Source organism: Amycolatopsis sp. TRM77291 (assembly GCF_054166285.1).
In genome coordinates, this window is the sequence record NZ_JBSZHF010000001.1 from 545,876 (window position 1) to 603,546 (window position 57,671).

General features: G+C 69.5%; 51 protein-coding genes and 1 tRNA gene (1 of these 52 cut by a window edge). 25 read left to right on the forward strand and 27 right to left on the reverse strand.

All coding sequences use genetic code 11. The features are described 5' to 3' along the window. Window positions 1-47: 47 nt before the first annotated feature. Window positions 48-989, reverse strand: coding sequence for a serine protein kinase RIO (locus tag ACXIZN_RS02580; protein ID WP_257485252.1), 942 nt, complete (start codon window positions 987-989; stop codon window positions 48-50). 348 nt (window positions 990-1,337) lie between these two features. Further along, on the reverse strand, window positions 1,338-4,163 hold the full coding sequence (locus ACXIZN_RS02585) for an ATP-binding protein (protein WP_457952345.1): 2,826 nt from the start codon (window positions 4,161-4,163) through the stop codon (window positions 1,338-1,340). A 310-nt stretch (window positions 4,164-4,473) separates the two neighbouring features. On the opposite strand from ACXIZN_RS02585, the gene ACXIZN_RS02590 reads away from it, so the two are divergent. The 3 genes from ACXIZN_RS02590 (at window position 4,474) to ACXIZN_RS02600 (ending at window position 8,781) form a co-directional block, all read left to right on the forward strand. Continuing rightward, the gene (locus ACXIZN_RS02590) at window positions 4,474-5,637 is read left to right on the forward strand and encodes a S8 family peptidase (RefSeq protein ID WP_257485254.1); all 1,164 of its coding nucleotides are present in this window, start codon (window positions 4,474-4,476) and stop codon (window positions 5,635-5,637) included. Then, a complete protein-coding gene (locus ACXIZN_RS02595) occupies window positions 5,637-7,184 on the forward strand; it encodes a S8 family serine peptidase (RefSeq protein WP_457952347.1) in 1,548 nt (515 codons plus the stop codon). Before ACXIZN_RS02590 ends, ACXIZN_RS02595 begins: the two co-directional genes overlap by 1 nt. A gap of 73 nt (window positions 7,185-7,257) precedes the next feature. Beyond that, complete coding sequence (locus ACXIZN_RS02600; RefSeq protein WP_457952349.1) at window positions 7,258-8,781, forward strand: phytoene desaturase family protein; 1,524 nt, start codon at window positions 7,258-7,260, stop codon at window positions 8,779-8,781. 52 nt (window positions 8,782-8,833) lie between these two features. Here ACXIZN_RS02600 and ACXIZN_RS02605 read toward each other — a convergent pair whose 3' ends face one another. Together ACXIZN_RS02605 and yaaA are read right to left on the reverse strand one after the other, a co-directional pair. Beyond that, entirely contained in the window at window positions 8,834-10,285 is a 1,452-nt protein-coding gene (locus ACXIZN_RS02605) for a trypsin-like serine protease (RefSeq protein WP_457952351.1), read from the reverse strand. An 87-nt stretch (window positions 10,286-10,372) separates the two neighbouring features. Further along, a complete protein-coding gene (yaaA, locus tag ACXIZN_RS02610) occupies window positions 10,373-11,128 on the reverse strand; it encodes a peroxide stress protein YaaA (protein WP_457952352.1) in 756 nt (251 codons plus the stop codon). A gap of 59 nt (window positions 11,129-11,187) precedes the next feature. On the opposite strand from yaaA, the gene ACXIZN_RS02615 reads away from it, so the two are divergent. Then, window positions 11,188-12,156 (forward strand): GNAT family N-acetyltransferase, encoded by a 969-nt coding sequence (locus ACXIZN_RS02615; RefSeq protein ID WP_457952354.1) that lies wholly within the window; start codon window positions 11,188-11,190, stop codon window positions 12,154-12,156. Window positions 12,157-12,230: 74 nt separating this feature from the next. Next, window positions 12,231-13,166: an aminoglycoside phosphotransferase gene (locus ACXIZN_RS02620; protein ID WP_457952356.1), complete on the forward strand. Its 936-nt coding sequence runs from the start codon at window positions 12,231-12,233 to the stop codon at window positions 13,164-13,166. A 201-nt stretch (window positions 13,167-13,367) separates the two neighbouring features. Here the strand turns inward: ACXIZN_RS02620 and ACXIZN_RS02625 are convergent, their stop codons facing one another. Then, the gene (locus tag ACXIZN_RS02625; RefSeq protein WP_457952357.1) at window positions 13,368-14,282 is read right to left on the reverse strand and encodes a 2-hydroxyacid dehydrogenase; all 915 of its coding nucleotides are present in this window, start codon (window positions 14,280-14,282) and stop codon (window positions 13,368-13,370) included. A gap of 28 nt (window positions 14,283-14,310) precedes the next feature. Then, window positions 14,311-14,667 carry a VOC family protein gene (locus ACXIZN_RS02630; protein WP_457952359.1) on the reverse strand — a complete coding sequence of 119 codons (357 nt, stop codon included), beginning with the start codon at window positions 14,665-14,667 and terminating at the stop codon, window positions 14,311-14,313. A gap of 126 nt (window positions 14,668-14,793) precedes the next feature. On the opposite strand from ACXIZN_RS02630, the gene ACXIZN_RS02635 reads away from it, so the two are divergent. Then, window positions 14,794-16,542 carry a proline--tRNA ligase gene (locus ACXIZN_RS02635; protein ID WP_192741020.1) on the forward strand — a complete coding sequence of 583 codons (1,749 nt, stop codon included), beginning with the start codon at window positions 14,794-14,796 and terminating at the stop codon, window positions 16,540-16,542. Then, window positions 16,542-17,468 carry a hypothetical protein gene (locus tag ACXIZN_RS02640; protein WP_457952361.1) on the forward strand — a complete coding sequence of 309 codons (927 nt, stop codon included), beginning with the start codon at window positions 16,542-16,544 and terminating at the stop codon, window positions 17,466-17,468. The genes ACXIZN_RS02635 and ACXIZN_RS02640 overlap by 1 nt, the downstream gene beginning before the upstream one ends. 74 nt (window positions 17,469-17,542) lie before the next feature. Here the strand turns inward: ACXIZN_RS02640 and ACXIZN_RS02645 are convergent, their stop codons facing one another. The 4 genes from ACXIZN_RS02645 to ACXIZN_RS02660 form a co-directional block, all read right to left on the reverse strand. Further along, complete coding sequence (locus ACXIZN_RS02645; protein WP_457952363.1) at window positions 17,543-19,756, reverse strand: bifunctional lysylphosphatidylglycerol flippase/synthetase MprF; 2,214 nt, start codon at window positions 19,754-19,756, stop codon at window positions 17,543-17,545. 71 nt (window positions 19,757-19,827) lie between these two features. Next, complete coding sequence (locus tag ACXIZN_RS02650; protein ID WP_457952364.1) at window positions 19,828-20,679, reverse strand: hypothetical protein; 852 nt, start codon at window positions 20,677-20,679, stop codon at window positions 19,828-19,830. Further along, on the reverse strand, window positions 20,676-21,578 hold the full coding sequence (locus ACXIZN_RS02655) for a hypothetical protein (RefSeq protein WP_457952366.1): 903 nt from the start codon (window positions 21,576-21,578) through the stop codon (window positions 20,676-20,678). The genes ACXIZN_RS02650 and ACXIZN_RS02655 overlap by 4 nt, the downstream gene beginning before the upstream one ends. A gap of 9 nt (window positions 21,579-21,587) precedes the next feature. Then, on the reverse strand, window positions 21,588-22,274 hold the full coding sequence (locus tag ACXIZN_RS02660; RefSeq protein ID WP_457960441.1) for an HAD hydrolase-like protein: 687 nt from the start codon (window positions 22,272-22,274) through the stop codon (window positions 21,588-21,590). Between the two features lie 127 nt (window positions 22,275-22,401). On the opposite strand from ACXIZN_RS02660, the gene ACXIZN_RS02665 reads away from it, so the two are divergent. Continuing rightward, window positions 22,402-23,400 carry an ABC transporter permease gene (locus ACXIZN_RS02665; protein WP_457952368.1) on the forward strand — a complete coding sequence of 333 codons (999 nt, stop codon included), beginning with the start codon at window positions 22,402-22,404 and terminating at the stop codon, window positions 23,398-23,400. Here the strand turns inward: ACXIZN_RS02665 and ACXIZN_RS02670 are convergent. Genes ACXIZN_RS02670 through ACXIZN_RS02680 form a run of 3 tightly spaced genes read right to left on the reverse strand, consistent with a single transcriptional unit; the run spans window position 23,338 to window position 25,137 of the window. Next, window positions 23,338-23,748 carry a secondary thiamine-phosphate synthase enzyme YjbQ gene (locus ACXIZN_RS02670; protein ID WP_126736027.1) on the reverse strand — a complete coding sequence of 137 codons (411 nt, stop codon included), beginning with the start codon at window positions 23,746-23,748 and terminating at the stop codon, window positions 23,338-23,340. The genes ACXIZN_RS02665 and ACXIZN_RS02670 overlap by 63 nt on opposite strands. Before the next feature lie 5 nt (window positions 23,749-23,753). Beyond that, window positions 23,754-24,563, reverse strand: coding sequence for a DUF3626 domain-containing protein (locus ACXIZN_RS02675; RefSeq protein WP_457952370.1), 810 nt, complete (start codon window positions 24,561-24,563; stop codon window positions 23,754-23,756). A gap of 10 nt (window positions 24,564-24,573) precedes the next feature. After that, window positions 24,574-25,137: a helix-turn-helix domain-containing protein gene (locus ACXIZN_RS02680; RefSeq protein WP_257485270.1), complete on the reverse strand. Its 564-nt coding sequence runs from the start codon at window positions 25,135-25,137 to the stop codon at window positions 24,574-24,576. A gap of 31 nt (window positions 25,138-25,168) precedes the next feature. Here ACXIZN_RS02680 and ACXIZN_RS02685 point away from each other — a divergent pair, with 31 nt between their 5' ends. Continuing rightward, complete coding sequence (locus tag ACXIZN_RS02685) at window positions 25,169-25,699, forward strand: N-acetyltransferase family protein (protein ID WP_457952372.1); 531 nt, start codon at window positions 25,169-25,171, stop codon at window positions 25,697-25,699. Here ACXIZN_RS02685 and ACXIZN_RS02690 read toward each other — a convergent pair. The 5 genes from ACXIZN_RS02690 to ACXIZN_RS02710 form a co-directional block, all read right to left on the reverse strand. Continuing rightward, entirely contained in the window at window positions 25,696-26,340 is a 645-nt protein-coding gene (locus tag ACXIZN_RS02690) for a response regulator transcription factor (RefSeq protein WP_034311085.1), read from the reverse strand. The genes ACXIZN_RS02685 and ACXIZN_RS02690 overlap by 4 nt on opposite strands. 8 nt (window positions 26,341-26,348) lie before the next feature. Then, on the reverse strand, window positions 26,349-27,611 hold the full coding sequence (locus ACXIZN_RS02695) for a sensor histidine kinase (protein ID WP_457952374.1): 1,263 nt from the start codon (window positions 27,609-27,611) through the stop codon (window positions 26,349-26,351). A 185-nt stretch (window positions 27,612-27,796) separates the two neighbouring features. Beyond that, window positions 27,797-27,997, reverse strand: a complete 201-nt coding sequence (locus tag ACXIZN_RS02700; RefSeq protein WP_126736024.1) for a hypothetical protein — start codon at window positions 27,995-27,997, stop codon at window positions 27,797-27,799. Between the two features lie 10 nt (window positions 27,998-28,007). Then, entirely contained in the window at window positions 28,008-29,123 is a 1,116-nt protein-coding gene (locus ACXIZN_RS02705; RefSeq protein ID WP_034311090.1) for a fatty acid desaturase family protein, read from the reverse strand. Window positions 29,124-29,136: 13 nt separating this feature from the next. Continuing rightward, window positions 29,137-30,228 carry a ferredoxin reductase gene (locus tag ACXIZN_RS02710; RefSeq protein WP_457952376.1) on the reverse strand — a complete coding sequence of 364 codons (1,092 nt, stop codon included), beginning with the start codon at window positions 30,226-30,228 and terminating at the stop codon, window positions 29,137-29,139. 89 nt (window positions 30,229-30,317) lie between these two features. On the opposite strand from ACXIZN_RS02710, the gene ACXIZN_RS02715 reads away from it, so the two are divergent. From ACXIZN_RS02715 to ACXIZN_RS02735, 5 genes are all read left to right on the forward strand, one after another. Continuing rightward, on the forward strand, window positions 30,318-30,974 hold the full coding sequence (locus ACXIZN_RS02715) for a TetR family transcriptional regulator (protein ID WP_457952378.1): 657 nt from the start codon (window positions 30,318-30,320) through the stop codon (window positions 30,972-30,974). Between the two features lie 366 nt (window positions 30,975-31,340). Next, window positions 31,341-32,447, forward strand: a complete 1,107-nt coding sequence (locus tag ACXIZN_RS02720) for a Re/Si-specific NAD(P)(+) transhydrogenase subunit alpha (RefSeq protein ID WP_192741032.1) — start codon at window positions 31,341-31,343, stop codon at window positions 32,445-32,447. Then, complete coding sequence (locus ACXIZN_RS02725) at window positions 32,447-32,746, forward strand: NAD(P) transhydrogenase subunit alpha part 2 (protein WP_007032801.1); 300 nt, start codon at window positions 32,447-32,449, stop codon at window positions 32,744-32,746. The genes ACXIZN_RS02720 and ACXIZN_RS02725 overlap by 1 nt, the downstream gene beginning before the upstream one ends. After that, window positions 32,743-34,128 (forward strand): NAD(P)(+) transhydrogenase (Re/Si-specific) subunit beta, encoded by a 1,386-nt coding sequence (locus ACXIZN_RS02730; protein WP_457952380.1) that lies wholly within the window; start codon window positions 32,743-32,745, stop codon window positions 34,126-34,128. Before ACXIZN_RS02725 ends, ACXIZN_RS02730 begins: the two co-directional genes overlap by 4 nt. After that, window positions 34,125-34,874 (forward strand): lipoate--protein ligase family protein, encoded by a 750-nt coding sequence (locus ACXIZN_RS02735; RefSeq protein ID WP_457952382.1) that lies wholly within the window; start codon window positions 34,125-34,127, stop codon window positions 34,872-34,874. Before ACXIZN_RS02730 ends, ACXIZN_RS02735 begins: the two co-directional genes overlap by 4 nt. Window positions 34,875-34,976: 102 nt before the next feature. Here the strand turns inward: ACXIZN_RS02735 and ACXIZN_RS02740 are convergent, their stop codons facing one another. Then, entirely contained in the window at window positions 34,977-35,669 is a 693-nt protein-coding gene (locus tag ACXIZN_RS02740) for an Lsr2 dimerization domain-containing protein (RefSeq protein ID WP_457952384.1), read from the reverse strand. A 154-nt stretch (window positions 35,670-35,823) separates the two neighbouring features. Here ACXIZN_RS02740 and ACXIZN_RS02745 point away from each other — a divergent pair, with 154 nt between their 5' ends. Beyond that, window positions 35,824-37,197 carry a dihydrolipoyl dehydrogenase family protein gene (locus ACXIZN_RS02745; RefSeq protein WP_457952386.1) on the forward strand — a complete coding sequence of 458 codons (1,374 nt, stop codon included), beginning with the start codon at window positions 35,824-35,826 and terminating at the stop codon, window positions 37,195-37,197. Here ACXIZN_RS02745 and ACXIZN_RS02750 read toward each other — a convergent pair. After that, complete coding sequence (locus tag ACXIZN_RS02750) at window positions 37,194-38,789, reverse strand: hypothetical protein (RefSeq protein WP_457960442.1); 1,596 nt, start codon at window positions 38,787-38,789, stop codon at window positions 37,194-37,196. The genes ACXIZN_RS02745 and ACXIZN_RS02750 overlap by 4 nt on opposite strands. 178 nt (window positions 38,790-38,967) lie before the next feature. On the opposite strand from ACXIZN_RS02750, the gene ACXIZN_RS02755 reads away from it, so the two are divergent. The 4 genes from ACXIZN_RS02755 to ACXIZN_RS02770 all read left to right on the forward strand — a co-directional run bounded on the left by ACXIZN_RS02755 (window position 38,968) and on the right by ACXIZN_RS02770 (window position 44,229). Beyond that, window positions 38,968-40,440 (forward strand): S8 family serine peptidase, encoded by a 1,473-nt coding sequence (locus ACXIZN_RS02755; protein ID WP_457952387.1) that lies wholly within the window; start codon window positions 38,968-38,970, stop codon window positions 40,438-40,440. 223 nt (window positions 40,441-40,663) lie between these two features. Next, window positions 40,664-41,167, forward strand: coding sequence for a DUF3145 domain-containing protein (locus tag ACXIZN_RS02760; protein WP_091599164.1), 504 nt, complete (start codon window positions 40,664-40,666; stop codon window positions 41,165-41,167). A 42-nt stretch (window positions 41,168-41,209) separates the two neighbouring features. After that, window positions 41,210-41,803, forward strand: a complete 594-nt coding sequence (locus ACXIZN_RS02765) for a hypothetical protein (protein ID WP_457952389.1) — start codon at window positions 41,210-41,212, stop codon at window positions 41,801-41,803. Between the two features lie 65 nt (window positions 41,804-41,868). Then, a complete protein-coding gene (locus ACXIZN_RS02770; RefSeq protein ID WP_457952391.1) occupies window positions 41,869-44,229 on the forward strand; it encodes a cation-translocating P-type ATPase in 2,361 nt (786 codons plus the stop codon). Between the two features lie 445 nt (window positions 44,230-44,674). Here ACXIZN_RS02770 and ACXIZN_RS02775 read toward each other — a convergent pair whose 3' ends face one another. The 5 genes from ACXIZN_RS02775 to ACXIZN_RS02795 form a co-directional block, all read right to left on the reverse strand. Next, a complete protein-coding gene (locus ACXIZN_RS02775; protein ID WP_034311114.1) occupies window positions 44,675-45,925 on the reverse strand; it encodes a beta-ketoacyl-[acyl-carrier-protein] synthase family protein in 1,251 nt (416 codons plus the stop codon). Window positions 45,926-45,965: 40 nt separating this feature from the next. Beyond that, window positions 45,966-46,211: an acyl carrier protein gene (locus ACXIZN_RS02780; RefSeq protein WP_004559006.1), complete on the reverse strand. Its 246-nt coding sequence runs from the start codon at window positions 46,209-46,211 to the stop codon at window positions 45,966-45,968. A 68-nt stretch (window positions 46,212-46,279) separates the two neighbouring features. Continuing rightward, entirely contained in the window at window positions 46,280-47,263 is a 984-nt protein-coding gene (locus ACXIZN_RS02785; protein ID WP_125692366.1) for a beta-ketoacyl-ACP synthase III, read from the reverse strand. After that, on the reverse strand, window positions 47,260-48,186 hold the full coding sequence (locus ACXIZN_RS02790; protein WP_457952393.1) for an ACP S-malonyltransferase: 927 nt from the start codon (window positions 48,184-48,186) through the stop codon (window positions 47,260-47,262). The genes ACXIZN_RS02785 and ACXIZN_RS02790 overlap by 4 nt, the downstream gene beginning before the upstream one ends. A gap of 362 nt (window positions 48,187-48,548) precedes the next feature. Further along, window positions 48,549-49,763, reverse strand: a complete 1,215-nt coding sequence (locus ACXIZN_RS02795; RefSeq protein WP_126736013.1) for a PucR family transcriptional regulator — start codon at window positions 49,761-49,763, stop codon at window positions 48,549-48,551. Between the two features lie 391 nt (window positions 49,764-50,154). Between ACXIZN_RS02795 and ACXIZN_RS02800 the strand changes: the two genes are divergently transcribed. Then, on the forward strand, window positions 50,155-50,892 hold the full coding sequence (locus ACXIZN_RS02800; RefSeq protein WP_457952395.1) for a mechanosensitive ion channel family protein: 738 nt from the start codon (window positions 50,155-50,157) through the stop codon (window positions 50,890-50,892). Between the two features lie 205 nt (window positions 50,893-51,097). Further along, entirely contained in the window at window positions 51,098-51,739 is a 642-nt protein-coding gene (locus ACXIZN_RS02805; RefSeq protein WP_457952397.1) for a nicotinamide mononucleotide transporter family protein, read from the forward strand. A 73-nt stretch (window positions 51,740-51,812) separates the two neighbouring features. On the opposite strand, the gene ACXIZN_RS02810 is transcribed toward ACXIZN_RS02805, so the two are convergent. Further along, a complete protein-coding gene (locus ACXIZN_RS02810) occupies window positions 51,813-53,024 on the reverse strand; it encodes an alpha-hydroxy acid oxidase (RefSeq protein ID WP_457952399.1) in 1,212 nt (403 codons plus the stop codon). Between the two features lie 116 nt (window positions 53,025-53,140). Continuing rightward, a complete protein-coding gene (aceE, locus tag ACXIZN_RS02815; protein ID WP_457952400.1) occupies window positions 53,141-55,936 on the reverse strand; it encodes a pyruvate dehydrogenase (acetyl-transferring), homodimeric type in 2,796 nt (931 codons plus the stop codon). A gap of 402 nt (window positions 55,937-56,338) precedes the next feature. On the opposite strand from aceE, the gene ACXIZN_RS02820 reads away from it, so the two are divergent. The 4 genes from ACXIZN_RS02820 to ACXIZN_RS02835 all read left to right on the forward strand — a co-directional run. Then, the gene (locus ACXIZN_RS02820) at window positions 56,339-56,770 is read left to right on the forward strand and encodes a DUF3052 domain-containing protein (RefSeq protein WP_034311133.1); all 432 of its coding nucleotides are present in this window, start codon (window positions 56,339-56,341) and stop codon (window positions 56,768-56,770) included. 76 nt (window positions 56,771-56,846) lie between these two features. Continuing rightward, window positions 56,847-57,308, forward strand: a complete 462-nt coding sequence (locus ACXIZN_RS02825; protein ID WP_037342406.1) for a peroxiredoxin — start codon at window positions 56,847-56,849, stop codon at window positions 57,306-57,308. A gap of 39 nt (window positions 57,309-57,347) precedes the next feature. Continuing rightward, a tRNA-Val gene (locus ACXIZN_RS02830) sits at window positions 57,348-57,419 on the forward strand. A 47-nt stretch (window positions 57,420-57,466) separates the two neighbouring features. After that, window positions 57,467-57,671, forward strand: the 5' portion of a protein-coding gene (locus tag ACXIZN_RS02835) for a GNAT family N-acetyltransferase (protein WP_457952402.1). 749 nt of this gene lie beyond the right edge of the window; 205 of the gene's 954 nt are visible here — the first part of the coding sequence; it begins with the start codon at window positions 57,467-57,469; its stop codon lies off the right edge, out of view.

A 57,671-nucleotide genomic window follows, 5' to 3' on the forward strand; every position in this document is an offset into this window, starting at 1 on the left:
CCCGGCGCGGCACGCCGGGAACGACCCTGTCATGACATTGTGGACGGTCACCGGAGACCGGCGATCTCCTTCAGCTCCTCGATCAGCTCCGGGACCGCCGTCAGCCGCTCCGGCAGCCCCCGCGAGTGGAACCACGTCGCGATGTTCCGCACGTCCCGCGCGAGGAACTCCAGCCCGCCCGGATTGGCCACGATGTCGACCACCTGCGGCAGATCGATCACCATGATCCGCTCACGGTGGACGAGCAGGTTGTACGCCGAGAGGTCGCCGTGCGCGAGCCCCTGCGACGCCAGCAGTTCCAGCATCGCCGCGGTCTGGAACCACAGTTCCCGCAACTGGTCGGGCTCCGGCCGGACCTGCGCCAGGCGCGGCGCGGCGGTTTCGCCGTCGCCGAGGAACTCCAGCAGCAGCTCGGTGCCGTCGCGCTGCACCGGGTACGGCACCGGTGCGCCGACCGACCACAACCTGCTCAGCGCGCCGAATTCGGCCACGGCCCACTGTTCGGCGATGAGGTTGCGGCCGAAGCTGCTGCGCGACTCCATCGCCCGCATCTCGCGCGACCGGCGCATCCGCCTGCCTTCGAGGTAGCCGGCGTCGCGATGGAACAACCGGTGCTCGCCGCTGCGATACCGCTTGGCGGCGAGCACGACGCCTTCGGTGCCGGGCAGGTTGCGCCGGACGAGGTGGACGTCCGCCTCCTTGCCGGTCTTGAGGACGCCGAGTTCGGTGTCCACCGCCGCCAGTTCGGTGATCACCCAGTCCGGGCGCGGCAGCGGCCCGTGCTCCGCGTCTCCCCACGTGCTCCAGCGGTCGGCGCCGTCGGGGATGGCGGTTTCGGTGTAGGCGTCCTCACGCAGCCGGGCGAGCCGGACGCGTTCGGCTTCGGTGAGCCGTCCGCCGCGCTCGGGTGCGGGCTCGTCGTCGAAACGGGCACGACGGGAACGGCGAGGACGTTGTTCGTAGGACTCTTCGAGATCGTGCTTGCGCACTGGTGGGTTCTCCTAGATCAGGGATGCCCCACCGGGCGAGCGTCGTGGCTCCGCGCTCAGCCGCGAGGGGCGAGTGGATGGGGGCGGCCAAGGCCCCGGACAGTCATCAGCACGAGGCACCTCCCTGTCGCATCCACCGGCTCCCTGCCGGATCGCGCACGATCATCCCCGACCCCTCGGGACGACCGCAACCGATTTAATTCTCGGGCGCGCCGGCCGGCTCGACGTGTCGCGAAAGCCACTTTCGGGACATCAGACGTCGCGAAAGTGGCTTTCGCGAGCCCCCCCCCCCCCCCCCCCCCCCCCCCCCCCCCCCCCCCACGCCCGCCCCCTGGACCGGGCCGCGTGTTAGGCCGACCGCAGCCCCGCCAGCTCGCTCCGCGACCGCACCTTCAGCTTCCGCAGGACACTCGCGACGTGCTGCTCCACCGTACGCCGCGACAGGAACAGCACCTCGGCGATCTCCCGGTTGGTGTGCCCGGCGGCCAGCAGCCGGGCGACGTCGCGCTCGCGCGGGGACAGCTCGTCGCCGTAGCCGCGGCGGCCGCGCCGTGACGGGGCGACCGCGCCGGTGGACCGGAAGGCGTGGCGGCAGCGCGCGGCGTCGCGGGTGGCGCCGAGGTGGTCGAAGGTCTCCGCGAGCGCCGCGAAGATCTCGGCGACGTCCTCATTGCGGGCCAGACGGCAGCGCGCAGCACGTTCGGCGATCAGGGCCGCGTGATACGGCGCGGGAAGGGCCTCGAACCGGGTCCGAGCCTGCTCGAAGGCCTCGATCGCCTCCTCGTGCTCACCCCGGGACGCCGCGATCAGCCCGCGGTTCGCGGCCAGTGCCGCCCGGGTCGACGGCGCGTCGAGGTCACCGATCTCCCGTTCGAACTCGTCGGTCAGCGCTTGCGCTTCGGCATCCCGTCCGGTGGCGCAGTACGCGTCGACGGCGGCCATCAGCAGATCGGCGCCCCAGGCCCAGACCCCCTTGGCGCGTAAGAGTTCCAGCCCCTTCTCGGCCTGCGTGACGGCGGCCTCGCCGAGATCCTGCGCGAGCAGCATGCCCGCCATCCCGGCGTGCGCGGCGATCGCGACGGGGGTGAACGCGTTCTCCGGCTGGTCCGCCGCGGTGCCGGCGAACCGGGCGGCGGCCTCGTCCCATTCGCCGCGCGCGGCGGCGAGCAGGCCGAGGACCAGGCACAGTTCGCTGGTCACCGGCAGGAGATCGCGGTACTCGTCGATCAGCGCGCAGGCCCGTTCGGCGAGGCCGTCCCAGTTCCCGGTGAGCCAGTCGGTGTGGACGGCCGTCGCGCGGGCCGTGCTGACGACGTACGGCGCCCCGCAGTCGGCGGCCAGCTGCATCCCGCTGTGCAGCAGGCTTCTGGCCCGCCGATGGTGGCCCGTCCAGGCGCAGGCGTCGGCGCTGTTGCAGTGCAGCCGCGCCAGATGCCGCTGTTCGTCGGCGGAACCGACGCTGGTGGGCGCCCGGTCCAGCATCTCCCAGCCCCGTGCGTCGCCGATGTGCAGCCGCGACGCCGCGTTGTTGGCCAGCAGGATGATCTTCAGCCGCCGGTCGGTGGCCCGTTCGATGAGCCCGTCCACCCGGTCCATCCAGCGCCGGTGCTCCCGCAGCGGGGTCGCGCCGACCCACGGCTGCGCGAGGACGCCCATCCCGCGTCCGGCCAGGTCGGGCCGGTCGGCGAGGTCGTTGACGGCGATCTCGATCTCGGTCCTCGCGGCCTCCAGCCCGCCCGCCTGGCGCACCAGGAGGAGCCCGAGCCCCAGCCGGACCTCGCCGCTCAGGCGCCCGGACAGCCTGCCGTCGGTGAGTAGCCGCTCCAGTGCCGGGACGACCTCGGTCTGCGCGAGACCGTTGCACGCCACCGAACTGAACTTGACCGCCAGTCTGTCCACATCGGACGGTTGCAGACCCGGTTCGTCGAGCAGGGTGCGGAGCAGATCCGTCGCGGTCGCGAGGTCACCGACCGCCGACGCCTGGTCCGCGGCCGCTTCGCCGTACTTCAGGGCACCGGCCCGGTCACCCGCCTTGCGGCAGTGCTCGGCCAGCCGTACCAGGGATTGCGGGAGTCGGTCGCGCAGCAGCCGCGCGGCCCGCCGGTGCAGTTCCTGGCGATCGGGGCCGGGAATGGTGAGGTACGCGGCTTGCTGGGCGTACGCGTGCCGGAAGCCGTACGCGCCTTCACCGGTCTCCACCAGGACGTTGCGTTCGAGCGCGAGGACGAGCGCGCGGCGGGCGCGCTCGGGGGAGAGCGCCGCCGCGGCGGCCAGCAGATCCGAAGTGGACGGTGTGGCGAGGACCGCGGCGGCCTCGGCGATCCGCCGGGCGGCAGGCGGCAGCGCGACGAGGTGTTCGACCGTCGCTTCCCGCAGCAGCGCCGGGACTTCGACCGTGTCGAGCAGCTGTCGCGCGGCCGTGCTGTCGGCGTGCACCGCGCCCTCGACGCCGCCGATCGCGTGCACGATCTCCTCGACCACGAACGGGATCCCCGCGGTCCGTTCGTGCAGCCGCGCGGCGAACTCGGCGGACACGTTCGCTTCGCCGAGGAGCGCCGAAACCAGCGCCTGGACGCCGTCGCGGTCCAGCGGCCGGAGCGTGACGAGCGCGTGCGCGGTCCCGGGAGCGGGCCGATAGGCGCTGCCGAGCGGGATGCCGCCTGGTGTCTCTTCGCGCCGGTAGGTGAGCAGGAGCGTCAGGCCCGCGGGCGGGTCGGTCATCAGGAACCGCAGCAGGCGACGGGATCCGTCGTCCGCCCAATGAAGGTCTTCGACGAGGAGGACGTGCGGGCCCAGCGAACCGAGCAGTTCCCGGACGGCGCGGAAGAGCCGGTGCCGTTCGGCCCTCGGATCACCGAGGCGGGGCGGCGGCTCCGGCAGGAAGGCCGCGAGTTCCGGTAGATAAGGCGCGAGGACGCCGGTCACGGGGTTGAGTTCGCGCGCCGGGCGGATGTCCTTCAGCGCGTCGAAGACCACGCCGTACGGGAACGGCTCGCGCAGCGGCTGGCAGGTTCCGGTGAGGACCGGCCGCCCGGCCAGTTCGGCGCAGGCCAGCAGTTCGGCGGCGAGCCGGGTCTTGCCCACCCCCGCTTCGCCTTCGAGCATGATCACCGACGGCGAGCGCATCGCGCCGTCGAGCAGCTCGCGTAACTCCGCCTCACGGCCGACGAGCACGGGAGAACTCGTCCTGCGTCGGCAGCCACCGATCACCATTGCCGGGTCACCCCCGCTTCACGAACCACACCGTTCGAGTGAACGCAGCTTAAGCGCCTGCTCAGCGATCACGGAACCCACCCGGACCGTCACAGAACTTTCGTAGGGACGGGGAGTTTCCCCATTAGATACGTAGTCCTACGGACCGTTGCCTCGCTTGTTCGCGCAGGTCCCGCCACCCGAAAGTGATTCATGCGTGACTGCACGTCACGGCGCCGGCCCGGATCCCCGCCGGCGTGAACCACCTGTTCGAGTGAACGGAGCTCAGGAAATGCGTGGAGAACTTCGACGTCACCGGATCGCGGGTGCGGTGCTCGCCGGGGCCTGTGCGGCGGCCACCGTCGCCTTCGCCGGACCGGCCGCGGCCGCCGAGGGGCAGATCCGCGGCGCCGGTGTGCCGGGAGCCGTCACGGACGGGTACATCGTCTCGCTCAAGAGCGGCGACGCCGGGCTCGCGGCCAAGTACGGCGGCCAGGTGAAGGCGACCTACACCGCCGCGCTGAACGGTTTCTCGGCGAAGATGACCGAGGCGCAGGCGAAACGGCTCGCGGCCGACCCGAACGTCGACTTCGTCCAGCAGGACGCGGTCGCCCACATGACCGGCACCCAGACCAACCCGACCTGGGGCCTGGACCGGATCGACCAGAAGAACCTGCCGCTGGACCGGAAGTACACCTACCCGAACGACGGTGCCGGGGCGACGGTCTACGTCCTCGACACCGGTGTCGACTACCGCCAGTCCGAATTCGGCGGCCGTGCGACCAGCGGGTACGACTTCATCGACAACGACAGCGACGCCCGCGACTGCCAGGGCCACGGCACGCACGTCGCCGGCACGGTCGGCAGCGCGACCTACGGGGTCGCCAAGGGCGCCAAGATCGTCTCGGTCCGCGTGCTGAACTGCCAGGGCAGCGGCCAGTACTCGCAGATCATCAGCGGGATCGACTGGGTCGTGAAGAACGCCAAGGGCCCGTCGGTGCTCACCATGAGCCTCGGTGGCCCGGCCGACTCCGGGGTCGACGCCGCCGTGCGCCGCGCCGTGTCCGCGGGCATCACCAACACGGTGGCCTCCGGTAATTCCAACACCGACGCCTGCGGCACCAGCCCGGCGCGGGTCCGTGAGGCCATCACCGTCAACGCCACCCAGAGCGACGACCGCCGGTCGACGTTCTCGAACTACGGCAGCTGCACCGACATCTTCGCGCCGGGCACCAGCATCACGTCCCTGCGAAACGGTGGCGGCACCCAGCAGATGAGCGGTACCTCGATGGCGACGCCGCATGTCGCCGGCGCGGCCGCGATCTACCTGACCTCGAACCCGTCGGCCACCCCGGCCGCCGTCGCCTCCGGTCTCGCCAACGCCGCCACCAGCGGCGTCGTCAAGAGCCCGGGCACCGGTTCGACCAACAAGCTGCTGAACGTGACGGGTCTCTGATGCGGCGCGGCGTGCGGGCCGGTGTGGTGGCCGTCGCGGCCACCGCGCTGGCCGCGCTCGCCGCGGGCAACGCCCTCGCCGCGGAGGCCGAGGGCGTTGTCGTGCAGGCGAAGCAGCACTATGGCGATCAGTACATCGTGGAGCTTCACGACGTGGGCACCCTGGCGGTCGAGCAGTCCTCGGCCGCGCTGACCGGCCGCTACGGCGGCGAAGTCCGGTCGGCGTACAAGAACGTGCTGCGCGGGTTCTCGGTCAAGGGCATGTCCGAGCGGCAGGCCCGGCGGCTCGCGGCCGACCCGGCGGTCAAGGCGGTCTATGAGGACGGCACCGCGCGTGCCGTCGGCACGCAGACCAATCCCACCTGGGGACTCGACCGGGTCGACCAGAAGAACCTGCCGCTCGACAAGAGCTTCACGTATCCGAACACGGGCGAGGGCGTCACCGCGTACGACCTCGACACCGGGATCAACCCGGAGAACCCGGAGTACGAGGGGCGCGCGTCCATCGGCAAGGACTTCGTCGGCGGCAACGGGAAGGACTGCAACGGGCACGGCAGTCACACCGCGGGCACCATCGGCAGCAAGACCTACGGCGTGGCCAAGAAGGTCAAGCTCGTCGGGCTGAAGGTGCTGGGCAACGACTGTTCGGGCAACGGTCCCGACTCCGCCATCGTGGACGCGGCCGAATGGATCACCGCGAACGGCACCAAACCGGCGGTGGCGAACCTGAGCCTGCGGATGGACCAGGTCGGGCTTGGCGACGACGTCATCAAGAAGTCCATCGCGGCCGGTTTCGTCTACGTGGTGGCGGCGGGCAACGAGAACCAGAACGCCTGCAACGTCAGCCCCGCCAGGGTCCCCGAGGCGATCACGGTCGGCGCCTCGGACCAGAGCGACAACAAATCCTCGTTCTCCAACCACAGTTCGTGCGTGGACATCTTCGCCCCTGGCAGCAACATCACGTCGCTGTCCACGTCCAACGGTGGTTCGGCGAACATGAGCGGGACGTCGATGGCCACGCCGCACGTGGCCGGGGCGGCGGCGCTGTACCTCGCCGCGAATTCCGGTGCCACCGCGCAGCAGACGCGGGACGCGCTGGTGAACAACGCCTCCGACGGCGTGCTCAAGGGACTGCCGTCCGGCACGGTCAACAAACTGCTGAACGTGTCGTTCATCGGCGGCGGTGGCCCCACGCCGACGTGCGGGGTCAAGTCCAGCACGACACCGGTGTCCATTCCGGACGCGGGTGACGCGGTGACCAGTTCGGTGACGCAGGAAGGCTGCGACGGGAAGGCGTCGGCGACGCTGCCGGTCAAGGTCGACATCGCGCACACCTACACCGGTGACCTGGCGATAGACCTGATCGGGCCGAGCGGTGCGGTGTTCGGCCTCAAGCAGGCGGGAGGGATCGGCGAGGCGACCGGCGTGCACACGTCGTACACGGTGAACGCCTCGTCCGAACCGGCGAACGGGACCTGGAAACTGCGGGTCCGTGACGTCTACCGGTTCGACAGCGGGACGATCGAAGGTTTCTCCATCACCTTCTGAGTCCTTGCGAACGGCGGTGCGCCGCGGTCACGATGACCGCGGCGCACCGTCGTTTTCGCTGGGAGGCTTTCGCATGGAGTCCTATGACGCCGTGATCGTCGGTGGCGGGCACAACGGCCTGGTGGCGGCGGCCTACCTGGCCAGGGCCGGCCGCTCGGTGCTGGTGCTGGAACGGCGTGACGAGGTCGGCGGGGCGGCGGTCTCCTTCCGTGCCTTTACCGGCGTCGACGTCCGGCTGTCGCGGTACTCGTACCTGGTGAGCCTGCTGCCGCGCAAGATCATCGCGGAACTGGGGCTCGGCCTCGATCTCCGGCGGCGGCGGATGTCTTCGTACACGCCCGTCGGCGACGGCGGTCTACTTGTCGACACGGGCGACGACGGCCGTACGGCGGCGTCGTTCTCGGCGCTCACCGGGTCCACAAAGGACTTCGAGGCTTGGCGGCGGTTCTACGCGATGACGTCCCAGGTCGCGAAACGGACTTTCCCCACCCTGACCGAACCGCTGATGTCCAGGGAGGAACTGCGCTCGGGCATCGAGCGCCAGGCGTGGGACGCGCTGTTCGAACGGCCGATCTCGGAAACGCTCACCGAGATGTTCGGCGACGACGTCGTCCGCGGTGTCGTCCTGACCGACGCGCTGATCGGCACTTTCGCCGGAGCCGGCGATTTCCGGCAGAACCTGTGCCTGCTCTACCACGTGATCGGCAACGAGACCGGCGACTGGGACGTGCCGGTGGGAGGGATGGGCGCGGTGACCGGGGCGCTCGCGTCGGCCGCGTCTTCCGCCGGGGCACGGCTGACAACCGGTGCCGAAGTGCTGTCGATCGACCCCGGTGGCTCGGTGCGTTACCGGCTCGGCGACGACGAGTTCGTGGTGCGCGGCGGGCACGTGCTGTCGAACGTCGCGCCGCGGACGCTCGCGCGGTTGCTGGGGGAGGAGCCGCCGGAGGCGCCGGAAGGCGCGCAGCTCAAGGTGAACATGGTGCTGTCACGGTTGCCGCGGCTGCGTGATCCGAGTGTCGATCCGCGGGAGGCGTTCGGCGGGACGTTCCACGTCAACGAGAGTTACGAGCAGCTGGCGACGGCCTACGCCGAGGCGTCGGCGGGCCGGATCCCGTCGCTGCCGCCGTGCGAGATCTACTGCCATTCGCTGACCGATCCGTCGATCCTCGGCCCGGCCGAACGGGCCGCCGGGGTGCAGACGCTGACGTTGTTCGGGCTGCACATGCCCGCGCGGCTGTTCGAGGGGCGGAACGACGTCGCGCGCGAGGAGGCGTTGCGGGCGACGTCGTCCTCTTTGGACAGTGTGCTGGCCGAGCCGATCGAGGACTGCGTGCTGCGTTCGCCGGACGGCGGGTTGTGCGTCGAGGCGAAGACGCCGCTGGACCTCGAAGCCGAGCTGGGGCTGCCGGCGGGACACATCTTCCATCGCGATCTGTCGTGGCCTTACGCGGCGAATGCCGCCCAGGTGGGTCACTGGGGTGTCGAAACCGCGCACGAGCGGGTGCTGCTCTGCGGCGCCGGAGCCGTGCGGGGCGGCGGGGTCTCGGGCATCCCCGGTCACAACGCCGCGATGGCGGTGCTTTCCAGTGCGTGAAGGCCCCCTTCCCTCGGCTCAGCCGAGGGAAGGGGGCCTTCACGCGCATCGCTTACTGGACGGTGAGGGTGTAGGTCGCCGTGGCGGTCTTACCCGCCGAGTCCGTCGCGGTGACGGTCACCGGGTACGTGCCCCGTTGGAAGGGCGCGACCACCTGCATGGTCGAACTGCCGCCGCTCGAGATCGTCTTCGGGTTGAAGAACGGTGCGAACGGCAGCCCCTGCCCGGACGCCGACAACGTGATCGTGCCGGTGCCGCCGGTGGCGGAAACCGTGACGTTGCTGAAGAAACCGGGCTGCGCGGTCCCGCTGGTGGGGCTCAGGCCCACCTTGAGGTCGCCGGGTTGCGGTCCACCTTCGCCGACGGTCAGCGTCAGGTTCGTGATCGCGGTGTCGGTGGTGCCCTTGCCCGAGATCGTGACCGCGTAGTCCTTTTCGGCCGTTCCGGCGGGTACCTCGATGCTCACCTTCGCCGAGTCACCTGAGTTGATGGACGAGGGCTGGAACGTGGCCGTCGCGCCCTCGGGAAGTCCCGTCGCGCTGAGGTCGACCTTCTCCGCGCCGTTCTTGCCCGGCTTGCTGGTCACCGTGGCCGAAACGTACTTGCCCGGCTCGACCTTGAGCGCCGACGGCGTCACGCCGAGCGAGAACTTCTCCGGGTTCTGCGGCTCGCCGATCTGCTGCTTGACCCAGTCGCCCATCTCGTTGTTGAGCCTGCCGTACACGCTGTACCACTTGAAATCACTGCGGCTCCAGGAAGCGACCCCGACGACCTTGCCGTCCACGATCAGCGGACCGCCGCTGTCGCCGGGCAGGATCGTGACGCGGCCGTCGCTGTAGCCGCTGCAGATCATCGTCGCGTCTTTGAAACCCGCGCCGACCCCGCTGCAGTTGCCGCCCTGGACGATCGGCAGCGTGAACTTGTGCAGCTCGACGTTGCGGGTGTCGTCGTTGTGGTCCTTCTTGCCGTAACCGAGCCCGAGCCCCGACTTGCCCGGCTTGTGCAACTCCGTGTCCGCCGAGGTCGCGACCTTCGCGTACTGGCCGCCCGGCACCGGGATGTCGGTATCGGTGGTGACCACCGCGACGTCGTAACCCTGGTCGAAGTTGACGTACTTCGGGTGCTTCTCGTAGCTGACGACGCCGATCCGCGTTCCGCCACCGGCGTTGAGATCGTCCAGCCCGTAGAGGAAGGACTTCTCGCCGGCCGCGTCCTTGCAGTGCGCGGCGATCAGGATCTTGCGCGGCGCGACGACCGATCCCGTGCAGGTCTGCCCTTGCGGCCGAGTTCCACCTTCGCGCAGGCCCGCGATGATGAAGGGATGGTCCTTGACCGAGGCGGGGGTGCCGCCGATGGAGTTCGTGTGCAGTCCACCGGGGACGACCGCTTGATCCGTCGGGGTGACGGCGGCCAGGTTCGCGGCGGCCGCCGGAGCGGGCAGGAGGACCGAGAGGCAGCCGAGGGTGGCGGTGGCGATCCCCAGTAGCCGTTGTCTTCTGTTCACGGTGGTTCCTTTCCAGGTGGCTGGAAATCACTTTCCGCATCCGCGCCTGGTGGAACAACCGAGGAAGAAGACCGTAGGGGTACGGAACTAATGCGCCCCGTCGCCGGTGAGGAGCTCGATACTGTGGTCGCCGGTGCGCTCGACGTCGAGGCCCGCCTTCGTCAGGACCCGCATCAGCTGCTCCACAGTGGACGGTTCGGTACGCGACTTCACCAGCTCCGCGGCCAGCCGCCCCTTGTACGCCTTGTTGAAGTGGCTCACCGTGGTCCGGTTGCCCTTCGCGTCCTCGGTCACGACGCGCACGGTCACCGCGCCGGGGCGGAGCTTCGCCAGCGCCGAGTATGTCCCGGACCGCAGGTCGACGACGAGCCCCTCGACGGCTTGGAGCGCCGGTTCGAGCACCGGCTTCCACACGCTGCGGACGGTACCGAGCGACGGCAGCGCGTTCCCGCCCGAAAGCCGGTACGCGGGGATCGGGTCGGTCGCCGCGACCACGCCGAACAGCGCCGAAGCGACGGCGAGGCGCTTCTCGGCCTTCGCCAGCGTCGCCTTGGTGAACGACTTCACGTCGAGCGCGTCGTAGAGGACCCCGGTATAGCGGCGCAGTGCGGGCATCGTGGGGGACGTCCACAGCTCGGCGTTGCGGGCGACCTCGTCGGCCTGCCGCGGCGTGATGCCCAGCGCGGCGACACTGGCCGGGACGTCGACGGCCAGTTCGGTCAGCGCGTCGGCCAGCTTCGCCCGGGTCGGGTTCAGCTCCGGGAACGACAGCGCGTCGAGGTCCAGCGGCGCGCCGGTGCCGCCGGCGGCCTTGGTCTCGGAAGGAGGGAGGAGCACGAGCACCACGGAAGCGTAACTAAATGGGGTGCGTCACCCTGAGGCGCGGGCTTAGCCTCGTCCGCATGAGCCTGACCTGGCGCCCGCTGACCATGGACGACATGCCGCGACTGGCCGAGACCTTCGCCGAGGCGGAGCGTGTCGAGCCGATCGAGGAGCACTACAGCGCGGAGGATCTCGCCGAAGAGATCGGTACGCCGACCGTCGACCTGCCGACGGCGTCCACCAGCGCGTGGGACGGCGAAACGCTGGTCGCCTACGGTCTGCTCCGGAAGCGTGACGCGGCCGATCCGGTGCACATGATGCGAGTCGAGACGCTCGTCCACCCCGCGTACCGCGACGACGCGATCGCCGCGCGCCTCACCGGCTGGTTCGAGGAGGCGGGCAAGGCGCTCCACGCGAAATCCCATCCGGAAGTACCGCTGGAACTGCACGCCGCGGCCAACACCAAGCAGCGCTGGCTCTCCGAGGTACTCGTGGACGCCGGGTACGAGCACGCCCGGTGGTTCGTCGACATGCGGGCCGACCTCGGCTCGATCCCGCCGCTCAAACCGCTGCCCGAAGAGTTCCCGCTCGTCGCGTACGAGCAGAAGTACGAGGCCCTCACGCTGCGGTCCCGTAACGAGACCTTCGCCGACCACTGGGGGAGCACGGAGCAGTCCCCGGAGGCCTGGCGGCATCTGATCGTCGGTGCGAAGGACTTCCAGCCGCACCTGTCGTTCCTGCTGCTGAGCCCGGACAGGGACCGGGTGGTCGCGATGGTGCTGAGCGCCCACTTCGCCTCCGATACGGCGGCCACCGGCGTGAAGGATCTGTACGTCAGCCACGTCGCGACCGACGCGGGCCTTCGCGGGCGCGGGATCGCGGGCGCGCTGCTCGGGCACACGCTCGTCCAGGCCAAGGCGGACGGTTTCCAGCGGGCTTCGCTCAACGTCGACCAGGACAACACCCATCGTGCCCTCGGCGTCTACGAGCGCGTCGGCTTCAGCGAGTTCCAGCGCTGGGCCGGGTACGTGAAGCCCGTTCCGACCTGACCGGTTGTCACCCGAAAGGGCGGATTTCGGTACAGTCGATCTTCTCGGATGAGATCGCTGGGGGTGGTAGGGCGTTGCCGGTTTCCGCACGCCTCGGCTGGCACGACCTGCCGTCGGCGACGCGTGACGCCGTGGAGCGTGAGCTCGGGTCGGCGGTCCGTCGTTCGTTGTGGCAGACCCCGGAATTCGACGGCGGTGTCGCCGCGCGGCTCGAACTCGAACGCGATCATCGCTGGGTCTTCCTGAAGGCGATCCCGGCGGGCAGCCCGCGCGCGGGCGGCTACCGGACGGAGGCCGCCATCGCGCGACGGCTTCCCGCGGAGGCGCCCACACCGAAGCTGCTGTCCTTTGTGGACGGCGAATGGCTGGTGCTCGCGTTCGCCGATTTCGACGGCACCAGGCCGAATCTGCGTCCGGGATCGCCGGACCTTTCCGCGGTGCTGGCCACCTTCGGCGCGCTCAGGCGCACGCTCACGCCGTGCCCGCTGCCCGACGTCCCGGACGCCCTCGACGATCTCGGCCCGCTCCTGCGCGGCTGGCACGAACTGGCGAAGGAACCGCCGGGCGACCTCGACGGCTGGGCCGTCCGCAACCTCGACCGGCTCGTCCAGCTGGAGACGTCGTGGCATCCCTGGTCGTCCGGGGACACGTTGCTGCACAACGACATCCAGCCCGAATACCTGGTGCGGACCGGGCCGGGCCGGGTACTGGTCACCAACTGGCGCTACCCGGCGCGGGGCGCGGGCTGGCTCGATCTGGTCGCGCTCGTCCCGTACCTGCTCGACGCCGGACACGAACCCGCCGACGTCGATCGCCTGCTCCGGCGGCGCCCCGTGCTGGCCGGGGTCCCGGTCTGGGCGGTCACCGCGTTCGGCGTCGCACTGGCCGGGCACGCCGAACGAGCGTCCCGCTTACCGGAACCGCCCGCGACGACGGGCGTCCGTGCGGCGCAGCGCCGTCTCGCGGCGGCCATGCGCGAGTGGCTCGCTTACCGGACGCACTGGCAGTAGCGCCTCGGGCGGCTCGTGAGCGCCGACGTGTGTCGCGAAAGCCACTTTCGCGACGTCAGGTGTCCCGAAAGCCACTTTCGCGACATCGGCCTCGGCCAGAGCCGTCGCTACTTCACCGCGGCCGGGGTCCCGTTGCGAAAGCCACCGGCGGGGGCGACACCTCGGCGCGGGAGACAAAGCTCGTGAGTGGCCAGGACGTTTCTAACCGTCCTTACCGCTCACGAGGTTCAGCGGCTCCTCACCGGCGGCGTACCGGCGCAACTGCTCGGCGACCAGCCGCTTCGCGCGCGGGTAGAACGACGCCGAACCGCCCGCGATATGCGGCGTGATGATCACGCCCGGCGTGGTCCACAGTGGATGCCCGGCGGGCAGCGGTTCCGGGTCGACGACGTCCAGCGCGGCACGCAGCCGCCCGGTGACGGTCTCGGCCGTGAGCGCCGCGGTGTCGATCGCCGAGCCTCGCCCGACGTTCACCAGCAGGGCACCGTCCGGCAGCGCGGCGAGCTCCGCTGCGCCGAACAGGCCCATGGTCGCGGGCGTTTCGGGCAGGATCAGGACCACGATGTCGGCGGACGGCAGCAGCTCGGCCAGCTCACCCACGCCGTGCACGCGCTCCGCGGGCCGGGCCGTGCTCGCCACCCTGGTCACGATCGCCTCGGCCGCGACCAGTTGCCGCTCGATGGCCTGGCCGATCGAACCGTGACCGACCAGCAGCACACGGCTGTCGGCCAGCGAACGCGTGTGCTCGCGTTCCCACGACGCCGTCACCTGCTGCGCGAACCAGCGCGGCAGATCCCGCTGCGAGGCGTGGATCAGCGCCAGCGCGTGTTCGGCCACGCTGAGGTCGTGCAGGCCGCGGCCGTTGGCCAGCTTCACCCCCGCCGGCACCAGCGGGATCAGCTTCTCCACCCCGGCCGACAACGACTGCACGAGCTTCAGCGACGGAAGCCGCGAGAGCAGCTTCATCGGCTCGGCGCCGGTGTCGTACGGCAGCACGTAGACCTCGACCTCATCGAGGCCCTCGTCCGGCAGCGGGCCCAGACCGTCGTAGAGCCGCGCGCTCAGGCCCTCGGGCAGCTCGATATCGGACCAGGGCAGGATGGCTCGCTCCGTCATGCCGCCATTCTGGCCGCCACGACCGGCGTCACCCTCCGTGGGCCACGACGCAGAACTCGTTGCCGACGGGATCGGCCAGCACCGTCCAGGCGAAGCCCGGCATCTCGTGTCTGTCCAGCTTCTTCGCCCCCAACCCGACCAGACGCTCCACCTCCTTCTCCATGTCGTCGGTACCGAAGTCCATGTGGACCCGGTTCTTGCCCGCCCGCTCCTCCGGCACGCGCTGGAAGGCGAACACCGGCCCGTTCTCCTTCTTGGCGTGCAGGATCAGGAACTCGCCGCCGTGGTCCTGATCCACCTCGACCCCGAGCGCCTTCGTCCAGAACGCCGCGAGCCCGCGCGGATCCGCGCAGTCGATCGTGATCATGCCCAGTTCGATACCCATGGCGGCACGCTAGCCGCACCCACCGACAAAACCGGGCGCCCGCGATAACCGGTTGAACCGGCCCGGGGCGGGGTGACTACGCTGCGCAGAACGTCTAAGCACGTAATTCCAGCGAGGAGCCCAGAAGTGATCACCAGGATGTCGTCGTTGTTCCTTCGCACCCTGCGTGAGGATCCGGCGGACGCCGAGGTACCGAGCCACCGGCTCCTGGTACGCGCCGGCTACGTCCGCCGGGTCGCCCCGGGCGGCTACTCCTGGCTGCCGCTGGGCCTGCGGGTGCTGCGCCGTATCGAGAACGTCGTCCGCGAAGAGATGAACGCCATCGGCGCGCAGGAGATCCAGTTCCCCGCGCTGCTGCCGAAGGAGCCCTACGAGGCCACCGGCCGGTGGACCGAGTACGGCGACGCGTTGTTCCGCCTCAAGGACCGCAAGGGCGCCGACTACCTCCTCGGCCCGACGCACGAAGAACTCTTCGCGCTCACCGTGAAGGGTGAATACAGCTCGTACAAGGACTACCCGGTCGTCCTGTACCAAATCCAGACGAAGTACCGCGACGAGGCGCGCCCCCGGGCCGGCATCCTGCGCGGCCGCGAGTTCGTCATGAAGGACTCCTACTCCTTCGACCTCGACGACGAGGGCCTGACCAAGTCGTACGAGCTGCACCGCCAGGCCTACACGAAGCTGTTCGACCGCCTCGGCATCGAGTACGTCGTCGTGAAGGCGACCTCCGGCGCGATGGGCGGCTCGGCCTCCGAAGAGTTCCTCGCCGTCGCCGAGACGGGTGAGGACACCTACGTCCGCAGCACCGAATCGGGTTACGCGGCCAACGTCGAAGCGGTCACCACGCCCGCTCCCGAGGCGAAGCCGATCGAGGGCCTGCCCGAGGCGAAGGTCCACCACACGCCGGACACCCCGACCATCGAGTCCCTGGTCGCGTTCCTCAACAACGCCGATCTCGGCCGCACCTTCACCGCCGCGGACACGCTCAAGAACGTCCTGGTGAAGACCCGCCAGCCGGGCGCGAAGGAGTGGGAGCTGCTGGCCATCGGCCTCCCCGGCGACCGCGAGGTCGACACGAAGCGCCTCGAAGCGTCGCTCGAGCCCGCCGAGTTCGAGCTGCTCGAAGAGGCGGACTTCGCCAAGAACCCCTTCCTCGTGAAGGGCTACATCGGCCCGAAGGCGCTGAAGGACAACGGCGTCCGCTACCTGCTCGACCCGCGCGTCGTCGACGGCACCGCCTGGGTCACCGGCGCCGACGAGCGCGACCACCACGTGGTCGACCTGGTCGCGGGCCGCGACTTCACCGGCGACGGCACGATCGAGGCCGCCGAGGTCCGCGAGGGCGACGCGTCGCCCGACGGCAAGGGAACCCTGGTCGCCGCCCGCGGGATCGAGATCGGGCACATCTTCCAGCTGGGCCGCAAGTACGCGGACGCGTTCGAGCTCGACGCGCTGGGCCCGGACTCCAAGCCCATCCGCATCACCATGGGTTCGTACGGCGTCGGCGTCTCGCGGCTGGTCGGCGTGCTCGCCGAGCAGAACCACGACGACCTCGGCATCGTCTGGCCCCGCGAGGTCTCGCCCTTCGACGTGCACGTCGTCATCGCGGGCAAGGACGAGACGGTCGCCGCGGGCGCGGAGAAGCTCGCCGCCGAACTGGACGCCGCCGGGATCGAGGTCGTCCTCGACGACCGCAAGGCCACCCCGGGCGTGAAGTTCGCGGACGCCGAACTCGTCGGTGTGCCGACGATCCTCGTGGTCGGGCGCGGCCTGGCGAACGGGGTCGTCGAGGTCAAGGACCGCCGCACCGGCGAGCGCGAGGAGATCGCCGTCGACGCCGTCGTGGAGCACCTGGTCAAACTCGTCCGTTCGTAATGTTCGGCAAGAAGCGCCGGGATTCCCCGGGCTACGAGGACAACGCGGCGCTGGACGGGTTCGGGGGCTATCAGCCCTCGGACTCGTCCGGCTACACGCCCGCTCCCGAGACCCCTGCTCCAACCGAGCCGGAGCCGCAGAAGCCCGCGAAGCAGCCGATGTCGCGGAGCGGGCGAAGGGCGATGTACGGCTTCTTCGCCACGATCGGTGTCATCGCGGTCGCCGCGCTCGCGAACAGTGGCGACAGGTCGGACAGCAGTGCGCCGACCACCCGGGCCCCGGTCGTCTACACGCCTTCGCCCCGGGTCGTCGCGCCGCCGGTGACCGAAGGCTGGCAGTCGGTGGCCGGGAAGGACGGCGTCTACGCCTACGACGTCCCGCCGAACTGGACGCCGAAACCCGGCACGATCCACGGCTGGGAAAAGGGCACCCAGGTCCCGGGCATCACCATGGTCGCCAGCGCCTTCGTCGGCGAGGGTTACTGCCCGCAGGAGAAGGGAAGCAGGGTCGGCGGTGCAGGCGTGGCCAACATCAAGGTCTCCGATCCCGCCGCCGCCGCGAAGAAGGCGGTCGACGATCTCGCCGTCAGCGCCTACAACCCGGAGAACGGCCCGCTGACCGCCAAGATCACCCCGGAACCGCCCCAGCAGGCCGAATTCACCCTCGGTACCGGCAAGAAGGTCCCCGCCAGCATCGTTTTCGCGGAGGTCGTCACCCCGCCGGGCCCCTGTGGCGCCCAGCGCGCTCTGGTCGGTGTGCTCGCACCGGAGCTGGGCGACGCCTCGGCGGCCCTGGCCGTCTATTCGGGCCAGGACGCGCCGGGCGGTGCGGACCGTGAGCTGATCCTGAAGATCCTCAAGACCTACCGGGGTGTCCCGGAGGCCGACCGCAAGACCATCACGCCGCCGCCGTCGACGTTGCGCTGAGGGCTGCCGGCGGAGCAGGAAGCACACCCGGGAAAGTGACCATACGCGCGAACCCGCGCCGGCCGTAGGCCCCACTATCGCGGTGGCAGGGCGCCCTGTTCGCTCATCGCGACGTGGGATACCAGGTCGCGCCCTGTCGACGTCGATCGTGGACGCGGGTTCCCCGGCAGGCGCTGAGGCTTCTTGCCCGATCGCGCGAGCTTCGCCAGCCGCAGCAGCCCGGTGTTCGGCAGGTACGCCCGGCCGAGCGCGATCCCGATCCGCGGCAGATCCGCCTCGTCGCGGAACGCGAGGTACAGCGGCACATGGCGCGGCTGGAACTTCGCCTTGAACGCGTGCAGCGAACGGAAGCCGTAGAACGGCTCCATCATCGTGCCGAGCGCGTCGAGCACCCGCTCGACGGCGTGCGCCGGTTCGCCGGAGCTCGCCAGCGGCGCACCGGACAGCGAGACGAACTTCGCCCCTTCCTCGCGGAAGGCCAGGCACGAAGACGCGATCAGGAACTCCATCGACGGGCGGAACCCGTCGGCGCGTTTGCGCATGACGTCGAGGGTCCAGCCGCCGATCGCGCCCGCTCCGGTGTACACCGGCAGCCACGACGTCACGCCGTGGACCACGCCGTCGGCGTCCACCGCGAGACCCACGCGGGTCTCGGGATCCATCGCCTCGTCGACGCCGCCGAGGGTGAAGCCCATTTCCGGCATGCCCTTGTCGCTGATCCACTCCTCGGAGATCGCGCGGACCTGCGAGATCACCGCGCGCGGCTGATCGGCGAGCCGGACGAGCCGGAACTCGATGCCGTCCTTCTTGGCCCGGTTGAGCGCGGTCCGCACGTCCTGCCAGCGCTTGCCGCGGAACTCCAGCGTCTCCAGTTCGATCAGGGTGTCTTCGGCGACCTGGACCTGCTTCCAGCCCAGCTCTTCGGTCTTGGCGGTGGTGTCGCCGGTGGCGGAGAACAGGCACGGCACGAGACCGGTGTTCTCGCACATCGTGATGAACTCGGCGATCGTCCGGTCGGCGGCGCCGTCCGGGGCGATCGGGTCACCGAGGGCGATGGCGACCCCCGCGTGCCGCCGGTAGGCGAGGTAGGACTTGCCGTCCGCGGCCACGAAGTACGAGTTCTGCGGCCAGGTCGTCATCCACGAAAGCGTGCTCCCGCCGTGGCGGCTGAGCAGCGTGCGGGCCAGCGCGGGGTTGCCCATCCGGCCGAGGCGGCGGCATTTCCGCCGCGACGGCACGCGGAAGGCGCCGCGGGAGGAGACCAGCAGGGCGAATTCGACCGTCCAGAGCAGGTTGTCCACGAAGAACAGCGGCGGATCCACCACGCCGGCGTCCTCGCCGAAGATCTCCGCCAGCGTGAGCACCCCGCCGTAGACCATCACCTGCAGGATGACGAACGAGGTCAGGATCATCGCGCACCACCAGGCGACCTGGCTGCCCTTGCGCAGGCCGTTCAGGATCGGCACCACGATCACGCACAGGACGACGACTTCCCAGGTGGACAGCGAAAGCTCTTCGGACGAACCGAAGGGACCGTTGCCCGGGACGAAGGACATCACCAGTTCGGCGACGGTCAGCACCAGCAGGCCCGCCATGACGTAGAACCGCCATTCGCGCAGGCTGGGCCGCCGTTCACGCGAGGAATCCTTGGCGCCGAGGAACTTCCGGCCGAACGGCAGCGCGAGGACGAGGGCGAAGAAGTGCACGAGGTCGGCGAGCGTGCCGACGAAGATGATCGCGACCCCGGCGTAGACGCACAGCCCGGCGCGCAAGCGCAGGCGCCACGGCGGGCGCAGGGTGGCGCTGGCGACCGCGACCGCGGCGAGCGCGCCGCCGGAGAACCCGACGTCGAGGCTGGCCGAGACCCGTTCCGCCCATTCCCAGCCGGAGTTGCGGCTCAGTGCCAGGAACTGGACCGCCACCAGGACACTGACGAACTGGCCACCGATGGCGACGGCCATCGCCCGCCGGGTGCCGAGCCGCCATTCCGCGAACCCGGCGAACAACGCGAAGCTGAGCACCATCGGCAGGTAGTACAGCGGGACGACCGCGAACAGCGGTCCGGTGAACAAGGTCCACCACCGGCCTGATTCGAGCGACGGCAGCCCATACGCGATGTACGGGTACACCGCGCGGTCCTCGGCGGCCGACCAGAGCGCGCCCGTGGCCAAGGCGAGCGCGAGCATGGTCAGCGTGACGAGGCTGGTGAACGGCAGCCGGTGCCTCAGCACCGTGATGATCTTGCGTGTCCGGCCCGGCGCGGCCGTCCCGCTTCCCCCTTTTGGCATGGAACTCAAATTAGGTCCGGGAGGTGCTCGGACACATCCGGCACGGGACCCATTTTTCCCTTAGGGGAGTGCTACTCGCGACGGATGCTCTCACCCATCTTGAGGACGACACCCCTGGCTATCGCGCCGGGGATCTCCTGGTCCGCCAGTACGAGGAGGACGTGGTAGCGGCCGGATCCGGGCAGCGCGCGCAGCGGAAGGGCGATCGCGGTGATCGCGACCGACGGGGCGGGACACGGCCCGTCCGGGGCGGGGACGACGGAGGTGGTCACGGCGGTGGCGGTCGTCCCGCCGTTCAAGACCGGCACCGGCCCGGGTTCGCCGATCTCCGCTGCCGCGGAGCGTCCGTACGCCGCTTCGGCCCAGCGCAGCGTCGTTTCCTCGGCGGCCTGGGCGAGGCCGCCGACTTCGCCTTCGTCGATCGTCGTGAATCCCGCCGTCGCGCGTGCCGAGAGATCGGTGCTGGGGCAGAACGCCCGGCGGAACCGCGCGACCCCCTGCAGGGTGACGAGGTCTCCGGCCGGGGTCTCGTAGCCGATGGCGACGTCCGGCTCTTCGAGCGTCCAATCGGGCGGGACGTCGTAGACGAACGGGTGATCGCCGGACACCACCGGTTGCCAGCCCGCGATCACCGGCTGGACCCGCGTGGCGGGCACCGGGTCGGGCAGGACGAGGTCGTGGGCGGACGGCGGTGGAGGCGCGGTCTTCGCCTGATAGGTGGCCGTCGCACCGACGGCGAGGACGACGGCCAGCCCGAGGACGCCCAGCGTCGGCCTCAAGCGCAGGCGACGGCGCGGCGGGACGGCGTCCCGGACGACCGGAAGCGGTCTCGTCTGTTCGGCCTCGGTTTCGAGCGGCTGCCCGGTGAGGGGATCGACGAACCACTGCCGAGGTTCGTCGTTCCGCCCACCGGGGCCGGTCATTGCTGCGGCCTCAAACTCGCGAGGATCATTTGCGCGTCCGCTTCGGGCAGGGCGTCCGGGGTGCCCTGGTCGAGGACCATCACGAAGCAGATGGTCTGTTCACCGACCTTGAAGGCCGCTGAGGTGACCTTAACGCTCGGAGCCCGGCAACCTTCGCCTTCGCTCGGGGTGAACGAGGCGGTGGAACTGAGCGCCTGGATCGTGCCGCCGGCGATGGTGATCTGCTTGAGCTCGGGCAGCGGCACGTCGGCCTTGCCGGTGGCGGACTGGATCCAGAGCCGGACAGCACCCCGGGCGGCGTTCTCGACGGGGATCTGGTCCGCGGTGGCGAAGCCGACCAGTCCCCGGTGCGAACCGCTGACGTCGGGGCAAGCGCCGAGCTTGTACCTCATCGCTTCGTGGATCACCATCTTCATGTCGCGCTCGGTGTTCCCGGTGACATAGCCCGGCTTGGTCTCCCAGCCCGACGGGGGCAGGTCGTAGGCGGTTTTGTCCTTCACCGACAGGATCCCCTGCCAGCCGGGCGTCGTCGAGGGGACTTTGTTGTCCTTCGGGGCATCACTGCTCGAGGACGGCGGCTTCGACGCCGAAGACGAGGGCGGCACCGGCGCGGAGGAAGGCGGCCCGGCCTGGGGTTGCGGCTCTTCGCCGTCACGCAGGACGAAGAACAGCGTGGCGCCGACGGCGATCACCAGGAGGAGCGCGCCGAGCCCGATCCACAGCCCCTTGTTGCCCTTCTTCGGCGGCTCCGGCGCGAAACCCTGGTACGTCTGCTGCGGGAACTGCTGGTAACCCTGGTACTGCTGCTGGGGGTACTGGGGCGGATACCCCTGCTGCGGGGGTTGCTGCTGATAGGGCTGCTGCTCCGGCCAGCCGTTGCCACCGCCTGGGTATGCCATGAAACGAGCTTAGTTAACGTCCCCGAGCACGGCCGCACGCACCGTTGCCAGGTCGGACAGGTCCGCGAGCACGGTGTGCGCGCCCGCGTCGGCCAGTTCCTCCGCGCTGAACTGCCCGGTCGCCACGGCCACCGCGACGGCGCCGTTGTCGAGCGCCGCCCGCACGTCGTCCGGGGTGTCGCCGATGACGACGACCGACGCCGGCGCGAACTCGGTGCCGTGTTTCGCCGAAGCGTGGCCGACGGCGGCGGGCACCAGGTCGGGGCGATGCGCCGAGAGCGAGCCGTAGCCGCCGATCTCGAAGTCCACGTGCTCGTGCAGGTCGAACGCGGTCAGCTTGTGCACGGAGATCTCCGGCAGATTCCCGGTGACCAGGGTCTGCACGATGCCGCCGTGCGTCGCGAAGGCGTTCAGCGCGTCCTTCGCGCCCGGCAGCGCCCGGCCGCTCGAAGCCAGCGTCGGGGCGTGGCTTTCGGAGACCGCGATCAGCGCGAGCCAGAGCTTGCGCACGTTCTCCTCGGTGGGCTCGACGCCGTGCGAGGTCAGGATGTCGGCGCTGATGGCGCGTTCGGTGCGGCCGCCGAAATTCGGCAGCGCCCGCAGCTCGACGCCGGCGACCTCGGCGAGCGCGGTCGTGTACCAGGCGGCGCCGACGCCGCGCAGGTCCACGAGGGTCTGGTCGATGTCCCACAGCACGAGCCGATGCGGAGTAGTCACGCGGCCGACGGTACCGGTGAGATAATTCAACGTCTGTTGACTTTCGTGGCCGGGAGGCTTACCTTGGCAGCTAATTCAACAGATGACGAATAAATGGAGGACGGTCATGTCGAACCGTCGCCCCGCCGGGGCCTTCGCCTTACTCGCCGCGGTGGCCGGTGCGCTGGTCGCCGTCGTGCTCGGCTTTCTCACCTTCGGCGCGCAGGCCACCGTCGCGCCCGACGGGCTGCCCGTCGCGGTGGCCGCGCCTTCGGGACCGCTCCAGGCGGCCGCGAACGGGATCGCGTCCCATGGCGGAGGCCAGGTCTCGTGGCGGGTGACCTCGCCGGCGGAAGGCCGGAAACTGCTGGAGGGCAAGGAGGTCTACGGTGTCCTCGAACTGCCGTCGACGGTCGTGGTCTCCGGGGCGGTGAACCCGTCCGGAACGCAGGTCGCGCAACAGGTCCTGACCGGCGCCGCGCAAGCCATCGGCGGGACGCCGAAGGTCGAGACGTTGCACCCCGCGAGCGCGGCGGGCCGGGTCGCGCCGCTCGCGTTGAGCGCGCTGGCATGGGTCGGTTGCCTGGCCGCGGGCGCCGTGCTGATCCTGGCCGGACGCCGGATCGGCCGGGACGCGGGAGCCGCGGCGCGCTTCACGCAGATCGTCTCGGCGGGCGTGCTGGTCACCGGCGCGCTGGCCGGATTCCTGAAGCTGTGGGACTCGTCGCTCCCGCTCGGCTGGGACGTCCTCGGCTTCCTTTTCCTGACCTCGACCGGGTTCGCCGCCGTGCAGACCGGGCTGCTGCGGCTGCTCGGCGTACGGGCGATGGCGATCCTCGGCCCGCTGTACCTGGTCGCGCCCGCCGTCGCGGGGCAGGTGCCGGAGCTGTTGAACCCCGCGTACCGCGCGGTGCTGTGGTCCTGGACGCCGTTCCGGTTCTCGGCCGAAGGGCTCCGGAGCCTGTTGCAGGGCGTGCCCGGCGCGCCGGACGTCACGACCGGGGTGTGGGTGCTCGGCGGCCTGCTCGCGGCGGGGCTGGTCCTCGCGCTGTGGCCGGGCCGGTCAGCCCTCCAGAAGGCTGAAGCGGACACGCCGGACCGGGTTGTCCAGGTTGGTGTCCACTAGGCAGACCGACTGCCAGGTGCCCAGCGTCATCACCCCGCCGAGCACCGGGATCGTCGCGAACGGCGGCAGCAGGGCGGGCAGGACGTGGTCACGGCCGTGACCGGGACTTCCGTGCTGGTGCCGCCAGCGGCCGTCGCGGGGGAGCAGTTCGTCGAGCGCCGTGAGCAGGTCTTCGTCGCTGCCGGCGCCGGTTTCGAGGATCGCCAGCCCGGACGTCGCGTGCGGGACGAAGACGTGCAGGATCCCGTCCTCGGCGTCCGCGTCGCGCAGGAAGGCCTCGGCGTCCTTGGTCAGGTCGTGCACCACGGCCACGCTGCCGGTGCGCACCTCGATCTCCGTGGAGTACATGCTCTTCACGGTAGTGCCCCGAAGCGGGCGACGTAGTGCCAGACGCGTTTGAGGGCCTGCTGGTCGACGTCGCGTGCTTCGCCGAGGACTCGCGGGTCGAGGTAGCCGTCTTCGGCCAGCGCCAGGCCGAGTTCGACGAATTCGGGACCGCGGTACGCCGGATGGCGGGCGAGTTCTTCGGTGGACAGGCGGAAACCGGGATGCCATTCGACCGGGCAGCCGAGTCTCGACGCGGCCTTCTCCACGCCGGTGCCGCGGTGGCTCGGGTCGAGTACCAGGGCTTCGACGTCCTTCGTGAGGTCGATCGGCCCGTGGACGTGTGCCTCGATGTAGTCGTCGAGAAGGTCGGTGTCGTCTCGGGCCGCCAGCTCGATCAGGGCGGAAACCCTGGTACCGCAGCCGAAATCCACCGGATTGAGCACGCTGTCCGGATAGCAGAACGTCGTCCTGCCGACGGTGTGCGCGGCCATCCGGAAATGGGCGGAGCCGAATCTCGGCGCGCCGCCGACCGCGCGGCGGCGGAAGTTCAGGGTGCCGTACTTGGGCCGTTCGGCGGCGGGCGCGTCGTCGTAGGCGCCGCCGAACATCCGGCTTTCCCAAAGCCGGCGGTCTCCGCCGGGACGCGCGGTGAGCCCTCCGTTGCTCGTCCCGGTTTCGAACTGGTTGCGGTAGAACCCGTCCTCGGCCATCGCCGCCAGCAGCGGGCGGCCGTCCACTGTGGACCTGTCCGGATGGAAGTGCAGTGTCACCGGCAGCCCGGCCTCGTGCCCGCCGCGTGCTTTCGCCGCGACGTAGGCGAGAGCGCGGTGGTTCATCAGCCGAGTATCAGGCGTGCCGCCGGGCGAGCGCGACCAGATATCGGACCGGTTCGCCGGTCGGGTTGACGTAGGCGCACGGCTTGGGGGTGCCGAGCTGCAGGCAGTCACCGGCGTCGAGTTCGTGCTCGACGTCGCCCTCGCGGAAGCGCAGGTGCCCGTCGAGCACCCAGATCTGGTGATGGGTCAGCGCGTAGGTGTGCGCGGGGAAGGCGACCTCGGCGCCCGCGGGCAGCACGACCTCGACCAGTTCCAGCGGGCCGCCGAGCGAAGGTGAGACCGCGCGGCGCACGTACCCGGTGTCAGGGTCGGTCCAGGTCGGCTGATCGGCGGCGCGCACGAGGCGCCGGTCGCCGTGTTCGGCGCGGGCGATCAGCTCGGACAACGTCATCCCGAGCGCGGCGGAAAGCCTGCTGAGCAGGACCGCCGTCGGCTGCGCCTCGCCGCGTTCGATCTTGCCGATCATCGCCCTGGACACGCCCGAAGACTCGGCGAGGGCGTTGGCCGAAAGGTTCTGGTCGAGTCTCGCGGACTGGAGCGTCGCGGCGAGCGACGCGGACAGGGGATCGGACATGCTGCTTACTATAGTGGCAGCCTCGGTTACTATGGTCATCATGGCGATCAGGGAAGCGACGGAAGCCGACGCGACGGCGTGCGCGGAGATCTACGCGCCGTATGTCACCGACACGGTGATCTCGTTCGAAACCGAGCCGCCCAAGCCGGACGAGATGGCCGAGCGCATCGTCAAGGCGCAGCGATCACACGCGTGGCTCGTGCTCGAAGACGAAGAAGGCCGCGTCGCCGGGTATGCCTACGGAGGCCCCTTCAGCGGCCGGCCGTCTTATCGATGGTCCTGTGAAGTCAGCATCTACCTGGAGCTCGGCCGCCGGAGGACCGGTGGCGGGCGCGCGCTCTATCAGGCGCTGCTGGACAAGCTGGCGTCGCGCGGCTTCCGGAACTTCTGCGCGGGAATGGTGCTGCCGAACGACGCGAGCGCCGGGCTGCACCGCGCGCTGGGATTCGAGCCGGTGGGGACATACCGGCGGATCGGCTACAAGCACGGGGCCTGGCGGGATGTCGCGTGGGTGCAGCTGTGCCTGCCCGAGGTGGACGGCGTGCCGGTGGAGCCGTCCTAGGACTCCAGGTACCGCAGCACGGCGAGAACCCGCCGGTTGTCCCCTTCGGACTGCGGCAGCGCCAGCTTCCCGAAGATGCTCGACACGTACTTCTCCACCGAGCCCGCCGAAAGGAACAGCGCCGCCGCGATGGCCGAGTTCGACCGACCTTCGGCCATCAAACCCAGCACTTCACGCTCGCGCGGCGTCAGCCCGGCGAGCGCGTCCGTCTTCCGGGTGGCGGTGAACAGCTGGCTGACCACCTCCGGGTCGAGCACGGTCTCGCCGTCGGCCACCCGCTGGAGCGCGTCGAGGAAATCCGACACCTCCGCGACGCGGTCTTTCAGCAGATAGCCGACACCACCCGCGCGGTCGGCGAGGAGCTCCGTCGCGTACTGCGTCTCGACGTACTGCGAGAACAGCAGGATCGCGCACCCCGGAAGTTCCGCGCGCAGTGCGATGGACGCGCGCAGCCCCTCGTCGGTGTGCGTCGGCGGCATCCGGATATCCACAATGGACACATCGGGGCGGTGTTCGCGCACCGCCGCGCACAGGCTGTCCCCGTCGGCGACGGCCGCGACGACCTCGTGCCCCCGAAGGTTCAGCAGTTCGACGAGCCCCGCCCGGAGGATTGCCGAATCCTCCGCGATCACGACGCGCACGCCGCCCCCTATTTCCGTATCGGTATTCCCGCGCTGATCACCGTAGGCCCACCCGGAGGGCTGTCGATGTCGAGCCCGCCGTCCACCGTCGCGAGGCGCTCGGCGATCCCGGCGAGCCCGCCGCCGCGTACCGGCCGGGCCCCGCCTTCACCGCCGTCGCGCACCACGAGCCGCAGGTCTTCGCCGACGATACCCACGTCGACCTCGATCGCGGAGGAAGTGTGTTTGGCGGCATTCGTCAGGAGCTCGGCGACGGTGAAGTAGGCGATGGTCTCGATCGACGGCGACGGCCGCTCCGGCAGGTCCACGGTGATCCGCGCGTCGATACCCGAGCCGGCGGCCAAAGTGGACAGTGCGACGTCGAGGCCCGCGTCGAGCGCGGCGGGATGGATGCCCCGGGCGAGGTCGCGCAGTTCGACCAGGGCCTGTTTCGCGTTGGCGTGTGCGGCGGTGACCAGGGCGGTGACCTGCTCGATGTCGCCGTCGCCGGCGAGCTCGTCCTTCGCGATGCCGAGTTTCATCGCGAGCGCGACCAGCTGGGCCTGCGCGCCGTCGTGCAGGTCGCGTTCGATCCGGCGCAGCCGCCGCGTCGCGTCGTCGACCGCGGTCGCGCGGCTGCGTTCGAGCTCGCGCACGCGTTGGGAGAGGTCCTCGGCGCCGAGGACGCCGCGCACCAGCAGGCGGTCGAATTCGGTGAGCCCGTGGACCACCCACGGCATCGCCAGCAGGACGGCCAGCCCGGTGGCGGCGAGCGGCAGGGTGAGGGGCCAGGTGTCGACGCGGAGGTCGAACGTCGGCATGGCTTCGCCGTTCAGGGTGAACCAGAACAGCGGATAGCTCAGCGTGCTCCCCGCGTACACGAACATGGTCGCGACCAGGAAGAACCCGATCAAGGACAGCGGCAGCCGGATCAGCAGATAGGCGATCGACCGCCAGCCGAGCGGATCGCCGAGCCGCCCTTTGACGCCGTTCCAGAGCCCCGGCCGCAGTTCCGGCCGGGCGGGCGGGGTCACCGTCGTCCCGAGCAGGACGCGCGCCAGGCCGACGTGGGCGATGCCGACCAGCCGCGCGCCCGCCAGGACGCCGATGAGCACCGGCAGCCCGATGGTGAGCAGGCTCAGGCCGGCGCCGAGGAACAACCCGACGACGACGAGCACCACGAACACCAGCGTCAGCGGCGCGCCGGCGATCACCCACGCCAGCTCGGCCCAGTACGCGCGGCTCAGCTGGGCGCTGAGGACGCGGCGAGGAAGGACGAGGCGGGTGAGCACGGCTTCAGCCTGCCGTGGCCACCCGCCCCGTGCCCATCCGGTTTTCCGTAATCTTCGTCTTGAGCGCGTTTCCGGACTTCCACAAGGACGGCCCGCGGCATGTCGCGAAAGCCACTTTCGCGACGTCGGATGTCCCGAAAGTGGCTTTCGCGACCTGACCAGGCCGTGTTTCGCGAGTTCCGCCGCTAGTCCTCGCGGTTCTCGTCCGCCTGCGCCCGCTGGGACGCCTCGCGCATCTCGATGACGTCCGTCAGCCAGTCGCCGGTCTCGCGGGCGATGTCCCGGATCGCGCCGGTGATGATCGTCGCGATGTTGCCGATATGGGTGGCCGCGGACTCGGTGACCTCTTGGACCACGTCCTTGGTGCTTTCGAACTGACCGACCATGTCAGACACCTTAAGCCGCTCGGAGGGTCTTGTCGCTCTCCACGGTAGCCGGTGTGCGGGGCTCGCCGTTCCACGGAAGGGCCAGTTTCACGATCTTCTTGGCCACCGAGAACAGCTGCTTGTGCAGCGGCCCGGTGTTGTACGGCAGGCCGTACTTCTCGCAGATCGCCCGCACCTCGCCCGCGATCTCCGGGTAGCGGCGCGCCGGGATGTCCGGGAACAGGTGGTGCTCGATCTGGTGCGAGAGGTTCCCGGTCATGATGTGGAAGAGCTTGCCGCCGGTGATGTTCGCCGACCCGAGGATCTGCCGCAGGTACCACTGGCCCCGCGACTCGTTCTCGGTCTCCTCTTCGGTGAAGCTCTCGACGTCGGCGGGGAAGTGCCCGCAGAAGATGATCGAAAACGCCCAAAGGTTGCGGGTCAGGTTCGCGGTGGCGTTGCCGAGGAAGGTCAGCGGCGCGAGCGGACCGGTCAGCAGCGGGAACAGCACGTAGTCCTTGCCGACCTGGCGGCCCGCCTTCTTGAGCATCTTCAGGCCGACCTCCTTGTTGTCCGACCACTTGCGCTCGCCCTTGACGACGCGGTCGAACTCGAGGTCGTGCAGCATGACGCCCCACTGGAAGAACAGCGCGAGCAGCGTCGCGTACACCGGGTTGCCCAGGTAGTACGGGTGCCATTTCTGCGCGGTGTCCATCCGCAGGACGCCGTAACCGATGTCGCGGTCCTTGTCGAGGATGTTCGTGTACGTGTGGTGGATGTAGTTGTGGGAGTGGCGCCAGTTCTCCGACGGCGCGACGGTGTCCCATTCGAACTTCTGCGAGCTCAGCGCCGGGTCGCGCGTCCAGTCGTACTGGCCGTGCATGACGTTGTGGCCGATCTCCATGTTGTCGAGGATCTTCGCCACCGAGAGCGCGGTCACCCCGGCGACCCACGCCGGCGGGAAGAATCCGGCGAACAGCAGCCCGCGGCCGGCGACCTCGAGCGCGCGCTGGGTCTTGATGACGTTGTGGATGTAGTCGACGTCGGCCTGGCCGAGATCGGCGACGATCCGCTGCCGGATCTCGTCCAGTTCGCGGCCGAACTCCTCGACCTGGGCGGGGGTGAGCTTGTCCTGCAAGCCGGTCATCCCGGACTCCTTTCTAAGCGTTGATCTCGACGTCCCCGACCGGGACGGAGATGCAGAGCTGGATCTCTTCGTTCTCTTCGCTCGAGGTCTCGCCGGTCTTGGCGTTGCGCACACAGCCGGAGGTCTTGATCTGCGTGCAGGAGAAGCAGATGCCCATCCGGCAGCCGTGTTCCGGGCTGAGGCCCGCGTCTTCGGCCTGCTCCAGCAACGGTTTCCCGGAGTTGGCGAATTCGCGGCCGCTGCGCGCGAACCGCACCTGCCCTTCGGCGTTTTCGGTGTCGAAGGTGAGCGCCGGTGGCGTGAACTCCTCGGTGTGCAGATGTGCGCCGAGACCGTCGGCCTCGAAGGCTTCGCGGACCGAATCCATCAAGGGCTTCGGACCGCACAGGAAGGTTTCGGCGTCGGGGTACCACGGCGCGGCCTCGGCGAGGTGCTCCTTCGAGAAGAACCCGTGGAGGTCGCCGCCGGTTTTGGCGTGAGTGAACGCGTGTACCACCCGCAGGCCGGGCAGGCGGCGCGCGAGGTCGGCGAGTTCGGCGCGGTAGAGCGCGTCTTCGGCGCCGTTGGAGTAGTGCAGGAAGGCGAGATCGCCCTCGTACTTCTCGTCCGCCAGCGTGCGCAGCATCGACAGGACGGGCGTGATCCCGCTCCCGCCGCTCAGCAGCAGGATCCGCCGGGGCCGCGGCGAGGGGAGGGTGAATTCACCGTCCGGAGTGGACAATCCGAGCACCGAGCCGATGGTGACCGTGCGGTTCAGGTGCCGCGAGACGAGGCCCTGCGGGTCGGCTTTGATGGTCAGTTCCAGTGATCCGTCGTGCTCCGAACCGGCGGGCGAGTAGCAGCGGGTCCGGCGGACGCCGTCGATCTCGACGGTCACCCGCACGTACTGGCCCGCGACGTGTCCGCGCCAGGCGCGGCTCGGCCGGATGGTCAGCGTGACCGTGTCGGGTGTCTGCCGCCGGACGCCGGTGACCAGGCCGCGGATCTCGCGGCGGACCAGCATCGGATCGACGAGTTCGAGGTAGCGGTCCATGCCATGGGGCGTGAGCAGGGCCTCGGCCAGCGAGGCCAGCCGCCTGGCCCTGCGCGGTACCAGTGCCGTCATCACTTCTCCCAAATTCAGTGAACGCTTGTACACTCAATAGTGAAGTGGCGACGGTCGCGCTTGTCAACGCGAGAGGAGGGTGATGTGACGTGGGTGATAGTGCGGAGGCGATTACGCTGTCCGTCGTGACAACGGAGCCCGTTTCCCGGCAGGAGCGCAAGCAGCGCACACGGCAGGCGCTGCTGGACGCCGCCCTGGACCTGGTGGCGGAACGAGGGTTCTCCGGGCTCAGCCTGCGCGAGGTGGCGAAGCAGGCCGGGATCGTGCCGACGGCGTTCTACCGTCATTTCGCGTCGATGGACGAACTTGGCGTGGCGCTCGTCGAGGAGTCGATGCGCACGCTGCGCACGATGATCCGGTCGGCACGCACCAAACCGGCCGCGTACAACGACATGATCAGGACGTCCGTGCGCATCCTGCGCGAGCACGTGCGGGCGCACGAGGACCATTTCCATTTCCTGACCAGGGAGCGGTACGGCGGCACGGGACCGGTCCGGCAGGCGATCGCGTTCGAGCTCAAGCTCTTCGTCAGCGAACTCGCCGTCGACCTGGCGCGCTTCGACAATCTCCGCGAATGGAGCACCGAAGATCTCCATCTGCTCGCCGACCTGATCGTGACGACCATGCTCACGACGGTGCTGGAGCTGCTCGAAGCGCCTTCGCGTGACGACGAGATCGGGCGCACGGCCGAACGGCGGCTGCGGCTGATCTTCCTGGGCGTGCCGAACTGGCGCAGCGTTCCGTGATGCGGAAAGCGCTGTCGTACAAGGCGGGCTGAAAGCGTCCTACCCCGCGTGACACGCGGCGAAGGACGCTTCGTCACATCGGATTCGGGAAAGAGTCCGGCCATGTGACTCGCGTGATCGGACGCGTAACTCGTGAGATCCGCCTTCAAGCACGCGAGATCCGTCTCTGATCACGCGAGTGCGGCACCACACCCTCGTTCGCCGTAACCCCCTATGACGTCGCGCACCTGGATCGATGGCTGGATCGATCGTGATGAGCGATGTCACGGAAAGATGCCGACCGGATACGTTCAGCCAGGAAAGTTGTCGGCCGGGCGTGGTAAGAAGTGCGGGTTCGTGTGGTCCTCTCCAGCGAGGAGGTCGCCTGTGGCGGCAGAGAACGAGCAGCTCACGGTCGGTGTGGTCCGGGAAACCGGACAAGGCGAACGCCGTATCGCGCTGGTACCGAAACTCATCGAGCGCGTTTCCGGACGCGGACTGCGGGTGGTGGTCGAGCCCGGCGCGGGCGCCGGCGCGCTGCTCGCCGACGAGACCTTCGAGCAGGCGGGAGCGGTGATCGGCGATCCGTGGGATGCCGACATCGTGGTGAAGGTGGCGCCTCCGAGCGCGGCCGAAGTCGCGAAGCTCAAACAGGGCACCATTCTCATCGGCTTCCTGAATCCGAGGGGTGATCCCGACGGGATAGCCGCGCTCGAGTCGGCGGGCGTCCGCGCCTTCGCCGTCGAGGCGATCCCGCGGATCTCCCGCGCGCAGGCGATGGACGCGTTGTCGTCGCAGAGCAGCGTCGCGGGTTATCGCGCGGTCCTGCTCGCCGCGGAGAAGCTCACCCGCTTCTTCCCGATGCTCACCACCGCCGCCGGGACGGTGCCACCGGCGAAGGTGCTCGTGCTCGGCGCCGGCGTCGCCGGGTTGCAGGCCTTGGCGACGGCGAAACGGCTCGGTGCGCAGACCACCGGGTACGACGTCCGGCCCGAGGTCGGCGAGCAGGTGAAGTCGCTCGGCGCGAAATTCCTCGACCTCGGCATCGAGGCGGTCGGTGAAGGCGGGTATGCCCGCGAGCTGACCGACGAGGAAAAGGCCGAGCAGCAACGCAGGCTCACCGAGGCGATCACGAGGTTCGACGTCGTGATCACCACAGCCCTCGTCCCCGGCCGCCGGGCACCGGTCCTCGTCACCGCCGACGCGGTGAAGGGGATGCCCGCCGGTGGTGTCGTGGTCGACCTCGCCGGGGAGTCCGGCGGCAACTGCGAACTGACGAAACCGGGCGAGGAGGTCGTCGAGCACGACGTCACCATCTGCTCGCCGCTCAACCTCGCCGCGGAGATGCCCGCGCATTCCAGCGAGCTCTACGCGCGCAACGTCACCGAGTTGCTCGAACTGCTCGTCGACTCCGAAGGCAAGCTCGCGCTCGACTTCTCCGACGAGATCGTCGCCGGGGCCTGCGTGGCCGGAAAAGAAGAAGGGGGCGAGTGATGCTCGTAGGCAGTTTGGCGATCCTCGTACTCGCCGGATTCGTGGGTTTCACGGTCATCTCGAAGGTGCCCAACACGTTGCACACCCCGCTCATGTCGGGCACCAACGCGATCCACGGCATCGTCCTGCTCGGCGGGCTGATCGTGCTCGGCCTCGGGGTCGACGGCGTACTGAACAAGATCCTGCTGGTGATCGCGATCGCCTTCGGCACGATCAACGTGGTCGGCGGCTTCCTCGTCACCGACCGGATGCTTTCGATGTTCAAGGCGAAGAAGCCGGAAGACGGTGGTGACAAGTGACGACCTTCATCGCCGTCCTCTACATCATTTCCTTCGCCCTGTTCATCTACGGCCTCATGGGCCTGACCGGTCCGCGCACCGCGGTCCGCGGCAACTGGATCGCCGCGATCGGCATGGCCATCGCGGTGATCGCGACGCTCCTGACACCGGGCATGAGCAACTGGCTGCTCATCGCGCTCGGCGTCGCGATCGGTGTCGTCGTCGGTGTCCCGTCCGCGCGCAAGGTGAAGATGACCGCCATGCCGCAGATGGTGGCGCTGTTCAACGGCGTCGGCGGCGGAGCGGTCGCGCTCATCGCGTGGGTCGAGTTCCGCACCACCGAGGGCTACGCGCACGAGCCCGCGTATGTCGCGATCGCGTCGTTGTTCGCCGCGATCGTCGGTTCGGTGTCCTTCTGGGGCTCGAACATCGCGTTCGGGAAACTGCAGGAACTCATCTCCGGCCGTCCGATCACCTTGGGCAAACTGCAGCAGCCGGTGAACGCACTGGTGCTGATCGCCGCGATCGTCCTCGCGGTGGTCATCGCGAGCGGCGGCGACGCGGAACTGCTGATGATCGGCCTGCTGGTCGCGGCGGGCGTGCTCGGCGTGGTGGTCGTGCTGCCGATCGGCGGCGCGGACATGCCGGTCGTCATCTCGTTGCTCAACGCGCTCACCGGATTGTCGGCCGCGGCCATGGGCCTCGCGCTCGACAACACCGCGCTGATCGTGGCGGGCATGATCGTCGGCGCCTCGGGTTCGATCCTGACGAACCTGATGGCGAAGGCGATGAACCGGTCGATCCCGGCCATCGTGGCCGGCGGGTTCGGCGGCGGCACGGCGGTCGCGAGCGGCGGATCCGGCGAGGTCCGGCCGGTTCGCAGCACCTCCGCGTCCGACACCGCGATCCAGATGGCGTACGCCAACAAGGTCGTGGTCGTGCCCGGTTACGGCATGGCCGTCGCGCAGGCGCAGCACGTGGTCCGCGAGATGGCGAAACTGCTGGAGGCAAAGGGGATCACGGTCGCGTACGCCATCCACCCGGTGGCGGGCCGGATGCCGGGGCACATGAACGTCCTCCTCGCCGAGGCCGACGTCCCGTACGAGCAGCTCAAGGAGATGGACGAGATCAACTCCGAGTTCGCCCAGACCGACGTCGCGCTGGTGATCGGCGCGAACGACGTCACGAACCCGGCCGCGGAGACCGATCCGGGCTCGCCCATCTACGGGATGCCGATCCTCAAGGTGAACCACAGCCGGTCGGTGATCGTGCTCAAACGCGGGATGAGCTCGGGCTTCGCCGGTATCGACAACGAGCTCTTCTACGATGCGAAGACCAGCATGCTCTTCGGCGACGCCAAATCGTCGGTGGGCGAGATCGTGGAGGAACTCAAAGCACTGTGACCGGTCCCTCGGAAGTCGTCGCCTCGTTCGACGACCCGGCCGACAACCTCGCGTTCGACGAAGCCCTCCTGCGTGCCGCACCGGAGGCGCCGGTCCTGTGGATCTGGCGCAACACCGACTGTGTGGTCGTGGGGCGGGGGCAGAAGATCGAACGCGAGGTCAAGGCCGACGTCTGCGCGAGCGACGGCGTCCCGGTGCTGCGCCGGGCCAGCGGCGGCGGCACCGTGTTCCACGATCCCGGCAATCTCAACATCACGCTCGTCCTGCCGGGGCTCGGTCTGTCGGGGAAGTCCGTCAGACCACTGGAAGCACTCGGGGACCTGATGACCGCGACGGTGGCCGAACTCGGGCTGCCGTCGCGGCTCGGTGATCGAGGGCTGTTCGTCGGTGACGCGAAGCTGTGCGGTTTCGCCGTGTTCCGGACGAGAACGGGCTTGCTAGCGCATTCGACGCTGCTCGTCTCGACGGCGGCGGAACGGGTCGGCCGGTACCTCACTTCGGCACCCGCGGATCCGCGTCCGCTCGACTCCCACCGGAGCCCGGTCGCGTCGCTCGCCGAGCATGGCCTGCGCAAAGGTGTTGCCGAAGTCACGGCCGCGGTCCGCGTGGCGGCGGCCGCGCAACTGGGTGAACTCACCACCCGGAAGCCCACGGCCGAGGAGCTGGAGCTGCATCGCTCGCTTCAGCACACGCGGTACCACTACCCGGAATGGCATGCCGAAGGCGCTCAACGTCCGGCCTCGTGAGTGGTAAGGACGGTTAGAACCGTCATTACCACTCACGAGACTTGACACAAAGCGGCCCCCTTCGCTGATTACGCGAAGGGGGCCTTTTGGTATTTCTTGGAGCTATTTCTCCGTGGCCGAGAAAGTGACGACGGGCACCTTGCGAGCGGCGCGTGCGGTCTTCTTCGGCTCGGCGGTCTTCTTGGCTGCGGCCTTCGGAGCGGCCTTGGCGGTGGTCGTCTTCGCGGCCGCGGTCTTCGGAGCCGCCTTCGCGGTGGTCGTCTTGGCGGTGGCCTTCGGCGCGGTCTTGGCCGGGGTCTTCGCCGCGGCCGCGGCCTTCGCGCGACCGGCGGGCGCCTTGGCCGCGGTGGTCTTCGCCGCCGTGCCTCGGGTCGATTTCGCCTTGGCCGCAGTGGCTTTCGCCGTGGTCTTGGCCGGAGCCTTGGCCTCCGCCTTGGGGGCGGCGGCCTTCTTGGCGGCGGCGGGCTTGCGGCCGGCGACACCCTTCGCGGCGGGCTTGCGGCCCGGCTTCGCGGCCGTCTTCGACTCGGCCTTCGCGGCGGTGGCCGCGGTCTTCGGCGTCGACTTGGTCACGCGCGTGCCCTTGGGCCGTTGCACGACCCGCGGCCGCAGTTTGCGTCCGCCGATCCGGCGGCCGTTCTCCACATACGCACGCAGGATTTCCCGGAGTGCGGTGGCGTTGTCGGCCGAAAGGTCGATGTCGTAAGCGATTCCGTCCAAACCGAATGCGACCGTTTCTTCGGCCGCCTCGCCGGTCAGATCATCCAGCAAATGCACAGCAGTGTTCCTGGCCATGAAAAACCTCCCGCGCTCGATCGTTCTACTGCGTAACCGGCACGGCGAAACCTGACCCGCGGCTATGACTCACGCAGCGACACGAGGATAGCGGCAGGTTGCGCGAAGCTGCGCGGTGGTGTGCGCTGAATGCATGTCAGCACAGGATTTTGACGTGATCGTGATCGGAGGCGGCCCGGTCGGCGAGGTCGCCGCCGAACGGGCAGCGCGGGGCGGCCTCCGGGTCGCGCTCGTCGAACACGAACGCTTCGGCGGCGAATGTTCTTACTGGGCCTGCATTCCGAGCAAGGCCCTGCTGCGGCCGGGGAACCTCCTCGCCGCCGCCAAACGGGTTCCCGGCGTCCCAGTGGGCGACGCGGTCGACCCGGCCGAGGTGTTCGCGCGCCGGGACTGGTTCACCGGCAAGGGAGACGACACCGGACAGGTCAAGTGGGCGGAGGGCGTCGGGATCGTCCCGATCCGCGGCCACGGACGGATCACCGGTGAGCGGGAGATCACGGTCGACGGCGGTGACGTGCTGACCGCGCGGCACGCGGTGATCGTCGCCACGGGCAGCGTCCCGCGGACGCCGTCGATCCCCGGGCTGGACACCGTTTCCCCGTGGGGTTCGCGAGAGGCGACTTCGGCGGAGAAGGTCCCGGGACGGCTCGGCGTACTGGGCGGCGGTGTCGTCGGAGTCGAAATGGCGCAGGCCTTCGCCACCCTGGGCGCCGAAGTCCACTTGATCATCTCGGGTGAACGTCCGTTGCCGCGGCTGCCGGAGTTCGCGGGGGACGCCGTCGTCGCGGGGCTCCGTGAAGCCGGGGTCACTGTGCACACCGGCTCCGGTCTCGACTCCGTGTCCGCTGTGGACGGTGGTAAGGAATTGGCCTTGAAAGGTGGCGAGCGGTTGGTCGTCGACGAATTGCTCGTCGCCACCGGCCGCCGCCCGGCGACCGACGGGCTCGGTGTCGAGACACTGGGGCTCGAAGCGGGCGCGCCGCTCACGACGGACGACAACGGCCGGGTGTCCGCTGTGGACGGTGGCTGGCTGTTCGCCGTCGGCGACGTCACCGGCCGGGCGCCCCTGACCCATCAGGGCAAATACGCGGCAAGGGCCGCGGGTGACGCGGTGGCGGCGCAGGCGGCGGGCAAGCCCGTCGACTCCGGCGCGTGGAGCGCGCACAGCGCCACGGCCGATCACCACGCCATCCCGCAGGTCGTGTTCACCGACCCGGAGGTCGCTTCGGTCGGGCTCGCCGGGCCGGAGGAGGGCAAGCCGCACCGCGTCGTCGACATCGACATCGCGGTGGCCGGTTCGTCACTGCACGCGGACGGTTACGCGGGCAAGGCGCGGATCGTCGTCGACACCGAACGCGGTGTCCTCGTCGGCGCGACCTTCGTCGGGCAGGACGTGGCGGAACTGCTGCACGCGGCGACGATCGCGATCGTCGGGGAGGTCCCGCTGCCGAGGCTGTGGCACGCGGTCCCGTCGTTCCCCACGATCAGCGAGGTGTGGTTGCGCCTTCTGGAGGCGTACGGCCTCTAGCCCGTCACAGGCAGTTCGAGCGCGGCCTTCGCGCCGCGGACGAGGCCGGGATCGTCCGGAGTGGACGGTCCCGGCACCCACACCACCTGGACCAGCCGGACCGACTTCCCGTCGAGGCTGCTCTGGTAGGCGGCGCCTTCGAACGCCGGGACTTCGCCCTGCCACTGGCCGGTCTCGGTGGCGAGGTCGAGGATGCCGCCCCCGCCGGGGGTGTCGGCGGTGGCCTTGAACGCGGTCGCCTGCCCGGCGTCCGGGAAGTCCACGACGGCGATCGTCACCGCGGCGTTCCGGCCGTCGATGGAGCCGGCGAAGCTCGCGCGTTTCACCCCCGCGCAACTCGTCTGCTGGAGGCTCGACTGGACGTCGCCGTACGCGTGCGACGCGCACTTCTGATCCCCGGCGGACGCCCGCGCCGTGAACTGGATGTTCTCCACCGCACTGCTGCTCGGCGGCGGACTGGTGGACGGCGCCGTCGACGGGGCCGGCGGCGGGGGAGCCTGCGTGGACGCCGTGTCGTCACCGCTGGAAGCGACGCTGATGGCCGCGATCAGCAGCACGATGAGCAGGCCGATCGCGGCGACCGGGAGCCATTTCACCGTCTTGGACTGCTGTGACGTCTTCGGGCCGGGCTCGGCGGGGGCGGCCTCCGGTGGCGGGGGCTTCACGGCGACAGCCTGCTGAACGGGCGGAGCGGCCTTCGCCGGCTTGGCGGGCGGGGCGGGCGGCACTGCCGATTTCGTCGGTTTCTTCCCCGGATGCTGCACCGGAACCGTCGGCGCGATCGCGACGAGNTCCGGTGGCGGGGGCTTCACGGCGACAGCCTGCTGAACGGGCGGAGCGGCCTTCGCCGGCTTGGCGGGCGGGGCGGGCGGCACTGCCGATTTCGTCGGTTTCTTCCCCGGATGCTGCACCGGAACCGTCGGCGCGATCGCGACGAGCGGGTTCTCGCGGATCACCGTCGGCTCGTCGTCGGAGTAGGCGCTGAACCCTTCGCCGAGCAACATCTCTTCGGGCATCGGCGGCGCGTCCGGGGCGAGCGCGGCGATCAGCTCGCGCGCCTGCTGGACCGACCGGGGACCGGGCGCGCTGGCCAGGGAGACCGTCGCGGCGAGCATCGTCGTCGCCGTCGGATAGAGGACGCGGACCGAGCCGGCGAGATCCGCGGCGGGCTGGTCGACCGTCTCCACGTACGGTCCGACGGCGATGATCGTGCCGATCGGCCCCGCGCCGGGGGCGACGTCGGCGATCTTGTGGGTGCACGCGGCGGACAGCGAGAGCGCGTCCGTGGCCGGGTTGATCGACGTGTCGCCGTGGACCAGCGGCCAGCCGTCGGCCTTCCACGGCCCGCCGAGCGGGGCTTCGAGCTTCAACGCCGGATCCGGCAGGTCGACGCCGATGACGATGAGGATGCCCTTGGGCATGACGACGACGGCTTCGACGGGCCTGCCTTCGACCGGGCTGGCGCCGATCAGGGCGACCCCGCCGACGACGTTGCTGCCCCGGCCGAGCGAGGCCAGCGCGGCGCGGACGTCCTCGGCCACCCGGGACGGCTGTTGAGCGAGGCGAACGAGTCGCACCGAACCCCTCCCCATCTCGTCGGTCTCGCTGCACAAACTAGCGCCTCCATCCGGAGCAACGGGAGGACACGTCGCAGGTAGGCGAGGTGATGTTGCTCCGAAAAGTTGTAATGCGCGTGAGCACCGTCACCCGTCCGGGTGGTACTCGTTGGTAGGTGACAGTTCCCTGCCCCCTGTCACCAGGAGAAACACCATGGCCGCATTTCGCCACTGGCGTCGACGTGCAGCTCTCGTCGTCGCCCTGCTAGCCGTCCCGGCCGCGGGGACGGTCCCCGCGCAGGCCGCGGGACCGCTCGCACCCGTCGCCCCCGGGCTCTCCCGGCTGCTCTCGGCCGTCACCGGCGCCACCGGGGTGACCGCGTTCGTGCACGCCGACGACATCGCCACCGCCGAACGCGCCGCGCGCTCCGCCGGGCTGACGAAAATCACCTCGTTCGGGAAGATCGGCGTCGTCGCGGTCCGGGGCACGGCGGACCAGGTGCGCGCGGTCCGCGGGGCCGCCGGGGTCACCTACGTGGAAGGGAACGAGAAGCTCAAGGCGCACGGCAGCCCCGGCACCACGGCGACGCGAAGCCTCCAGGCCCAGACGCAGCTCAAGGACGCCGGTGGCGCGCCCGTCGACGGCAGGGGGGTCACGGTCGCGGTCATCGACACCGGCGTCGACCCGACGCATCCGGCCTTCAAGGGTGCCGACGGCAAGTCGCGGGTCGTGCGCAATCTCAAGAGCCTCTGCCTGAACGGCACCGCCACGAACTGCATCGTCGACGTCCCGACCTCCGTCGACACCGACACGCTCGCCCTTGGCGGCCACGGCACGCACGTCACCGGTATCGCCGCCGGGAACCGGCTGAAGCTGTCCGACGGCACCGAGGTCGGCGGCTCGGCGCCGGGCTCGAAGATCGTTTCGGTCTCGACCGGGGCCGCGCTGCTCGTGCTCGGCACGGACGCGGCGCTGAACTGGGTGCTGGAGAACCACAAGGCGCCCTGTGGCGCGGGCGTCGCGGCGTCGGTGTGCCCGCCGATCAAGGTGACCAACAACTCCTACGGGCCGAGCGGCGGCGGTGCCTTCGACCCGAACTCGGCGACGGTGAAGCTGCAGCGCGCGCTCGCCGCGGAAGGCGTCGTCACGGTGTGGGCGAACGGGAACGACGGCGGAGACGGTTCGGCGAACCTCTCCAACCCGCCGGGGCAGGACCCGACGCCGGGCGTGCTCTCCGCGGCGTCGTTCAACGACCAGGGCACCGGCACCCGTGACGGCACGGTCTCCGACTTCTCCTCGCGCGGCCTCAAGACCGACCAGGCGAGCTGGCCCGACGTTTCCGCGCCGGGGGAGGACATCCTCTCGGCCTGCCGTCCGACGCAGCCGATCTGCACACAGGGCCTCCAGCCCAAGAACGGCCCGGGGCTGCTGGACCTCGGCACCTACAACGTGATCAGCGGGACCTCGATGGCGGCGCCGCAGATCGCCGGGATCGTCGCGCAGCTGTTCCAGGTCGCGCCGGACGCGAGCCCGGGTGACATCGAGGCCGCGATCAAGGGCACGGCGTACAAGTTCGCCGACGGCTCGCCGTACGTGGCCGCGGGGCCGTACACGTCGAGCTTCGACAAGGGCACCGGCCTGGTGGACACCTTCGCCGCGGCGAAGTCCCTCGGCGCCCAGGGTTAACCCTCGTGAAGGCCCCCTTCCCTCGGCTGAGCCGAGGCAAGGGGGCCTTCACGCGAGTCGTGCGTCCCAATCAGGTGCGACTTGTGGTGTTCATGTGGCCAAACAGCACAGTTGGGGTGCACAATGTGCTCACGCGTACCGGGAGGCGGCACGAGCCACCTGACCAGCGCAGCTCGCGAGGTCGTAGGGGAAGACGCCCCTCGTCGAGTAGCGGAGGTCAGCAGTGAGCACCCGTGGCAACACCCGTGGCGTGGTGTACGTCCACTCGTCGCCGTCTGCGGTGTGTCCGCACGTCGAGTGGGCCATTTCGGGCACCCTGGGTGCCCGAGTCGAGTTGAAGTGGACGGCGCAGCCCGCCAGTCCAGGACAGCTCCGCGCCGAATGTGGTTGGCGTGCGCCTTCGGGCACCGGCGGAAAGCTGGCGTCCGCGCTCAAGGCGTGGCCGATGATCCGGTTCGAAGTCACCGAAGAGCCCAGTGCGGGGGTCGACGGAGAGAGGTTCTGTTTCGCTCCGGGCCTCGGCCTGTGGCACGGCAGGACCAGTGCCAACGGCGACATCGTCGTGGGCGAGGACCAGTTGCGCGCCCTGGTGAGCAAGGTCCGCACCGGCGAATCGCTGGCGCACAAGCTCGACGAGCTCCTCGCCGCCAATTGGGACGAAGCGCTCGAACCGTACCGGCACGCCGGTGACGGTGCCCCGGTCACCTGGCTTCATCAAGTCGGGTAGACGCCGGTGATGACGGAAGAGGCGGGCGGCTAACCTTTCAGGGTGACCGCCCAGCCTCGCCCCCTCTCTCGTCAGCGGTGGCTGATCCCCGTTCTCGTGGTCGTGATCTCCTTGACCGTCGGCGTGGGGTTGCTGGCACGTGATCTCTACACTCGCCCGGAGGCCGCGCCCGCCGAGCCGGTCGTGAGCGAGTCGCCGACGTCGGTCGCCCCGGGGCAGCAGCCCGGCTCGCCCGTCGTCGAGGTGACCCCGGACGTCTTCGCGCATCCGCAGTACCAGAACGTCCGGCAGGTGCTGCAGGGCTATTTCGACTCCATCAACGACCGCGACTATCCGAAGTGGACATCGGTGGTCAGCCGCGAGCGGGCGAAGACCAAGACAGCGGCCGAGTGGAGGAAGGACTACCAGTCCACTCGGGACGGCAGCATCCTCGTCTACCGCGTCGAGCCGGGCACGCCGACCACGCTCCGGGTGCTCGTCGCCTTCACCAGTACGCAGGACGTCGAAGACGCGCCGCTGTACCTGCCGGAGGGGTGCATCCGCTGGCGGCTGGTGCTGCCGCTGCGGCTGGAGAGCGGGTCGTGGCGCGTCGACACGACCGACGGCGGGACCAACCCCGAGCACGAAAGATGCTGAAGTAAGGGGTGACATGGTCCCCGAGGCTGACGCGGGCGGGGGCCGGGCGGAATAGAGTCGCGGGCATGGCAATTGATCAGCCGGCCCTGCTGACCGACGCCTCGAGGGGGCTCACCAGCGAAGAGGTCGCCCAGCGGGTGGCCGCGGGCCAGACCAACACGGTCTCGACGAAGACCAGCCGAACGACCGGCGAAATCATCCGGGCGAACGTCTTCACCCGGATCAACGCGATCTACGGCGTGCTGTTCGTGCTCATCCTGTCGACGGGCTACTTCATCGACGGGTTGTTCGGCGGGCTGATCATCGTCAACAGCGCGGTCGGCATCATCCAGGAACTCCGGGCGAAACGGACACTGGAACGGCTCGCGATCGTCGGGCAGGCGAAGCCCACCGTCCGCCGTGACGGGCAGAGCAGCGAGATCGCCCCGGAAGACGTCGTGCTCGGGGACCTCGTCGAACTGGGGCCCGGCGACAAGATCGTCGTCGACGGCCCGGCGCTGACGGCCGACGCGCTGGAGGTCGACGAATCGCTGCTGACCGGTGAATCCGATCCGGTGGTCAAGCAGCCCGGCGACAAGGTGCTGTCCGGGAGCTTCGTGGTCGCCGGCAGCGGCACGTACCGCGCGGACATCATCGGCGACGAGTCCTACGCGGCGAAGCTGGCGGCGGAGGCCAGCAAGTTCACCCTGGTGAAATCGGAACTGCGCCAGGGCATCGACAAGATCCTCAAGTTCATCACGTACCTGCTCATCCCGGCGGGCGCGCTGACGATCTACAACCAGCTCGCGGGCGACCAGGCGTGGCCGGACGCGCTGCGCGGCATGGTCGCGGCGCTCGTGCCGATGGTGCCCGAAGGCCTGGTGCTGATGACCAGCGTCGCGCTGGCGGTCGGCGTCATCCGGCTGGGCAAGCGCCAGTGCCTGGTGCAGGAACTCCCGGCGATCGAGGGACTCGCCAGGGTCGACGTGGTGTGCGCGGACAAGACCGGCACGCTCACCGAGAACGCGATGCGGCTTTCCGAGGTCCGGGAGATCACGCCGGGCCGTCCCGTGGACGACGTGCTCGCCGCGCTCGCCGCCGCCGATCCGCGCCCGAACGCGAGCCTGCAGGCGATCGCGGAGGCGCACCGGACCGATCCGGGCTGGCGGGTCTCCACGACCATGCCGTTCTCCTCGGCGCGCAAGTGGAGCGGCGCGTCGTTCGACGGCCACGGCGACTGGGTGCTCGGCGCGGCCGACGTCCTGCTGCCCGAGGGCGAGCACCGGGCGGAGGCCGAGAAGATCGGTTCGCGCGGTTTGCGGGTCCTGCTGCTGGGCCATGCCGAGCGGGCCGTCGACGCGGCCGAAGGCCCCGGCGAGATCGAACCGGTCGCGCTCGTCGTGCTGGAGCAGAAGGTCCGCCCGGACGCGAAGGACACGCTGGACTTCTTCGCGCACCAGGACGTCGCGGTCAAGGTCATCTCCGGCGACAACGCCATTTCGGTGGGTGCCGTCGCGGGCACCCTGGACCTGCCGGGCGCGGACAAGCCCGTCGACGCGCGAAAACTGCCGGACGACGCGGAGAAGCTGGCCGACACCGTCGAGGATCGCGCGGTCTTCGGCCGCGTGACGCCGTTGCAGAAACGCGCGATGGTCGGTGCCCTGCAGTCGAAGGGGCACACCGTCGCGATGACCGGCGACGGCGTGAACGACGTCCTCGCGCTGAAGGACGCGGACATCGGCGTCGCCATGGGCGCCGGCAGCCCGGCCACCCGCGCCGTCGCGCAGATCGTGCTGCTGGACGACAAGTTCGCCACCCTGCCGCACGTCGTCGCCGAGGGGCGGCGGGTGATCGGCAACATCGAGCGCGTCTCGAACCTGTTCCTCACCAAGACGGTCTACTCGGTACTGCTGGCGCTGATGGTCGGCATCGCGCAGGTGCCGTTCCCGTTCCTGCCGCGGCACATCACGATCACCGCGTGGTTCACGATCGGCCTGCCCGCCTTCGTGCTCTCGCTGGCGCCGAACAACGAACGCGCCCGCACCGGCTTCGTCGGGCGGGTGATGCGGATGGCCGTCCCGGCCGGGCTGGTCATCGCCACCGCGACGTTCGTGAGCTACCTGCTGGTGTACAAGGGATCCGGACAGTCCGAACTGGACAAGATCCAGGCGGGCACGACCGCGCTGATCACGCTCATCACGATCGCGCTGTGGGTGCTCGGGATCGTCGCGCGGCCGTACCGGTGGTGGAAGATCCTGCTGATCGGCGGGATGGTCGTGCTGACGCTCGCGTTGTTCCTGATCCCGTTCACGCAGAAGTTCTTCGCGCTGGATCCGAGCGTGAGCGCGTACACGCTGTCGGCGTTCGCCTGCGCCGGGGTGGGGATCGTGCTGGTGGAGGCCGCCTGGTGGATCGGGCGGCATCTGGTCAACAGTCAGGAGGCCTGACCGGGGAGTTCCCGAAGGAACGCCCCTTCGTGACCTCCGGGGACCGCCACCGTGGGCAAGAGCGTGTTGTGAAAGCCACTTTCGCAATCTTCAACGTTGCGAAAGTGGCTTTCACAACACCTCGTCCGCAGTCGCGTGGCCGGGATGTCGCGAAAGCCACTTTCGAGACACCTGATGTCCCGAAAGTGGCTTTCGCGACACGCATGGCTCGGTGAGCGGACCAAAGCCCCGCGCAGAAGTACGTGAAGGCCCCCTTCACTGCGTCTAGCGCAGTGAAGGGGGCCTNCCGGGATGTCGCGAAAGCCACTTTCGAGACACCTGATGTCCCGAAAGTGGCTTTCGCGACACGCATGGCTCGGTGAGCGGACCAAAGCCCCGCGCAGAAGTACGTGAAGGCCCCCTTCACTGCGTCTAGCGCAGTGAAGGGGGCCTTCACGTACTGAAATCAGGCCGCCGGGGTGAACAGCAGCGCCGTGTTGTGCCCGCCGAAACCGAACGAGTTGCTGATCGCCGCGCCCAGCTCGACCTTGCGCGCCTCACCGGAGACGACGTCGAGCTGCACCTTCGGGTCCAGGTCTTCGAGGTTCAGCGTCGCCGGGATGAGACCGTGGTAGATCGCCAGGATCGTGGCGATGCCCTCGACCGCGCCCGCACCACCGACCAGGTGGCCGAGCGCGCCCTTGGGGGCGGTCACCACGACGTGCTCACCGATGGCCTTGCGGATCGCCGCGGCCTCGCCGACGTCGCCGACGACCGTCGAGGTCGCGTGCGCGTTGACGTGGCCGACGTCGGCAGGGGAGACCCCGGCCATCGTCATCGCCTGCCGCATGGCGGCGATCTGGCCGACACCCTCCGGGTGGTTGCCCGTGATGTGGTACGCGTCCGACGTGATCCCGTACCCGCTCAGCTGCGCGTAGATCCGCGCGTTGCGGGCCTTGGCGCGGTCCGCCCGCTCCAGGATCACGACGCCGGAGCCCTCGCCGAGGACGAAACCGTCACGGTTCACGTCGAACGGCCTGGACGCCTTCGTCGGGTCGTCGTTGCGGGTGGACACCGTCCGCGCCTGGGCGAAACCGGCGAGGGTGATCGGGTGGATGCACGATTCGGCACCACCGGCGACCACGACGTCGGCCCGGCCCGAGCGGATCATCTCGTAGCCGGCGGCGATACCTTCCGCGCCCGACGCGCAGGCCGACGCGGGCGAGTGCACACCGGCACGCGCCTTCAGGTCGATCCCGACGTGAGCGGCGGGGCCGTTCGGCATCAGCATCGGCACGGTCAGCGGGGAGACCTTGCGGAGTCCCTGCTTGTGCAGAAGGTCGTTCTGGGAGATGAGGGTGACCGGACCGCCGACACCGGTACCGATGGTCACCCCGAGGCGCTCGGGTTCCACATCCTGATGCTCGTCGGTCGGCTGCTCGAAGCCCGCGTCCGCCCAGGCCTGCCGGGCGGCGATGAGCGCCACCTGCTCACAGCGGTCCAGCCGCCGGGCCTGGACCCGCGGCAGGACTTCGGACGGGTCGACGGCGAGCATGGCGCCGATCTTCACCGGTAGCTCGAGTTCGTCGACCCAGTCGGCTTCGATGCGGCGGATCCCGCTCGCCCCGGCGAGCAGGCCGTCCCACGTGGACGCGACGTCCCCGCCGAGCGGCGTGGTCGCGCCCATCCCGGTGATCACGACGTCGATGTTGCTCATTGGAGTCTCCCCAAGGTCGGCGCCAATCAAGAAGTCGGACTTACTTGGAGTTGGCCGACACGTAGTTCACCGCGTCGCCAACGGTCTTCAGGTTCGCCAGCTCGTCGTCCGGGATCTTGACGCCGAACTTGTCCTCGGCCTGGACAGCGATCTCCACCATGGACAGCGAGTCGATGTCGAGGTCGTCCACGAAGGACTTCTCGGCGGTCACGTCGTCCTGCGCCACACCGGCGACCTCTTCGACGATCTCGGCGAGGCCGGCGAGGATCTCTGCGTTGTCTGCCACTGGTTGTTCCCTTCTCGGTGATGCTTTCGGCTGCCCCGCGGACACGGTGCCCGCGGGGGAAGTATTCATCACGGGCAGACGAAGGCCTGGCCCGCGTAGGAGAGTCCGGCCCCGAAGCCCACGGCGAGCACGACGTCGCCCGTTTTGACGGTCCCGGCCTTGCGCATGTGGTCCAGCGCCAGCGGAATCGACGCGGACGAGGTGTTGCCCGAGTACTTGATGTCGTCGGCGACGACCATGTCCTCGCGGGCGCCCTTGGCACGCAGCTTCTTGGCGATGGCCTCGACGATGCGCAGGTTGGCCTGGTGCGGGATCAGGACGTCCACATCGGACGGTTCGAGCCCGGCGAGTTCCAGCGCCTGCATGGCGATCGGCGCGATCTGCGTGGTCGCCCAGCGGAAGACCGACTGGCCCTCCTGGTAGATCCACTTGTCGTCGCGCATGTAGATCAGGTCGACGTGCTCGCCCGCGCTGCCCCAGGCGACCGGGCCGATCTGCGGGGTGTCGGCCGCGCCGACCACCGCCGCGCCGGCGCCGTCGGCGAAGATGATCGCGTTCGCGCGGTCGACCGGGTCGACGTGGTCGGTGAGCTTCTCGGCGCCGATGACGAGCGCCTTCTTCGCGCTGCCCGCGCGGATCAGGTCCGAGGCGACGCCGATGCCGTAGCAGAACCCGGCGCAGGCGGCGTTGAGGTCGAACGCGGCCGGATGCGTGATGCCGATCCGGTCGGCCACCTGCGCGGCGGCGTTCGGGATCTGGGTGGGCATCGTGCAGTTCGGCAGGATGACCGTGTCCACTTCGGACGGGTCCACGCCGGCGTCGGCCAGCGCGGCGGTGCCCGCCTTGACCGCCATGTCGACCAGCGACTCGTCCTTCTCGGCGAACCGGCGCTCGATGATGCCGACCCGCTCGCGGATCCACTGGTCGTTGGTGTCCATGATCTTCGAGAGATCGTCGTTGGTCACGATCTTCTCGGGCTGGAAGCTGCCGACACCGAGGATGCGGGTCCCGGCGGCGCCCGGCGCCTGCCGCAAAGTGGATCGGTCGGTCACGAAGCGTCCTCCTGCCCCTGAAGCTTCGCCAGCTCGGCCGGCGTCTTCAGAGCGATCGTGGTGGTCACGGTTCCCTTGAGCTGCCGCTTGACCAGCCCGGTCAGCGTGCCCGCCGGCGGAAGTTCGAGCGTCGAGGTGACACCCGCGGAGACCAGACCGTCCATGGTCAGGTCCCAGCGCACCGGGTTCGTGACCTGCTCGACCAGCCGGTCGAGGTACTCGGCCCCGCTGGTGACGACCTGGCCGTCGGCGTTCGACAGCAGCGGACGCGTCGGGTCCGCCGGGGTGATCTTCGCAGCGTGGGCCGCCAGCGCTTCACGCGCGGGTGCCATGTAGGAGGTGTGGAACGCGCCCGCGACCTTGAGCGCGCGGACCTTCGTGCCCTCCAGCGGCTCGGCGACGATCTTCTCGATCGCGCCGGCGGCCCCGGAGGCGACGATCTGGCCTGCGCCGTTGCGGTTCGCCGCGGCGAGGCCGTGGCCCTCGAGCCACGCGACCACCTGCTCCGGGTCGCCGAGCATGACCGCGGCCATGCTGGTGGGCTCCAGTGCGCAGGCCTTCGCCATTTCCGCGCCGCGGACGGCGGCCAGGGCGACGGCGTCTTCGGGGCTCAGCACCCCGGCGACGGCGGCGGCCGCCAGTTCGCCGACGGAGTGACCGGCGACCGGCGCGTCCGCGGCGACCGGGGCCTCACGCTGAAGGTGCTCGAACGCCAGCAGTGACAGCGCCACGATCAGCGGCTGCGTGATCGCGGTGTCCTGGATCTCTTCCGCGTCCGCTTCGGTACCGAGGCGGACGAGGTCGAGACCGGCCCGCTCGGACCAGGCTTCGACGCGCGCGCGGGCGCCGTCGAGCTCGAGCCAAGGGGAGAGCATGCCTGGGGCTTGGGAACCCTGACCGGGGGCGAGGACTGCAACTGTCACCCCATTAGAGAACACTCTCGGCCACCATGGTCGTGATGCCGACGCTCACCAAGTCCGGCCGACGTAATTGTCGGAACCCTCCAAAAGCGCCTTCCTGATCTCCGCGCTTAACCCAAAAGCCTTGTCGGGTTCAACCAGCTTTCCCTATGAGGTCCATCACTGCGCAGAGTTACCAACCGGTTCACCGGAGGTCGTGCGCCGCCTGAGCGATTTGCCCGTTTCGGCGAGCGCGTGCGCCGGATCCGGGTGTCGCGAAAGCCACTTTCGGGACACCAGACGTCCCGAACCCCCCCCCCCCCCCCCCCCCCCCCCCCCCCCCCCCCCCCCCCCACGCCTCGGCCGAAGCGGGCCCGAGTCACCGGCTACCAGAGACCGCGGGCACGGGCCAGCCGCCCGACGGTCAGCGCCACCTTCAGTACCCAGGCGTCCCGCGATTCGGCGGCGTGGCGCCCGGTCAGTTCGGCCGCTTTCCGCAGCCGGTACCGGACGGTGTTCGGATGGACGAACAGCGTCCGCGCGCAGGTCTCCAGGACACCGCCGCTGTCGAGATAGGTCTCCACGGTCCGCAGCAGTGCCGGGCCGGCTTCCTCCAGCGGACGCGCGATCTGCTCGACCAGCAGGCGCTCGGCCTCGGGGTCGCCGGACAGCGCGCGTTCCGGCAGCAGGTCGATCGACCTCGCGGGCCGGGGCGCGCCGGGCCAGCCGACGACGGCGCGCAGCCCGGAAAGCGCCTCTGTCGCGCTGTGGTGCGCTTCGGCGAGCGTGGGCACCGTCGGCCCGGCGACGACCGGGCCCTCGGCGAAGGCGACCGAAAGCTTGGTGAGGATCTCGCGGTCCTTGACGCTGCCGTCGGTGGGCCCGGCCACGACCACGACCAGCCGGGAGCCCTGCACCGAAAGCAGCACCGGACGCCCGACCCGCGCGGCGCGGCTGCGCACTTCGAACACGACGGCGGGCGGGTCGTCCGAGGTCGGAGTGCCGACCAGCGCGGTGGCGGGCGCGGCCGGATCCCAGCCGAGCGCGGCGGCGCGGGAGAGCACCGCTTCCTCTGCGTCGCCGCGGACGATGCCGTCGACGACCAGCGCCTCCAGCCGCGCGTCCCAGGCGCCTCGCGCCTCGGCGGCGGCCGCGTAGGAGTTCGCGGCGGCGAAGGCGATCTCCCTGCCGTAGCGCAGGATCCCCTCGATCAGCGCGGCGCGTTCCGCCTCGTTCGCGGCGAACTCCGGCAGCTGCTCCTCGAACACCTCGATCGCCAGCCGCACCATGCCGACCGCCTGCCGCAGGCTCACCCAACGGGAAAGCTCGGCGGGTGCTTCGCGGAAGGCTTCCGTGGTGAGGGAGAGCGCTTCCTTCGTGTCGCGGAGCCAGTCGACGAAACCGGCGGCACCCGCCTGGGTGATCAGCAGGACGCTCGCGCGCTGGTCGGCGGGAAGCCGGGCGAACCAGCTCAGCCGCTCCTCCATCACCGCCACACTCGCGCTCGCGAGCCGGCCGGAGGCGTGTTCGAGCCGCCGGAGGGTCTTGGCGGACAGCCCGTGGTGCTTGGGCACACGCCGTCCGGAGGTCGCATCAGCCATGGTCAGCCGATCCTAGGCCGTGTCCGGCTGGTCGTGTTCGGGGTCTTCGCGAACAGCCTTGCCGGACACGGCCTGGTCCGCCGGGCAAAGGGCGCCGTCATCCTGCGGTCTTCCGCCGCAGATGTCCTAAGTGGACAGCGGGGCGGCGGTGAATGGTGAAAGGTATTCGCATAAAACTCGAGGCCGCCCGGCGCGAGCGTTTTTCGCTGCGCCGGACGGCCTCGTCTCCCCGGTCCCCACCGGTGGAACAAGTATGGGACTTGTCGATCTTTTCCCGCTAGCCGACTCACTCGATCGTGGGGCGCCGAGTTGCCGGTACGGGGCGCGTGATCAACGATCCCTCGCAAGCCGCACCGGGTAGGTCGCGGATGCGCAGAGGAGGGAGTTCGCCGTGGGCGAGCAGCTGAAAGACGGTCTGGGACAAGCGTGGAACCTTGTCGCCACCTTCGTGCCGAAATTGCTCGGTTTCCTGATCATCCTGCTGATCGGCTGGCTGATCGCGAAAGCCGTGTCGAAGGCATTGGGACTGGTTCTGTCGAAGATCGGTTTCGGCAAGCTCATCGAGAAGACCGGACTCACCGGAACGCTCAAACAGGCGAATGTCGACGCGGGCGGGATCCTCGTCAAACTCGTGTACTACTTCATTCTCCTGATCGCGTTGCAGCTCGCGTTCGGCGTATTCGGTGAGAGCAATCCGGTCAGCGCGCTGCTCAACGACATCATCGCGTTCCTGCCGCGGATCCTGGTGGCGCTGGTGCTGGTGATCGTCGCGGCCGCCGTCGCGAAGGTCGTCCGCGACCTGGTGACCGGTGCGCTGTCCACCCGGCCCGCGGGACGGCTGCTCGGCACGATCGCCTACTGGATGATCATGGCGTTCGGCATCATCGCCGCACTCGGCCAGGTGAACATCGCGACCGCGGTCACCGGGCCGGTCCTGATCACCGTGCTCGCCACCGTCGGCGGCGTGATCGTCGTCGGGTTCGGCGGCGGCCTGATCAAGCCGGCGCAGGACCGCTGGCAGGGCTGGCTGGCCAACCTGCAGGGCCAGCTGGAGGCCGGGAACGGCAAACAGGAGGTCCGTTCGGAGCCGCCGACTTCGCCCGTGGGCATCGGTCGCGTAGATTCCTGAGCATCCGCGCGGGCCCGGTGATCGAGGAAGGCACCGGGCCCGCGTGGAGTCGAAGGGCCCGTCGCCGCGGAACACGCGGTGGAGGGCCCTTTTCGCGTCCCGGTGAGCGTCTCTCGAGCCGTCCGTCTGTTCCGCACCTCACACTCCCTAGGGAATGGCGTCGGTACGGAGCATGTTGGAGCGGTAGACGGAGAGGGGTGCGGACGTGGACTTCTTGCTGCACAACGGTGTCACGGTGCTCGGGCAGTGGATTTCCTTCGCCGAGCTGGCGGGGCAGATCTTCGCGCTGGCCGTGGTCTTCCTGGCGCAACGCCGCACGTTGTGGACGTGGCCGGTGCAGGTCGGCGCCACGGTGCTGTTGTTCTCGGTCTACCTCTCCGCGCATCTCGGCGGGCTCGCGACCAGGCAGATCGCGATCCTCGCCATCTCGATCTACGGCTGGTGGGCCTGGTCCCGCCGCAGCGACCCGGTCTACGGCGTCGTCGTCCGCAAGGGCAGGCTCGGCGAGCGGCTGGCGATGATCGGCGCGTTCGCGATCGGCACCACCGCGATGGCGCTGGTCCTCGACGCGCTGAACGCCTCGTGGGCGCCGTGGCCGGACGCCGCGATCTTCGTCGGCACGCTGGTCGCCTTCGCCGCGCAGGGCGCGGGACTCGTCGAGTTCTGGCTGGTGTGGCTGGTCGTCGACGCGATCGGCGTCCCGCTTCAGCTCTCTTCGGGCCTGTACTTCTCCGCGGCGGTCTACATCGTGTTCGCCGGGCTGGTCGTGCACGGCTGGTGGAGCTGGAACCGGACCGCGAAGCAGGTCCGCACCGCTCCGGCCGCGGTCACTTCGGCCTCCGCCTGACCCGCGTTCCGTCCTCTGGATGCGGTAGTTGGTCTTACGAACCACCGCATCCAGAGGACGAAACGCGCAGGGGTCAGCGCATGGTCGCGTGGGAGGGCTTGAGGTCGGCGAGGGTGCGGACGCCCAGCAGCTGCATCGTCCGGACCATCTCGGCGCGCAGGATGTCCACGCACCGCTGAACCCCGCGCTCGCCACCGGCCATCAGGCCGTAGAGGAACGCGCGCCCGATGAGCACCGCGTCCGCGCCCCGCGCGATCGCGGCCACGATGTCGCCGCCGGAAAGGATGCCGGTGTCGACCCACACCTCGGCGTCGCCCTGGATCTCGTCGAGCACCGCGGGCAGCAGTTCGATCGGCGTCGGCGCGCGGTCGAGCTGACGGCCGCCGTGGTTGGACAGCAGCACCGCGTCGGCGCCGTGCTTGACCACGTCACGCGCGTCGTCGACGTTCTGGATCCCCTTCACCACGAGCTTGCCCGGCCAGGTCTGGCGGACCCAGTCGAGGTCGTCGAAGTTCAGGGTCGGGTCGAAGAGCTGGTTGAGCAGTTCGGCGACCGTGCCGTCGAACTGGCTCAACGACGCGAAGGTCAGCGGCTCGGTGGTCAGCAGGTTGAACCACCACGCCGGGTGCATCGCGCCGTCGACGAAGGTCTTGAGGGTGAGCGCGGGCGGGATGGTCAGCCCGTTGCGGACGTCACGCAGCCGAGCACCCGCGACCGGGGTGTCCACCGTCAGCATGAGCGTGTCGAAGCCGGCGGCCCAGGCGCGATTCATCAGATCTTCACCCGCCTTGTGGTCACGCCAGACATAGAGCTGGAACCACTTGCGGGCATCGGGGGCGGCCGCGGCGAGGTCTTCGATCGACGTCGTCGCCATCGTCGACAGCCCCATCGGGATGCCGTTGCGCTGCGCGACGCGGGCCACCGCGGACTCGCCCTCGTGGTTCATCATGCGGGTGAACCCGGTCGGCGCGAACGCGAACGGCAGCTCCGAACGCTTGCCGAGGATTTCCTTGCCGGTGTCCACATCGGACACGCCGCGCAAGACGTTCGGGTGGAATTCCACGCTGCGGAAGGCTTGCCGGGCGCGACGGAGGCTGTCTTCCAGTTCCGCGGCGCCGTCGGTGTAGTCGAACGCCGCCCGCGGCGTGCGCTTGCGGGCGAGCATCCGCAGGTCGGCGATCGTGTGCGCGCCCGCCAGCCGCCGGTCGGTCGGGTTGAGCACGATCGGCTTCGGCCGCAGGATCTGCTTCAGCTCACTCGGCTTCGGCAGTCGACGCTTGGTCACACTCGCTCACCCTTTCCGCAAACATCCGATGTCTCACCCTAGCTCCTCTGTCGCTGGATGCAATGAAGGGACCTTTCCTTGCGAAATCCGCAAGGAAAGGTCCCTTCATCTCAGCGTCAGGCGCTGCCGGAATCCGACAACTGCGGACCCGCGGCGGCGACGTCGTCGAGGCGGTACTTGCGCGCCGCCTCGGCCACCTTCGCCCGGTCGAACTCGCCGCGCTTGGCGAGCGCGCTCAGCGTGCCGACCACGATCGACTGGGCGTCGACCAGGAACTTCCGCCGGGCGGCCGGGCGGGTGTCGGAGAACCCGAACCCGTCGGTGCCCAGTGTCAGCATGTCGTTCGGCACCCAGGGGCGGATGAGGTCCGGCACGGCGCGCATCCAGTCCGAAACCGCGACGACCGGCCCGTTCGCACCCGACAGCTTCTGCGTGACATACGGCACACGCGGGGAGTCGCCCGGGTGGAGCAGGTTGTCGTGATCCGCCTCGACGGCCTCGCGCCGCAGCTCGGTCCACGACGTGGCCGACCACACGGCCGCGCGTACGCCCCACTCCTCGGCCAGCATCCGCTGGGCGCGGAGCGCGTCCGGCATGGTGACACCGGAGACCAGGATCTGCGCCTCCGGGCCTTCGCCCGACGGCGCGTCGGCGTACTTGTAGAGACCCTTGAGCAGGCCGTCGACGTCGAGGTTCTCGGGCTCGGCGGGCTGCTGGTAGGGCTCGTTGTAGATCGTCATGTAGTAGAAGATGTTCTCGCCGTTGCCGTCCGGCCCGGTCTCGCCGTACATCCGGCGTAGACCGTCCCGCACGATGTGGGCGATCTCGAACGACCACGCCGCGTCGTAGGCCACGACGGCCGGGTTGGTCGCCGCCAGCAGCAGCGAGTGCCCGTCGGCGTGCTGCAGGCCCTCACCGGTCAGCGTGGTGCGGCCGGCGGTGGCGCCGAGCACGAACCCGCGGGCCATCTGGTCCGCCGCCGCGTAGAGGCCGTCACCGGTCCGCTGGAACCCGAACATCGAGTAGAAGATGTAGATCGGGATCATCGGCTCGCCGTGCGTGGCGTACGAGGTGCCGACGGCGGTGAACGACGCGGTCGATCCCGCCTCGTTGATGCCCTCGTGCAGGATGACGCCCTTTTCGGACTCCTTGTAGGCCAGCATCAGGCTCGCGTCGACCGACGTGTACGTCTGGCCGTGCGGGTTGTAGATCTTGGCCGTCGGGAACATCGAGTCGAGACCGAAGGTGCGCGCCTCGTCCGGGATGATCGGGACGATCCGCTTGCCGATCTCGGAGTCCTTCGCCAGCTCGCGGACGAGCCGGACGAACGCCATCGTCGTGGCGACCTCCTGCTTGCCCGAGCCCTTGCGGATGCCTTCGTAGACCTTGTCGCCGGGCAGCACGAGAGCCTTCGAGGCCTTCGGGCGGCGCTCCGGCAGGAAGCCGCCGAGCGCCTTCCGGCGGCCGATCATGTACTCGATCTCCGGCGATTCCTTGCCGGGGTGGTAGTACGGCGGCAGCTTCGGGTCGCGCTCGAGCTCCTCGTCGCTGATCGGGATGCGCTGGGCGTCCCGGAACAGCTTGAGGTCGTCGAGGGTGAGCTTCTTCATCTGGTGCGTGGCGTTGCGGCCCTCGAAGGACGGGCCGAGGCCGTAACCCTTGATGGTGTGGGCCAGGATCACCGTCGGCTGGCCGTGGTGCTCCAGCGCCGACTTGTAGGCCGCGTAGACCTTGCGGTAGTCGTGCCCGCCGCGCTTGAGGTTCCAGACGTCGGCGTCGGTGAGGTCCTTGACCAGTTCCTTGGTCCGCGGGTCGCGGCCGAAGAAGTGCTCGCGGACGAAGGCGCCGTCGTTGGCCTTGTAGGTCTGGAAGTCGCCGTCCGGCGTGGTGTTCATCAGGTTGACCAGCGCGCCGTCACGGTCCGCGTGCAGCAGCGAGTCCCACTCGCGGCCCCAGATGACCTTGATGACGTTCCAGCCGGCGCCGCGGAAGTACGACTCCAGCTCCTGGATGATCTTGCCATTGCCGCGCACTGGGCCGTCGAGCCGCTGCAGGTTGCAGTTGATCACGAAGGTCAGGTTGTCGAGGCCCTCGCCGGCGGCCACGTGGATGAGGCCGCGCGATTCCGGCTCGTCCATCTCGCCGTCGCCGAGGAACGCCCAGACGTGCTGGTCGCTGGTGTCCTTGATACCGCGATCGCGCAGGTAGCGGTTGAAGCGCGCCTGGTAGATCGCGTTCATCGGGCCGAGGCCCATGGACACGGTCGGGTTCTCCCAGAACTCCGGCATCAGCCGCGGGTGCGGGTACGACGGCAGGCCGCCGCCCTCACCGGCGTGCGAGAACTCCTGGCGGAAGCCGTCCAGCTGGTTCTCGGTGAGCCTGCCCTCGAGGAACGCGCGGGCGTAGATACCGGGGGAGGCGTGCCCCTGGATGAAGATCTGGTCGCCGCCGCCCGAGTGGTCCTTGCCGCGGAAGAAGTGGTTGAAGCCCACTTCGTACAGCGCCGCGGACGAGCCGTAGGTCGAGATGTGCCCGCCGACGCCGACGCCGGGACGCTGCGCGCGGTGCACCATGATCGCGGCGTTCCACCGGATGTAGGCGCGATAGCGGCGCTCGATCTCCTCGTCACCGGGGAACCAGGGTTCGTTCTCGGTGGGGATGGTGTTGACGTAGTCCGTCGACGTCAGCGCCGGGACGCCGACGTGGCGTTCCCTGGCCCGCTCGAGGATGCGCAGCATCAGGTAACGGGCGCGCTGCTGACCACCCCTGGCCAGCGCCTCGTCGAAGGAGTCCAGCCATTCGGCGGTCTCCTCCGGGTCGATGTCGGGCAGGTGCGCCGCCAATCCGTCACGGATGACGCGGACGCGTGCCGGGGTCTCCTTGCCGGAGGCGCCGTCGTTCTGCGGGGCCAAGGGGTCTCCTTGCGAAAGGTGGTAGCTGGTTGTGCTCGTACGCGGGCGTGTTCGCCTTCCATCGTCGTCCTCCGGTTCCGTTCGCGTCACCGCTACTGATCGGTAACGTTCGCGGACCCGATTGCGACACGCCTCGCACGCGCCTGTACTCGCGCGCGCGTTTTCTCTCCCACCCTAAAGCAGGGCGTTCGGAGGTGCCCAGGCGCGCCCGGATTGGCCCCGTGGGAGTGGGCCGAATGTCCGTACGCCGCGACACGAGTTGTTCAAGATCCGGTGTGGACGGTTGCGCGGAACGCTTCACCAGTGTTCGCTAACGGGCATCGTGTACCCGAGTGTGGTGCCCGCCCGGCCGATCCGGCCGACGCGACACCACGCTCCGTCGTAGTTGGAGGAGTGACAGCAGTGGTCGCCGCGGGAGACGCTGATCAGAGCAGCGTCGCCGAAAGGCTCGGGATCAAGCCGGACATGGTGGTCCAGGAGATCGGCTGGGACGAGGACGTCGACGACGACCTTCGTGCGGCGATCGAGGAACAGATCGGCGGCGACATCCTCGACGAGGACGCCGACGAGGTCATCGACGTGGTGCTGCTGTGGTGGCGCGAGGACGACGGTGATCTCGGTGACACGCTGATCGAGGTCCGGACTCCCCTGAACGAGAACGGCGTGATCTGGGTGCTGACCCCGAAGACGGGCCAGCCCGGGCATGTCGAGCCCAGTGAGATCGCCGAGGCGGTGCCGCAGGTCGGGCTGGCGCAGACGGCCAACATCAGCGCCGGTCCCAAATGGGCGGGCACGCGGCTGGTTTCGCCGAAGTCGTCCAAGACCAAGCGGTGACCTCTCCGGGCGCGCGATCGACACGATAGGGTTGTCGTCGCAGGCCCCTGTTCGCTCTTGAGAGGAAACCGCCGGTATGGCCGTCGAGGTCGGATCGCAAGCCCCGGACTTCACGCTCAACGACTACAACAAGCAGTCCGTGACGCTGTCGTCCTTCAAGGGCGAGAAGCCGGTCTTGCTCGTGTTCTACCCGTTCGCGTTCAGCGGCATCTGCACCGGCGAGCTGTGCCAGCTCCGCGACGAGTTCGCGGACTACGACGGCCAGGGCGTCCAGGTCATCGGTGTGTCCGTGGACACCCCGTTCTCGCTCAAGGCGTGGGCCGAGCAGGAGGGTTACCAGTTCCCGCTGCTTTCGGACTTCTGGCCGCACGGTGAGGTCGCGAAGGCCTACGGCGTCTTCAACGAGGCGGCCGGTCTGGCCACCCGCGGCACCTTCCTGATCGACAAGGACGGCGTCGTGCGGTTCGCCGAGGTCAACCAGCCCGGCGAGGCGCGCGACCAGCAGGCTTGGAAGAAGGCCGTGGCCTCGCTGGCCTGAGTCTTCACCGGTGGCACCCGTGCGCGGGTGTCACCTCCCGGGCGCATAGCTCAGCGGGAGAGCACTCGGTTTACACCCGAGCGGTCGTAGGTTCGATCCCTACTGCGCCCACCGAAAACCCGGCGACAGCCCTGCCCGCGCGGGCTACCTTCGGCCGCATGCACGACCTCACGTGGCGGCCACTGCGGCCCGAGGACGCCGAGGCGTCGGCCGACCTCCTCAACGCCATGGAGACCGCCGACGAGATCGGCGAGAACTACACGGCGGAGGACACCCTCCAGGAGCTGATCGACCCGTACGCGGATCTCGAGCGGGCGAGTCTCGCCGCCTTCGACGGCGACGTGATGGCCGGCTACATGAAGA

Coding starts and splice junctions, on each gene's coding strand:
- ACXIZN_RS02590 (WP_257485254.1), top strand. CDS start 4,474: ATGCGTGGAGAACTTCGACGTCACCGGATCGCGGGTGCGGTGCTCGCC.
- ACXIZN_RS02595 (WP_457952347.1), top strand. CDS start 5,637: ATGCGGCGCGGCGTGCGGGCCGGTGTGGTGGCCGTCGCGGCCACCGCG.
- ACXIZN_RS02600 (WP_457952349.1), top strand. CDS start 7,258: ATGGAGTCCTATGACGCCGTGATCGTCGGTGGCGGGCACAACGGCCTG.
- ACXIZN_RS02615 (WP_457952354.1), top strand. CDS start 11,188: ATGAGCCTGACCTGGCGCCCGCTGACCATGGACGACATGCCGCGACTG.
- ACXIZN_RS02625 (WP_457952357.1), bottom strand. CDS start 14,282: ATGACGGAGCGAGCCATCCTGCCCTGGTCCGATATCGAGCTGCCCGAG.
- ACXIZN_RS02630 (WP_457952359.1), bottom strand. CDS start 14,667: ATGGGTATCGAACTGGGCATGATCACGATCGACTGCGCGGATCCGCGC.
- ACXIZN_RS02640 (WP_457952361.1), top strand. CDS start 16,542: ATGTTCGGCAAGAAGCGCCGGGATTCCCCGGGCTACGAGGACAACGCG.
- ACXIZN_RS02645 (WP_457952363.1), bottom strand. CDS start 19,756: ATGCCAAAAGGGGGAAGCGGGACGGCCGCGCCGGGCCGGACACGCAAG.
- ACXIZN_RS02650 (WP_457952364.1), bottom strand. CDS start 20,679: ATGACCGGCCCCGGTGGGCGGAACGACGAACCTCGGCAGTGGTTCGTC.
- ACXIZN_RS02655 (WP_457952366.1), bottom strand. CDS start 21,578: ATGGCATACCCAGGCGGTGGCAACGGCTGGCCGGAGCAGCAGCCCTAT.
- ACXIZN_RS02665 (WP_457952368.1), top strand. CDS start 22,402: ATGTCGAACCGTCGCCCCGCCGGGGCCTTCGCCTTACTCGCCGCGGTG.
- ACXIZN_RS02670 (WP_126736027.1), bottom strand. CDS start 23,748: ATGTACTCCACGGAGATCGAGGTGCGCACCGGCAGCGTGGCCGTGGTG.
- ACXIZN_RS02675 (WP_457952370.1), bottom strand. CDS start 24,563: ATGAACCACCGCGCTCTCGCCTACGTCGCGGCGAAAGCACGCGGCGGG.
- ACXIZN_RS02680 (WP_257485270.1), bottom strand. CDS start 25,137: ATGTCCGATCCCCTGTCCGCGTCGCTCGCCGCGACGCTCCAGTCCGCG.
- ACXIZN_RS02685 (WP_457952372.1), top strand. CDS start 25,169: ATGGTCATCATGGCGATCAGGGAAGCGACGGAAGCCGACGCGACGGCG.
- ACXIZN_RS02700 (WP_126736024.1), bottom strand. CDS start 27,997: ATGGTCGGTCAGTTCGAAAGCACCAAGGACGTGGTCCAAGAGGTCACC.
- ACXIZN_RS02705 (WP_034311090.1), bottom strand. CDS start 29,123: ATGACCGGCTTGCAGGACAAGCTCACCCCCGCCCAGGTCGAGGAGTTC.
- ACXIZN_RS02710 (WP_457952376.1), bottom strand. CDS start 30,228: ATGACGGCACTGGTACCGCGCAGGGCCAGGCGGCTGGCCTCGCTGGCC.
- ACXIZN_RS02725 (WP_007032801.1), top strand. CDS start 32,447: ATGCTCGTAGGCAGTTTGGCGATCCTCGTACTCGCCGGATTCGTGGGT.
- ACXIZN_RS02740 (WP_457952384.1), bottom strand. CDS start 35,669: ATGGCCAGGAACACTGCTGTGCATTTGCTGGATGATCTGACCGGCGAG.
- ACXIZN_RS02755 (WP_457952387.1), top strand. CDS start 38,968: ATGGCCGCATTTCGCCACTGGCGTCGACGTGCAGCTCTCGTCGTCGCC.
- ACXIZN_RS02770 (WP_457952391.1), top strand. CDS start 41,869: ATGGCAATTGATCAGCCGGCCCTGCTGACCGACGCCTCGAGGGGGCTC.
- ACXIZN_RS02775 (WP_034311114.1), bottom strand. CDS start 45,925: ATGAGCAACATCGACGTCGTGATCACCGGGATGGGCGCGACCACGCCG.
- ACXIZN_RS02795 (WP_126736013.1), bottom strand. CDS start 49,763: ATGGCTGATGCGACCTCCGGACGGCGTGTGCCCAAGCACCACGGGCTG.
- ACXIZN_RS02825 (WP_037342406.1), top strand. CDS start 56,847: ATGGCCGTCGAGGTCGGATCGCAAGCCCCGGACTTCACGCTCAACGAC.